General features: G+C 54.3%; 56 protein-coding genes, 2 pseudogenes and 1 riboswitch (2 of these 59 only partly in view). Of the genes and pseudogenes, 27 read left to right on the forward strand and 31 right to left on the reverse strand.

What is annotated here, in order from left to right; genetic code table 11:
• Positions 1-1153, forward strand: partial view of an EAL domain-containing protein gene (locus ABLV08_RS10890; RefSeq protein WP_047077063.1) — the 3' portion only. It extends 443 nt beyond the left edge of the window; only the last 1153 of its 1596 coding nucleotides appear in the window; the start codon falls outside the window, past its left edge; its stop codon occupies positions 1151-1153.
• A gap of 16 nt (positions 1154-1169) precedes the next feature.
• Here the strand turns inward: ABLV08_RS10890 and yoaE are convergent, their stop codons facing one another.
• Complete coding sequence (yoaE, locus tag ABLV08_RS10895; RefSeq protein WP_015366041.1) at positions 1170-2729, reverse strand: CNNM family cation transport protein YoaE; 1560 nt, start codon at positions 2727-2729, stop codon at positions 1170-1172.
• Between the two features lie 445 nt (positions 2730-3174).
• Here yoaE and manX point away from each other — a divergent pair, with 445 nt between their 5' ends.
• The 5 genes from manX to mntP all read left to right on the forward strand — a co-directional run bounded on the left by manX (position 3175) and on the right by mntP (position 7391).
• Positions 3175-4140: a PTS mannose transporter subunit IIAB gene (gene manX, locus ABLV08_RS10900; protein WP_015366040.1), complete on the forward strand. Its 966-nt coding sequence runs from the start codon at positions 3175-3177 to the stop codon at positions 4138-4140.
• 55 nt (positions 4141-4195) lie between these two features.
• On the forward strand, positions 4196-4996 hold the full coding sequence (locus ABLV08_RS10905) for a PTS mannose/fructose/sorbose transporter subunit IIC (protein ID WP_047077062.1): 801 nt from the start codon (positions 4196-4198) through the stop codon (positions 4994-4996).
• A gap of 12 nt (positions 4997-5008) precedes the next feature.
• Complete coding sequence (locus ABLV08_RS10910; protein ID WP_015366038.1) at positions 5009-5860, forward strand: PTS mannose transporter subunit IID; 852 nt, start codon at positions 5009-5011, stop codon at positions 5858-5860.
• 95 nt (positions 5861-5955) lie between these two features.
• Positions 5956-6414 carry a DUF986 family protein gene (locus ABLV08_RS10915; RefSeq protein WP_015366037.1) on the forward strand — a complete coding sequence of 153 codons (459 nt, stop codon included), beginning with the start codon at positions 5956-5958 and terminating at the stop codon, positions 6412-6414.
• A 199-nt stretch (positions 6415-6613) separates the two neighbouring features.
• A riboswitch (yybP-ykoY riboswitch) is annotated at positions 6614-6717 on the forward strand.
• 107 nt (positions 6718-6824) lie between these two features.
• Positions 6825-7391, forward strand: a complete 567-nt coding sequence (mntP, locus tag ABLV08_RS10920) for a manganese efflux pump MntP (protein WP_015366036.1) — start codon at positions 6825-6827, stop codon at positions 7389-7391.
• Positions 7392-7394: 3 nt separating this feature from the next.
• Here mntP and rlmA read toward each other — a convergent pair whose 3' ends face one another.
• The 6 genes from rlmA to mgrB all read right to left on the reverse strand — a co-directional run bounded on the left by rlmA (position 7395) and on the right by mgrB (position 11703).
• On the reverse strand, positions 7395-8189 hold the full coding sequence (rlmA, locus tag ABLV08_RS10925; RefSeq protein WP_126026600.1) for a 23S rRNA (guanine(745)-N(1))-methyltransferase: 795 nt from the start codon (positions 8187-8189) through the stop codon (positions 7395-7397).
• A gap of 61 nt (positions 8190-8250) precedes the next feature.
• The gene (ftsI, locus tag ABLV08_RS10930) at positions 8251-9996 is read right to left on the reverse strand and encodes a peptidoglycan glycosyltransferase FtsI (RefSeq protein WP_320896697.1); all 1746 of its coding nucleotides are present in this window, start codon (positions 9994-9996) and stop codon (positions 8251-8253) included.
• Between the two features lie 190 nt (positions 9997-10186).
• Positions 10187-10396, reverse strand: a complete 210-nt coding sequence (gene cspE, locus ABLV08_RS10935) for a transcription antiterminator/RNA stability regulator CspE (RefSeq protein ID WP_001062678.1) — start codon at positions 10394-10396, stop codon at positions 10187-10189.
• A gap of 40 nt (positions 10397-10436) precedes the next feature.
• Complete coding sequence (locus ABLV08_RS10940; protein WP_071530300.1) at positions 10437-10553, reverse strand: DUF2627 domain-containing protein; 117 nt, start codon at positions 10551-10553, stop codon at positions 10437-10439.
• A gap of 641 nt (positions 10554-11194) precedes the next feature.
• Entirely contained in the window at positions 11195-11485 is a 291-nt protein-coding gene (locus ABLV08_RS10945) for a YebO family protein (RefSeq protein ID WP_015366033.1), read from the reverse strand.
• Between the two features lie 74 nt (positions 11486-11559).
• On the reverse strand, positions 11560-11703 hold the full coding sequence (gene mgrB, locus ABLV08_RS10950) for a PhoP/PhoQ regulator MgrB (protein WP_015366032.1): 144 nt from the start codon (positions 11701-11703) through the stop codon (positions 11560-11562).
• A gap of 159 nt (positions 11704-11862) precedes the next feature.
• On the opposite strand from mgrB, the gene ABLV08_RS10955 reads away from it, so the two are divergent.
• Positions 11863-12102 (forward strand): YobH family protein, encoded by a 240-nt coding sequence (locus ABLV08_RS10955; RefSeq protein ID WP_015705933.1) that lies wholly within the window; start codon positions 11863-11865, stop codon positions 12100-12102.
• 51 nt (positions 12103-12153) lie between these two features.
• Here the strand turns inward: ABLV08_RS10955 and kdgR are convergent, their stop codons facing one another.
• Positions 12154-12945 (reverse strand): DNA-binding transcriptional regulator KdgR, encoded by a 792-nt coding sequence (gene kdgR / locus ABLV08_RS10960; RefSeq protein WP_015366030.1) that lies wholly within the window; start codon positions 12943-12945, stop codon positions 12154-12156.
• 177 nt (positions 12946-13122) lie between these two features.
• On the opposite strand from kdgR, the gene ABLV08_RS10965 reads away from it, so the two are divergent.
• The gene (locus ABLV08_RS10965) at positions 13123-14493 is read left to right on the forward strand and encodes an MFS transporter (protein ID WP_348855840.1); all 1371 of its coding nucleotides are present in this window, start codon (positions 13123-13125) and stop codon (positions 14491-14493) included.
• Positions 14494-14563: 70 nt separating this feature from the next.
• Here ABLV08_RS10965 and htpX read toward each other — a convergent pair whose 3' ends face one another.
• From htpX to ABLV08_RS10985, 4 genes and pseudogenes are all read right to left on the reverse strand, one after another.
• A complete protein-coding gene (gene htpX, locus ABLV08_RS10970) occupies positions 14564-15448 on the reverse strand; it encodes a protease HtpX (RefSeq protein ID WP_015366028.1) in 885 nt (294 codons plus the stop codon).
• 235 nt (positions 15449-15683) lie between these two features.
• Entirely contained in the window at positions 15684-17732 is a 2049-nt protein-coding gene (prc, locus tag ABLV08_RS10975; protein WP_015705936.1) for a carboxy terminal-processing peptidase, read from the reverse strand.
• A gap of 19 nt (positions 17733-17751) precedes the next feature.
• Entirely contained in the window at positions 17752-18435 is a 684-nt protein-coding gene (gene proQ, locus ABLV08_RS10980) for an RNA chaperone ProQ (RefSeq protein WP_015366026.1), read from the reverse strand.
• Between the two features lie 81 nt (positions 18436-18516).
• A pseudogene (locus ABLV08_RS10985) lies at positions 18517-19030 on the reverse strand (GAF domain-containing protein).
• A gap of 133 nt (positions 19031-19163) precedes the next feature.
• On the opposite strand from ABLV08_RS10985, the gene yebS reads away from it, so the two are divergent.
• The 5 genes from yebS (at position 19164) to ABLV08_RS11010 (ending at position 25215) form a co-directional block, all read left to right on the forward strand.
• The gene (gene yebS, locus ABLV08_RS10990; RefSeq protein ID WP_015705937.1) at positions 19164-20447 is read left to right on the forward strand and encodes a membrane integrity lipid transport subunit YebS; all 1284 of its coding nucleotides are present in this window, start codon (positions 19164-19166) and stop codon (positions 20445-20447) included.
• Positions 20416-23049, forward strand: coding sequence for a PqiB family protein (locus ABLV08_RS10995; protein WP_015366023.1), 2634 nt, complete (start codon positions 20416-20418; stop codon positions 23047-23049). The genes yebS and ABLV08_RS10995 overlap by 32 nt, the downstream gene beginning before the upstream one ends.
• A gap of 87 nt (positions 23050-23136) precedes the next feature.
• Positions 23137-24570 (forward strand): 16S rRNA (cytosine(1407)-C(5))-methyltransferase RsmF, encoded by a 1434-nt coding sequence (gene rsmF / locus ABLV08_RS11000; protein WP_072058496.1) that lies wholly within the window; start codon positions 23137-23139, stop codon positions 24568-24570.
• A 112-nt stretch (positions 24571-24682) separates the two neighbouring features.
• Positions 24683-24922 carry a YebV family protein gene (locus tag ABLV08_RS11005; RefSeq protein WP_015705939.1) on the forward strand — a complete coding sequence of 80 codons (240 nt, stop codon included), beginning with the start codon at positions 24683-24685 and terminating at the stop codon, positions 24920-24922.
• A 101-nt stretch (positions 24923-25023) separates the two neighbouring features.
• Positions 25024-25215, forward strand: a complete 192-nt coding sequence (locus tag ABLV08_RS11010; protein ID WP_015366020.1) for a YebW family protein — start codon at positions 25024-25026, stop codon at positions 25213-25215.
• Here the strand turns inward: ABLV08_RS11010 and pphA are convergent.
• Entirely contained in the window at positions 25212-25868 is a 657-nt protein-coding gene (gene pphA, locus ABLV08_RS11015; protein ID WP_015366019.1) for a protein-serine/threonine phosphatase, read from the reverse strand. The genes ABLV08_RS11010 and pphA overlap by 4 nt on opposite strands.
• Positions 25869-26013: 145 nt before the next feature.
• Here pphA and ABLV08_RS11020 point away from each other — a divergent pair, with 145 nt between their 5' ends.
• From ABLV08_RS11020 to ABLV08_RS11050, 7 genes are all read left to right on the forward strand, one after another.
• Positions 26014-26982, forward strand: a complete 969-nt coding sequence (locus ABLV08_RS11020; RefSeq protein WP_162198566.1) for a VirK/YbjX family protein — start codon at positions 26014-26016, stop codon at positions 26980-26982.
• 118 nt (positions 26983-27100) lie between these two features.
• Positions 27101-27244 (forward strand): Ecr family regulatory small membrane protein, encoded by a 144-nt coding sequence (locus ABLV08_RS11025; RefSeq protein ID WP_015366016.1) that lies wholly within the window; start codon positions 27101-27103, stop codon positions 27242-27244.
• Between the two features lie 483 nt (positions 27245-27727).
• Positions 27728-28300 carry a spore coat protein U domain-containing protein gene (locus ABLV08_RS11030; protein ID WP_015705943.1) on the forward strand — a complete coding sequence of 191 codons (573 nt, stop codon included), beginning with the start codon at positions 27728-27730 and terminating at the stop codon, positions 28298-28300.
• Between the two features lie 21 nt (positions 28301-28321).
• Positions 28322-28840, forward strand: a complete 519-nt coding sequence (locus ABLV08_RS11035; RefSeq protein ID WP_015366014.1) for a spore coat U domain-containing protein — start codon at positions 28322-28324, stop codon at positions 28838-28840.
• A gap of 17 nt (positions 28841-28857) precedes the next feature.
• Positions 28858-29607 carry a molecular chaperone gene (locus tag ABLV08_RS11040; protein ID WP_058675525.1) on the forward strand — a complete coding sequence of 250 codons (750 nt, stop codon included), beginning with the start codon at positions 28858-28860 and terminating at the stop codon, positions 29605-29607.
• Between the two features lie 2 nt (positions 29608-29609).
• On the forward strand, positions 29610-31934 hold the full coding sequence (locus ABLV08_RS11045) for a fimbria/pilus outer membrane usher protein (protein WP_045360584.1): 2325 nt from the start codon (positions 29610-29612) through the stop codon (positions 31932-31934).
• Between the two features lie 12 nt (positions 31935-31946).
• Positions 31947-32900 carry a spore coat U domain-containing protein gene (locus ABLV08_RS11050; protein WP_100279670.1) on the forward strand — a complete coding sequence of 318 codons (954 nt, stop codon included), beginning with the start codon at positions 31947-31949 and terminating at the stop codon, positions 32898-32900.
• A gap of 387 nt (positions 32901-33287) precedes the next feature.
• Here ABLV08_RS11050 and ABLV08_RS11055 read toward each other — a convergent pair whose 3' ends face one another.
• The 3 genes from ABLV08_RS11055 to yobA are packed head-to-tail and all read right to left on the reverse strand — an operon-like array spanning position 33288 to position 34890.
• Positions 33288-33629, reverse strand: coding sequence for a YebY family protein (locus ABLV08_RS11055; protein ID WP_015705946.1), 342 nt, complete (start codon positions 33627-33629; stop codon positions 33288-33290).
• Positions 33630-33642: 13 nt separating this feature from the next.
• Positions 33643-34512 (reverse strand): copper homeostasis membrane protein CopD, encoded by an 870-nt coding sequence (copD, locus tag ABLV08_RS11060; RefSeq protein WP_042893412.1) that lies wholly within the window; start codon positions 34510-34512, stop codon positions 33643-33645.
• 3 nt (positions 34513-34515) lie between these two features.
• Entirely contained in the window at positions 34516-34890 is a 375-nt protein-coding gene (yobA, locus tag ABLV08_RS11065) for a CopC domain-containing protein YobA (RefSeq protein ID WP_015366008.1), read from the reverse strand.
• A 134-nt stretch (positions 34891-35024) separates the two neighbouring features.
• Here yobA and ABLV08_RS11070 point away from each other — a divergent pair, with 134 nt between their 5' ends.
• Both ABLV08_RS11070 and exoX read left to right on the forward strand, forming a co-directional pair.
• Complete coding sequence (locus tag ABLV08_RS11070; protein ID WP_015366007.1) at positions 35025-35255, forward strand: DNA polymerase III subunit theta; 231 nt, start codon at positions 35025-35027, stop codon at positions 35253-35255.
• Between the two features lie 79 nt (positions 35256-35334).
• Entirely contained in the window at positions 35335-35994 is a 660-nt protein-coding gene (exoX, locus tag ABLV08_RS11075; protein WP_015366006.1) for an exodeoxyribonuclease X, read from the forward strand.
• Positions 35995-35996: 2 nt separating this feature from the next.
• Here the strand turns inward: exoX and ptrB are convergent, their stop codons facing one another.
• The 3 genes from ptrB to ABLV08_RS11090 all read right to left on the reverse strand — a co-directional run bounded on the left by ptrB (position 35997) and on the right by ABLV08_RS11090 (position 39315).
• Positions 35997-38057 carry an oligopeptidase B gene (gene ptrB / locus ABLV08_RS11080; RefSeq protein ID WP_046883145.1) on the reverse strand — a complete coding sequence of 687 codons (2061 nt, stop codon included), beginning with the start codon at positions 38055-38057 and terminating at the stop codon, positions 35997-35999.
• Between the two features lie 122 nt (positions 38058-38179).
• Positions 38180-38851 (reverse strand): DUF533 domain-containing protein, encoded by a 672-nt coding sequence (locus tag ABLV08_RS11085; protein ID WP_015366004.1) that lies wholly within the window; start codon positions 38849-38851, stop codon positions 38180-38182.
• Between the two features lie 104 nt (positions 38852-38955).
• Complete coding sequence (locus ABLV08_RS11090; RefSeq protein WP_015705951.1) at positions 38956-39315, reverse strand: YebG family protein; 360 nt, start codon at positions 39313-39315, stop codon at positions 38956-38958.
• Positions 39316-39451: 136 nt separating this feature from the next.
• On the opposite strand from ABLV08_RS11090, the gene purT reads away from it, so the two are divergent.
• Entirely contained in the window at positions 39452-40630 is a 1179-nt protein-coding gene (gene purT, locus ABLV08_RS11095; RefSeq protein WP_262853232.1) for a formate-dependent phosphoribosylglycinamide formyltransferase, read from the forward strand.
• 53 nt (positions 40631-40683) lie between these two features.
• Here purT and ABLV08_RS11100 read toward each other — a convergent pair whose 3' ends face one another.
• The 3 genes from ABLV08_RS11100 to zwf all read right to left on the reverse strand — a co-directional run bounded on the left by ABLV08_RS11100 (position 40684) and on the right by zwf (position 44873).
• Complete coding sequence (locus ABLV08_RS11100; protein ID WP_015366001.1) at positions 40684-41325, reverse strand: bifunctional 4-hydroxy-2-oxoglutarate aldolase/2-dehydro-3-deoxy-phosphogluconate aldolase; 642 nt, start codon at positions 41323-41325, stop codon at positions 40684-40686.
• A gap of 38 nt (positions 41326-41363) precedes the next feature.
• Positions 41364-43175 (reverse strand): phosphogluconate dehydratase, encoded by a 1812-nt coding sequence (gene edd, locus ABLV08_RS11105; protein WP_015366000.1) that lies wholly within the window; start codon positions 43173-43175, stop codon positions 41364-41366.
• Positions 43176-43397: 222 nt separating this feature from the next.
• Positions 43398-44873: a glucose-6-phosphate dehydrogenase gene (gene zwf, locus ABLV08_RS11110; RefSeq protein WP_015365999.1), complete on the reverse strand. Its 1476-nt coding sequence runs from the start codon at positions 44871-44873 to the stop codon at positions 43398-43400.
• A 319-nt stretch (positions 44874-45192) separates the two neighbouring features.
• Here zwf and ABLV08_RS11115 point away from each other — a divergent pair.
• Together ABLV08_RS11115 and pyk are read left to right on the forward strand one after the other, a co-directional pair.
• A pseudogene (locus ABLV08_RS11115) lies at positions 45193-46097 on the forward strand (MurR/RpiR family transcriptional regulator).
• Between the two features lie 125 nt (positions 46098-46222).
• Positions 46223-47665 (forward strand): pyruvate kinase, encoded by a 1443-nt coding sequence (gene pyk, locus ABLV08_RS11120; RefSeq protein WP_015365996.1) that lies wholly within the window; start codon positions 46223-46225, stop codon positions 47663-47665.
• A gap of 249 nt (positions 47666-47914) precedes the next feature.
• On the opposite strand, the gene lpxM is transcribed toward pyk, so the two are convergent.
• The 3 genes from lpxM to znuA all read right to left on the reverse strand — a co-directional run bounded on the left by lpxM (position 47915) and on the right by znuA (position 51292).
• Positions 47915-48886, reverse strand: a complete 972-nt coding sequence (lpxM, locus tag ABLV08_RS11125; protein ID WP_032705956.1) for a lauroyl-Kdo(2)-lipid IV(A) myristoyltransferase — start codon at positions 48884-48886, stop codon at positions 47915-47917.
• A gap of 126 nt (positions 48887-49012) precedes the next feature.
• Positions 49013-50332, reverse strand: coding sequence for a murein DD-endopeptidase MepM (gene mepM / locus ABLV08_RS11130; RefSeq protein WP_015365994.1), 1320 nt, complete (start codon positions 50330-50332; stop codon positions 49013-49015).
• A gap of 15 nt (positions 50333-50347) precedes the next feature.
• Complete coding sequence (gene znuA / locus ABLV08_RS11135) at positions 50348-51292, reverse strand: zinc ABC transporter substrate-binding protein ZnuA (protein ID WP_348855842.1); 945 nt, start codon at positions 51290-51292, stop codon at positions 50348-50350.
• Positions 51293-51370: 78 nt separating this feature from the next.
• On the opposite strand from znuA, the gene znuC reads away from it, so the two are divergent.
• Both znuC and znuB read left to right on the forward strand, forming a co-directional pair.
• Entirely contained in the window at positions 51371-52123 is a 753-nt protein-coding gene (znuC, locus tag ABLV08_RS11140) for a zinc ABC transporter ATP-binding protein ZnuC (protein ID WP_015705955.1), read from the forward strand.
• Entirely contained in the window at positions 52123-52908 is a 786-nt protein-coding gene (gene znuB / locus ABLV08_RS11145; RefSeq protein WP_015705956.1) for a zinc ABC transporter permease subunit ZnuB, read from the forward strand. Before znuC ends, znuB begins: the two co-directional genes overlap by 1 nt.
• A gap of 39 nt (positions 52909-52947) precedes the next feature.
• Here the strand turns inward: znuB and ruvB are convergent, their stop codons facing one another.
• From ruvB to aspS, 6 genes are all read right to left on the reverse strand, one after another.
• Positions 52948-53958, reverse strand: a complete 1011-nt coding sequence (ruvB, locus tag ABLV08_RS11150) for a Holliday junction branch migration DNA helicase RuvB (protein WP_015705957.1) — start codon at positions 53956-53958, stop codon at positions 52948-52950.
• An 8-nt stretch (positions 53959-53966) separates the two neighbouring features.
• The gene (gene ruvA / locus ABLV08_RS11155) at positions 53967-54578 is read right to left on the reverse strand and encodes a Holliday junction branch migration protein RuvA (RefSeq protein ID WP_015365989.1); all 612 of its coding nucleotides are present in this window, start codon (positions 54576-54578) and stop codon (positions 53967-53969) included.
• 81 nt (positions 54579-54659) lie between these two features.
• A complete protein-coding gene (ruvC, locus tag ABLV08_RS11160; protein WP_015365988.1) occupies positions 54660-55181 on the reverse strand; it encodes a crossover junction endodeoxyribonuclease RuvC in 522 nt (173 codons plus the stop codon).
• Positions 55182-55226: 45 nt separating this feature from the next.
• Complete coding sequence (locus ABLV08_RS11165) at positions 55227-55967, reverse strand: YebC/PmpR family DNA-binding transcriptional regulator (RefSeq protein WP_015365987.1); 741 nt, start codon at positions 55965-55967, stop codon at positions 55227-55229.
• Positions 55968-56016: 49 nt separating this feature from the next.
• The gene (nudB, locus tag ABLV08_RS11170; protein ID WP_015365986.1) at positions 56017-56460 is read right to left on the reverse strand and encodes a dihydroneopterin triphosphate diphosphatase; all 444 of its coding nucleotides are present in this window, start codon (positions 56458-56460) and stop codon (positions 56017-56019) included.
• A 1-nt stretch (position 56461) separates the two neighbouring features.
• Positions 56462-57547: the 3' portion of an aspartate--tRNA ligase gene (gene aspS / locus ABLV08_RS11175; RefSeq protein ID WP_020078458.1), read on the reverse strand. The gene runs 702 nt beyond the window's last position; 1086 of the gene's 1788 nt are visible here — the last part of the coding sequence; its start codon lies off the right edge, out of view — the gene reads right to left on this strand; it ends in the stop codon at positions 56462-56464.

The following is a 57547-nucleotide window of genomic DNA, read 5'->3' on the forward strand; positions in this document are numbered from 1 at the left end:
ACTGATTCAGTGGTATCCCTCCTCCGTAAGCGGTGCCGACGGCGCGTTGTTAATTATCAATATTGAGCTGCTTGGCGAATTGATTCTAAAAGAAAAATCATCGTTGATAAGCGACATCAGCCTCACGGTAGGCAACAAGAGTTTTCTCAGCGATGTTGGCGTCGTTGCAAGCGATCGGTTGCCGGGTCTGCCGATAATTTACCGGCAAAGCTCCAGCCAGTTTCCCTTTACCATCAACATCAGCGGCCCGGGAGCCTCCGCGGTAGCCTTAGAAGAGCTGCCCGCCGAATTACCGCTGGCGCTGATGTTCAGCCTGTTGATGACCGGTATCGCCTGGTTGACGACCGCAGGACGAATGACTTTCTCGCGCGAAATAACCCTGGGTATCGCCGCCCACGAGTTCGAGGTATGGTGCCAGCCGCTGCAGGATTTACGTACTCAGGAGTGTTGTGGCGTAGAAATTTTGCTGCGCTGGAACAATCCGCGCCGCGGAAATATCTCGCCGGATGTATTTATCCCGATTGCTGAAGGCTACAACCTGATAGTCCCCCTGACCCGCTACGTCATCGCTGAAACCGCCCGCCGGCTGCATTATTTCCCGCAGGATGCCAATTTTCATATTGGTATTAACGTGGCGGCGCGTCATTTCAGCAACGGCGAGCTGCTGCGCGATCTGCACACCTATTGGTTCAGCGCTAATCCGGTACAGCAGCTGGTGGTCGAGCTGACCGAACGCGATGTCCTGTGTGAAGGCGATCATCACATGGCGGAGCACCTGCATTTTAAAGGCGTCCAGCTGGCCATTGATGACTTTGGCACCGGTAACAGTTCGCTATCCTGGCTGGAAAAACTTCGCCCGGATGTACTGAAAATTGATAAATCTTATACCGGCGCCATTGGCATTGATGGGGTCAACGCGACGGTGACCGATATGATTATCGCCCTGGCGCACCGGCTCAAAATCGTCACCATTGCCGAAGGCGTCGAAACTCAGGAACAGAAGATTTACATGCGTAGCCACGGCGTGGATTTACTACAGGGATATTATTATGCCCGCCCGTTGCCGGTGGAGGATTTTCCGCGCTGGCTGGCGGAAGAGAAGCACCGTCTGGCGGCGACTGGGGGTAAAAAACAACCCGCCGGGCAAGTTTAGCCCGGCGGGTTCGGCATTACTCTTCTTCGTCGTTATCGTGGACGGTTTTAATGACCCGTACCAGATCGACGCGATAATCATTGGCTTCAACGATGGTGAACTGCAGCGGCGGCAGTTCGACAACATCGCCTATCCGCGGGATATGACCGTTCGCGGAGATAACCAGCCCGGCAACGGTCGCGATATCATCGTCTTCGTTGACCAGGTCGTCCAGCCCCAGCGCCTGCTGCAGCGCGTGGAGGTCGGTTGAGCCTTTGATTAACCACCCCTCGCCATCCAGTACAATTTCCGGCGTTTCATCCGCATCCGGGAACTCACCGGCAATCGCTTCCAGGACATCCAGCGGCGTCACCAGCCCCTGCACCACGCCAAATTCGTTGGTGACGATGACAAAGCTACCGCGCGCCCGGCGCAGCACGCCCAGCAGGTTGATCGGGTCCAGCGTTTCCGGCACCACAATCGCCGGAGAAGCGGAAGCCATTGCGGCAACGTTCTCGCCCGCTTCCAGCGCCACCAGCATCTCTTTGGCGCGTACAATACCGATGATTTCATCAAGCTCGCCGCGGCACACCGGGAACATGCTGTGCGGGGAAGAAAGCAGCTGGCGACGAATTTCGTCTTCGCTCTGCTCAGCATCCACCCAGCTAATTTCGCCTCGAGGAGTCATGATACTGCGCAATGAGCGCTGCGCCAGGGTCAGCACGCCGTTAATCATATAGCGTTCTTCTTCAGCAAACGCCCCTTCCGGCACCGGCACTGCCGCCGGGCTATCGCTATCGTGCGCCACGGTCGCCTGTTTGCGACCGCCCATCAAGCGCAGAATCGCATCAGCGGTACGCGCGCGCAGCGGCAACGTCGACTGGTGGCGGATAAAATTACGCCGCGCCACCTGGTTAAAGAACTCAATGGTAATCGAGAAGCCAATCGCCGCGTACAGGTAGCCCTTCGGAATATGGAAGCCAAAGCCTTCTGCCACCAGACTCAGACCAATCATCAGCAGGAAGCTCAGACACAGCACGACAACCGTCGGATGTTGGTTCACGAAGCGGGTTAACGGCTTCGAGGCCAGCAGCATCAGGATCATCGCGATCACGACCGCAGCCATCATCACCGGCAAATGGTTTACCATGCCAACGGCGGTAATCACCGCATCAAGCGAGAAGACGGCATCCAGCACCACAATTTGTAGCACGACGACCCAGAAGCTGGCATAGCCTTTGCCGTGACCGGCATCATGCTGGCGGTTTTCCAGTCGTTCATGAAGCTCTGTCGTCGCCTTGAATAGCAGGAAGATACCGCCGACCAGCATGATCAGATCGCGCCCGGAGAACGAAAAATCGCCTATGCTTATCAAAGGCTTGGTCAACGTGACCATCCACGAGATAACCGAGAGCAGCCCCAGGCGCATAATCAGCGCCAGCGACAGGCCGATTATACGTGCCTTATCACGCTGTTTTGGCGGCAGTTTATCGGCAAGGATGGCGATAAAGACCAGGTTATCGATACCCAGAACAATTTCGAGGACTACCAGCGTCAGCAGGCCAGCCCAGATGGTGGGATCCATTAAGAATTCCATGAGCGGCTCCCGTTAACGACAGCGGTAGTCATCGCGATGTCATGCACCGGCGAAACAATGGTTGCTGGTAAAAAAGCCTGTGTGGTTGAGGCGGCAGACGAGTGCCTGAGGGTGAAAAGACGTCGATGACGGTCCATACGGCGGGCTATGCCCTATACTCCTGAGTAATTAAACGGAAGCTAAACATAGCAAAATATAGCGCAGAATTGGCAAAAATTTACCTGTCTTTGCAATAGCTAAGGCTATTTTTTGCGCTGCGAAATTATTGATTATTGAAGCGTAATTTACGGAGCTCCATCACATTAATTATTTTTTCACTATCTAAAATAATTCCCGGTAGTAATTAATTTAGATCTTACACCCTTACTGAATCGATTTTTCCACAAGAGTGATTCAGGATGTATCAGACCAGATGATGCATTCACCATAATAACGGAGGTAGCAAGTGACGATTGCTATTGTAATAGGCACACATGGTTGGGCTGCAGAACAACTGCTGAAAACCGCAGAAATGCTGTTGGGCGAGCAGGAAAACGTTGGCTGGATCGATTTCGTTCCTGGCGAAAATGCCGAAACGCTGATCGAAAAGTACAATGCACAGCTGGCAAAACTGGATACCACAAAAGGCGTGCTGTTCCTCGTTGATACGTGGGGCGGTAGTCCATTTAACGCGGCAAGCCGCATTGTTGTTGATAAAGAAAACTATGAAGTGATCGCTGGCGTCAACGTCCCGATGCTGGTTGAAACCTTCATGGCTCGCGATGACGATCCGTCGTTTGATGAGCTGGTGGCGCTGGCGGTGGAAACCGGTAGCGAAGGCGTGAAAGCGCTGAAAGCCAAACCGGTTGAAAAAGCGGCGCCGGTTCAGGCTGCCGCGCCGAAAGCGGCAACGCCCGCTAAACCGATGGGTCCAAATGATTACATGGTGATTGGCCTGGCGCGTATCGATGACCGTCTTATCCACGGCCAGGTTGCGACCCGCTGGACCAAAGAAACCAACGTCACCCGCATTATCGTGGTCAGCGATGAAGTTGCCGCCGACACGGTGCGCAAGACGCTGCTGACCCAGGTGGCTCCTCCGGGCGTGACCGCTCACGTTGTTGATGTCGCGAAGATGATTCGCGTCTACAACAACCCGAAATACGCCGGCGAGCGTGTCATGCTGCTGTTCACTAACCCAACGGACGTTGAACGTATTGTTGAAGGCGGCGTAAAAATTACCAGCGTCAACATCGGCGGTATGGCTTTCCGTCAGGGTAAAACGCAGGTCAATAACGCGATTTCGGTCGATGCGACAGATATCGAAGCATTCAAAAAGTTGAATGCCCGCGGTATTGAACTGGAAGCGCGTAAAGTTTCCACCGACCAGAAACTGAAAATGATGGATTTGATCGCCAAGGTGGGTAATTAACCCGGCGCTCGCGAGCCAACCTTCACTTTAAGACTTAATCAACAGGAGAAGTACAATGGAGATTACCCTTCTTCAGATTGTGCTGGTGTTCATCGTCGCGTGTATTGCGGGTATGGAGTCGGTACTTGATGAATTTCAGTTCCACCGTCCTCTGGTCGCCTGTACGTTAATTGGCGCCGTTCTCGGTGATATGAAAACCGGTATCATCATCGGCGGTACGCTGGAAATGATCGCTCTGGGCTGGATGAACATCGGTGCGGCAGTTGCGCCTGATGCCGCGCTGGCATCCATTATTTCTACCGTACTGGTTATCGCCGGTCACCAAAGCATTGGCGCCGGTATCGCTCTGGCTATCCCGCTGGCGGCGGCAGGCCAGGTTCTGACCATTATCGTTCGTACCATCACCGTTGCCTTCCAGCACGCGGCGGATAAAGCCGCTGAAAACGGTAACCTGACGGCCATCTCCTGGCTGCACGTTTCCTCTCTGTTCCTGCAGGCAATGCGTATCGCCATCCCGGCGGTTATCGTAGCCATCTCTGTCGGTACCAGCGAAGTTCAGGGTCTGCTGAATGCCATTCCGGAAGTCGTGACTGGCGGTCTGAATATCGCGGGCGGCATGATCGTCGTCGTCGGTTACGCGATGGTCATCAACATGATGCGCGCGGGCTATCTGATGCCGTTCTTCTATCTCGGTTTCGTCACCGCGGCCTTCACCAATTTCAACCTGGTTGCGCTGGGTGTGATTGGTGCCGTTATGGCCATTCTCTACATTCAGCTGAGCCCGAAATATAACCGCGTAGCGGGTGCCCCGGTTCAGGCGGCTGGTAACAACGATCTCGATAATGAACTGGACTAACAGGTGAGCGAAATGGTTGATATGACTAAAAATACCACCGAGAAAAAACTCACTCAGAGTGATATTCGTGGCGTGTTCATTCGTTCTAACCTGTTCCAGGGTTCATGGAACTTCGAACGTATGCAGGCGCTGGGCTTCTGCTTCTCTATGGTTCCGGCAATCCGTCGCCTGTACCCGGAGAACAACGATGCGCGTAAGCAGGCTATTAAGCGTCACCTTGAGTTCTTCAACACCCATCCGTACGTCGCGGCGCCGGTACTCGGCGTAACGCTGGCGATGGAAGAGCAGCGTGCTAACGGCGCGGAAATCGACGATGGCGCAATCAACGGTATCAAAGTCGGTTTGATGGGGCCGCTGGCAGGCGTCGGCGACCCGATCTTCTGGGGTACCGTGCGTCCGGTATTCGCCGCGCTCGGCGCCGGTATCGCGATGAGCGGTAGCCTGCTTGGTCCGCTACTGTTCTTCATCCTGTTCAATGCCGTGCGTCTGCTGACCCGCTACTACGGCGTAGCATACGGCTATCGTAAAGGCGTGGACATCGTTAAGGATATGGGCGGCGGCTTCCTGCAGAAACTGACCGAGGGGGCGTCAATCCTCGGCCTGTTTGTCATGGGGGCCCTGGTTAACAAATGGACGCACGTTAATATCCCGCTGGTGGTTTCCACGATCACCGGTCAGGATGGCCAGACTCGCGTGACCACCGTGCAGACCATCCTTGACCAGCTGATGCCGGGACTGGTGCCGCTGCTGCTGACCTTCGCCTGTATGTGGCTGCTGCGTAAGAAAGTCAACCCGCTGTGGATCATCGTTGGCTTCTTCGTCATCGGTATCGCCGGCTACGCGGTCGGCCTGCTGGGTCAATAATCATCACGTTGTAGGCCGGGGGCAGCTTTGTCCCCGGCTTTTTTTTAGCGTTAAAACGTGTACCTGTATGCAGGTCCACGCTGGCTGGAGGATCAATGGCAATCACGGAGCTGGTGCTCATTCTGTTTATCGTCGCCCTGGTGGCTTTCGCTATCTACGACCAATTTATCATGCCGCGCCGCAATGGCCCTACCCTGCTGTCAATCCCCCTGCTGCGTCGTGGACGCGTCGACGGGATGATTTTCGTCGGCCTGACGGCGATTCTCATTTACAACAATATTGCCAGCCATGGCGAGATAATCACCACCTGGTTATTATCTGCGCTGGCATTAATGGGGTTATATCTGTTCTGGATCCGTACGCCGCGAATTCTGTTTAAAAAGAGCGGTTTTTTCTTTGCCAACGTGTGGATTGAATATCCGCGGATTAAAGCGATGAATTTGTCGGAAGATGGCGTACTGGTGATGCAATTAGAGCAGCGGCGCCTGCTTATTCGCGTACGAAATATCGACGACCTGGAAAAAATATACAAACTACTCGTTACCAGTCAATAAGTTACAGATATAGCCTGCGCTATATTTCCGCCAGTCATTACTGTAGGAATACATAGCCGTGGCTATATTTACCCGCCTCACTTCGTTATATTATTTAACCAATCCTTCACTTAATATTTTAAATGAAAATCGTTATCATTTATTGTGGCTAATATTATTTTTCTGTGATTGTTTTACCTTCTCAAAATATGTTAAGGTTGCGCCCGTCGTTGGGGAGTAGCCGATTTTCCGCAGGTGGAAAATGTACGTGTCAACATACTCGTTGCAAAACGTGGCACGTACGGGTTGAGCGGTCGTTCAATCAGGCGAGACCATAGATACATCACTGCTGTACGTTATGCTCAGGCTCCGCGTATGTTTACTGGGGGCAGCGATGTGTCATATGGATATTCCCCGGTCAGGACACGCTCATGAATATTTCTGCCACTATCCTTCTTGCCTTTGGTATGTCGATGGACGCGTTTGCCGCTTCTATCGGTAAAGGCGCCACCCTGCATAAACCTAAATTCTCCGAAGCGCTGCGCACCGGTCTTATATTCGGCGCGATCGAAACCCTGACGCCGCTGGTCGGCTGGGGGCTGGGCATGTTGGCCAGCCAGTTTGTACTGGAATGGAACCACTGGATCGCTTTCGTGCTGCTGGTGTTTCTCGGCGGGCGTATGGTGATTGAAGGTTTTCGCGGCGGCGATGACGATGAATGTGAAGCGCCGCGTCGCCACGGCTTCTGGTTGCTGGTGACTACCGCATTCGCTACCAGTCTTGACGCGATGGCCGTTGGCGTGGGGCTTGCTTTCCTGCAGGTTAATATTATCGCCACCGCGCTGGCTATCGGCTGCGCCACCTTTACCATGTCAACGCTGGGAATTATGGTTGGCCGCTTTATCGGCCCGCTGCTCGGCAAACGGGCCGAAATTCTCGGCGGTATTGTCCTAATCGGTATCGGCGCGCAGATTCTGTGGGGCCATTTCGCGCCGTAGCCCTTACGCCTCGCGCTGCCAGCAGTGAATCATGAAATCGGTCTGGCAGCCAAAGGTCTCCTGCTGACGCAGTAATTCTCGTACCTCCGGTTTCGCTCGCCAGGCAAACGGCGTCATCTGCAGTAACGCTTCCGCTTGCGTGCCGCTCAACTGCATCGGATAGGCTAACTGCTGCTCATGACGCAGCGTAAAGCCCGGCATCGCTTCCCGGTTCAGTTCATGCAAACGAACTTCATCGTAGATCAGCCCTTTCAGCTCCATCAAATGGCGCGGCCCCGGCGTAGCGGTAATAACCCAACCGCCGCCTTTCACTACACGCGCTAATTCGTCCGCGTTACAGGGCGCATAAATACGCACCACCGCGTCCAGAGACCGATCGGCAAAAGGCAACCGTTGGCTGGAAGCCACGCAGAATTCGACCTGCGGGTAACGTTTAGCGGCGGCGCGGATCGCCGATTTTGAGACGTCGAGGCCGAAACTGCGTGCGGCAATGGCGGCGAAAGCATGCGTGTAGTATCCCTCTCCGCAGCCGATATCCAGCAACTCGCCCGGCGCGAAAGCCCGCAGATAGCTGCAAATCGCCTCACGCAACGGCTGATAATATCCGCCATCGAGGAAGGCGCGGCGCGCCTGCATCATCTCAGCGCTATCGCCCGGATCGCGCGAACGTTTGAACTGCACCGGCAGTAAATTGACATACCCTTCCTTTGCCAGATCGAACTGGTGCCGCTGCGGGCAAATATAGCTATTTGCGCTGCGGCTAAGCGGCGCGTGGCATAGTGGACAGGTATAAGACATGATAACTCCGGTGGCGCTGAAAGGGCGAAAGTGTAGCGCTATTCGCCCTCGCAGACCACTGTTACAACGCGGGAGCCGGATCCTCGCGGTTATGCATGACGATAAGATTCTCAGAGCCTTGCGGCATACCGTCTGGCATCACGTTTTCCAGACGTAACACATCGCCCATGATCTGGCTGAACACCGGCGCGGATACCGCCCCACCGTAGTATTTACCGTTGCTGGGGTCGTTTATCACCACCACCAGCGCAAACTTCGGCTGACTGGCCGGCGCCACGCCGGCGGTGTAGGCGACGTATTTATCGATGTATTTCCCGTCGGGGCCAATTTTCTTCGCCGTGCCGGTTTTAACCGCGATACGATAATCGCGTACCGCCGCTTTCGTCCCGCCCCCGCCCGGCAGCGCCACGCTCTCCATCATATGTTCCACTTCATGCACGATCTCCTGCGGCATTACTCGCGTACCGATAACCGGCGGATCGATACGGGTTATCGACAGCGGGCGCTCAATACCGTAACCGCCGATCGTCGCATAGACATGCGCCAACTGCAGCGGGGTTACCATCAGCCCATAGCCAAAAGCGAAGGTGGCGCGATCCAACTCGCCCCAATAGCGCCGATGCGGCATCAGCCCGGAGCTTTCACCGGTCAAGCCAAGCCCGGTCGGGTCGCCAAAGCCAAAGGCCTTGTAAGTATCAATAAGATGCTGCACCGGCATCGCCAGCGAGAGGTGCGAAACCCCGGTATCGCTCGATTTTTGCAAAATACCGGTGAGCGTCAACTCAGGATAATAACCCACATCGCGAATGCGATGACCATCAAGGGTAAAGGGATGGGTATCAACCACGCTATCCGGCTGCACAATCCCCTGCTGCAGCGCGGTCATAATCACCAGCGGTTTGACCGTTGAACCCGGCTCAAAGGTATCGCTGATAGCGCGATTTCGAAAATCATCGAGCTGGGCGCTGTCGCGGTTATTAGGGTTGAAGTCCGGGTAACTGGCCATCGACAGGATTTCGCCGGTATCAATCTTGATTAATACCGCCGCGCCGGATTCCGCCTTATTCCAACGCACGGCATTATCCAACGCATCTTCCGTCACCGTCTGCAGGCGCTCGTCGATACTGAGCTGCAGGTTATGCGCCGGCACAGCGGCCTGCTCGGTAATATTCTCGATCACTTGGCCATGGCGGTCCTTACGCACCAGCCGACGCCCCGGGGTTCCCATGAGCTGTTTGTTAAAGCTTTTTTCAACCCCCTCGATCCCCTGATTATCCACGTTGGTAAAGCCCAGCAGGTTCGCCGCGACGTGCCCGGCGGGATAGAAGCGGCGTGATTCATCGCGCAGATAAACGCCCGGCAGGTGTAATTTATCGATCCACTCCGCCTGTTCCGGATTAACCTGACGCGCGAGATAGAGGAATCGGGCATGCGGATGTGACTGCACCCGATGAGAGAGGTCAATAAGATCAATATGCAACGCTTCCGCCATTGCCTGCCAGCGCGGACCATAGCCGACGCCGCCCTTTTCCAGCATGGTCTGCGGATCTATCCAGATAGCGCTTACAGGCACGCTCACCGCCAGCGGGCGTCCTTCACGATCGCTAATGGTTCCGCGCATCACGTCGATGGGTTCTTCACGCAGTGAACGCATATCCTCTTGTTTAACCAGATTATCCGGAGAGACGATTTGCAGCCAACCTACCCTCGCCAGCAGAAATCCAAGACATCCCAAAATCGCCACACACAGCAACCCAAAACGGATAGGGAGAAAATTTGTGGCGGACTTACTTTTATTCTTTTGCACCGTAGCTCCAGCATTATTTTGCAACCACCTGATTTAACAGAAAATTGGCCAAACAGACTGCTAAACAGTGCTAATAAGGGTGATGTTTTGCAACAAAGCGCGTCGGAGGGGAAATATTGGAAATACTTTGCAACAGATGCTAAAAAGCCCCGCAGTTGCGAGGCTTTCTTACAAGATGAGTGGTCTTGAATCAGATAGCAGTTACGTTAACTGCAGCCGGACCTTTCTGGCCGTCCTGAATTTCGAACTCAACGTTCTGGCCTTCAGCCAGAGTTTTGAAGCCGTTACCCTGGATTGCAGAGAAGTGTACGAACACGTCTTTGCTGCCATCAGCCGGAGTAATGAAGCCAAAACCTTTAGACTCGTTGAACCACTTAACTTGACCTTTAATCTTTGCCATTTGCAAAATTCCTTAAACTGTTTTCTTCACCCGCAGGTGCTTACATAGATAAAACTGACACATAACTGCATGAGGCACTAATATAAGGTTCGGCAGAGAAGCGGTATTCAACGACAACGTGTTTACTCAGGACTTCTTTACTGAAAATGCCACACATAAACAGAACTGTACCTCGTTTAACCCGAAACGTGTTATCACACACAACGTAAATAATGGCAAGCCATTTTTAAACGTGTCACGATCGTTCGCACAAATTATCAGGAAATCATTTGATCGCCTGCACATTTATGCGTCTTTGCCGCGCCTGGCTTATCTTTGCATCGTTACCAAACACACAATAACGTATGCCTGATAAATGCAACTTTTTTACCATAGCTCAACAACTTCTGTTCGTCCAGGTACGTACGTATACGAACTGCCATATTTGAGGGGGCGTTGCGGCATCATGTGCATAATGATGCGCAAATAACTTTAAAGAACAAGAGGAAATCGCCTTAACTCGCCGCGTAGTAGTGTTAATTAAACCCCTAACTCGTTACAGCCCAAATATCCGCTAAAATAGCCCTTAATAATGAAATATTAATGACAAAGTATTGCCGTCAGGCAATAGAAACGTTTCGTTATTACTTTTTTTGATTAGCTCAAAAGATTATTCAATATGTGAAATAGAGCGTGGATGTTTAATTCATTAAACGGTAACGACCGGCCGCGAAATGGGGAATTACATAAGAATAAGTTATAGCAAAATTTTGTAGCACTCACAGGCGCGCACGCGATGTGCACACCTGTTCTTCAAACTTAACGTTCGGCAACGAGACGAATGAAATCGTCGTCGTTTTTCTCCTTCTCATCCGCTGAAGGTTCAGCAACCTCTTCTTTGTGCGGCGCATTGGCTTCACAGAGACGGCGCAGCAGCGCATTTTGCCGCTTTTGTTGATCCAGCAGCGACTGCAGCAGTTCGATTTGCTCATTGCTACGTGAACTGGCGCGATTCACAAAGAACCATAACAGCAGCCCCACCAACAGCAGTACAACGGAAAGCGCCAGAGACGCCAGACTTACAATCCCAGGATTCAATAACTCACTCATTTCACCACCTCAAAGAGAAGGCGTTCATTCTACCACCCGCGCGGCAGAAGAAAATCCGTCGGCACAAAAATGTCTTACCAGGGAATGAACTTGTTAATAGCGCAAATACCGCTGAAAAATTGCACATCCTGATCGCACATTACGTTAAGCATCTGAGTCCACAGCAGCAAACAACCCGCTATGACAACGATCAGCAAAACCCAGCGTAATTTTTTCACTCCACTCTCCGCACCATAATCAGATGTTGCCAGGATAACATGGCCTTCTTAAACCGCGGCTAACTGTAATACGAAAGGCAAGTTTAGGAATCATAGACTTGTATCAAATAGTGTTCGTGCCAGAATACACGGCAGGATCATACAAATAACGAGGCAAAAATGCGATTGATCATTCGCTCTATTGTCATACTGGCGATTGTCTGGATTGGCGTATTATTAAGCGGTTATGGCGTGTTAATTGGCAGCAATCAGAATGCTGGCGGGCTGGGACTGCAATGCAAATACCTGACAGCGCAGGGTATCACCACCGCACAATATGTTCATTCTGATAGCGGTATTATCGGTATTACCAACTGCCCTATTCTGCGCAAAAGCGTGAAGGTTATCGACCAGGGTTAAAATGACAGGAGCTACAGGGTAAGGTATTACGCTGTAGCTCATCATTCACTGTCAAAACGGGTAACGGTTATAACCCATCTGCTCGGAAATCTTACGCGCCGCAGCGTGCAACATCGCCACATATTCGTGCAAACGTTCTTCAGAGAAACGCAGCGTCGGGAAGGAGATACTCAGTCCGGCAATCACCACGCCGAAGCGATCGAAGACCGGCACCGCAATACAGCGTAATCCTTCTTCCTGCTCCTCATTGTCTTCGCCATAGCCCTGCTCGCGCACCTGGTCCAGCACTTTCAATAGCGCGCTGGTATCAGTAATGGTTCGCTCGGTGCTACGTTTGTACTCGACGCCGTCCATGATTTGCTCGACTTCCGCCCGGTCGCGCCACGCCAGCAGCACTTTGCCAATGGCGGTGCTGTACAGCGGATTACGTCGGCCGATACGCGAATACATCCGCAGGTTGTACATGGAATCAATTTTGTGGATGTAAACGATGCTGTCTTCATCCAGCGCGCCGAGGTGAATCGTCTCTTTGGTCAGGCGAGAAATTTCACGCATCTGGATATCCGCGCTACGGATCAGGTCAACGTTCTGCAACGCCCGCGCGCCAAGCTCGAACAACTTCAACGTTAAAGAATATTTCTCAGACTCGCCTTCCTGTGCGACATAGCCCAGTGACTTCATAGTCTGTAAAAAACGATACACCGTGCTTTTAGACATCATCACACGCTGTGACAATTCGGTGATACCAATCTCACGCTCTTCGCCCAAAGCCTGCAGGATGCCAAAAACTTTTAATACTGAAGAGACAGAATCTGGCTGTTTATCCATATCAGCAGCTGCCATTGTTCACCTCATCGTAACTGTTTTATAAAATTCAGAACTGTTTTTTATTATAAATTCACATTATGACCGTCGCAATCGTTGTTCTGCGAGTTGGTTACAAATCTGCGACTTATGGTTGAATAATCAATGCTAAAATCATTAATCAGAAAATAGTTTCCTCTAAGACTTAAACTTCACATGGAAAAAAAACTTTTGGATGGCCTGCCGGTTCCGCAGCGTTACGGCGCCATTCTGACGATTGTATTAGGCCTGACGATGGCCGTACTCGACGGCGCTATCGCCAACGTCGCCCTGCCGACTATCGCCACCGACCTGAATGCCTCGCCGGCATCTTCAATCTGGATAGTCAACGCCTATCAAATCGCTATCGTCATCGCCCTGCTGCCACTCTCGTTTCTTGGCGATATGGTTGGCTATCGACGAATCTATAAAATTGGTCTGGTAGTGTTTACCATCACCTCGCTGATTTGCGCCCTCTCCCGAAGCCTCGAGATGTTAACGCTGGCGCGTGTGGCCCAGGGGCTGGGCGGCGCGGCGCTGATGAGCGTCAACACGGCGCTGATTCGCCTTATCTATCCTAAGAGGCAGCTAGGTCGCGGAATGGGCATCAACTCTTTCGTCGTTGCCGTCTCCTCCGCCGCGGGGCCTACCATTGCCGCCGCTATCCTCTCGCTTGCTTCCTGGCAATGGCTGTTTTTAATCAACGTACCACTGGGGATTATTTCCATCTTCCTCGCCATGCGCTTTTTACCGCCCAACAGCAGCGCCAGCAAAATTACCCGTTTCGATCTGCCGAGCGCGATGATGAACGCCCTCACCTTCGGGTTGCTCATCACGGCGCTGGGCGGCTTTGCCCAGGGACAATCTGGTTACCTGGTATTGGCCGAGGTCATTGCTATGCTGATTATCGGCTTCTTCTTTGTTCGCCGGCAGTTGCGCATGCCGGTCCCACTGCTGCCGGTTGATTTACTGCGCATTCCAATCTTTTCGCTCTCTATCTGCACCTCGATCTGCTCTTTTTGCGCGCAGATGCTGGCGATGGTTTCTCTGCCCTTTTTCCTGCAAATCGTTATCGGACGCAGCGAAGTAGAGACCGGGTTACTGTTAACGCCGTGGCCGTTGGCGACCATGGTGATGGCCCCTCTGGCGGGTTATTTGATCGAGAAGGTTCATGCCGGGCTGTTGGGGGCAATGGGACTGCTGATCATGGCCTGCGGCCTGTTTGGCCTTGCGCTATTACCCTCTTCACCTTCCGATCTCGATATTATCTGGCGGATGGCGTTGTGCGGCGCAGGTTTCGGACTGTTTCAGTCGCCAAACAACCATACCATTGTCTCCTCTGCGCCAGGCCATCGCAGCGGAGGCGCCAGCGGTATGCTGGGTACCGCACGCTTACTGGGACAAAGTAGCGGCGCCGCGCTGGTCGCCCTGCTGTTTAACCTGGCAGGCAATAGCGGCACCCACACCGCGCTTCTGCTGGCCGGCTCCCTGGCGGTCATTGCCGCCGCCATCAGCGGGCTACGCGTAACTCAACCGCGCGCCGCCTGATAACGAGCGGCCAAAAAAAATCCGCAGCCGGAAAGCTGCGGATTTTTATTTTCAGCGTCTGCACGGCAGATTATTTCAGGTATTCTCCGCTACGCAGCGCTTCAATACGTTTGTCCAACGGCGGGTGGGTCATGAACAATTCGCTCATCGATTTCGCTTTACCGTTGATACAAAACGCCATCATGCTGCTGGCTTCCTGCGGTTCATAGCTGGTTTTCAAACGCTGCAATGCAGCAATCATTTTCTCACGACCGACCAGTTTGGCGGAACCTGCATCGGCATGGAATTCACGATAGCGTGAGAACCACATGGTGATGATGCTGGCGAGAATACCGAATACCAGTTCCAGTACGGTAGCGACCGCAAAGTAGATAAGCGGGTTACCGTTACTGCTTTCACCTTCATCTTCACGGTTGCCGCCAAGGAAACCGGCCGCAATCTGCGCGATAACGCGGGAAATAAAGATAACGAAGGTGTTCACCACCCCCTGAATCAGCGTCATGGTGACCATGTCGCCATTAGCAATATGGCTGATTTCGTGAGCGATAACGGCTTCCGCTTCGTCACGGCTCATATTCTGCAGCAGACCGGTACTCACGGCGACCAGAGAAGCGTCGCGGCGCGCGCCGGTGGCGAAGGCGTTGATGTCAGGGGCGTGATAAATCGCCACCTGCGGCATGGCGATGCCTGCCTGCTGCGCCTGCTGTGCGACGGTGTTCATCAACCAACGCTCAGTTTCGTTACGCGGCTGTTCGATAACTTCCCCACCAACCGACTTCAGCGCCATCCATTTCGACATCAACAGCGAAACGATCGAGCCGCCAAAACCAAACAGCAGCGCCATGATCAGCAGGCCGGTCATGCTGCTCGACTGGATCCCCGTCAGGCTAAGCACCAGGCCAAACACCACCATGACTGCCAGGTTAGTCAGCAGGAAAAGCGCGATTCGCATCATAATATTCTTTTTACCTCGATTTAACAAAACGCACTATGCGATACCCCATATCGTATGGGTCAGATACTAATTTTCAACGATCAGACCCCGCTAAGTCACGAGAAAGACACAACTTTACATTTTGTAGCATATCGCTGACACCCCAGGCGAGTGTTGACATTTTTGTTGAATAAAGTCGACAGACGGATGAGGACAGAAAAAGAAACGGGCACAATCACTTGTGCCCGTTGAGGAGTTATTTGCTAACCGGTGGTTCTACCGGAGGCTGCGCTTTTTCCTGTTGCGCCAGGTCAATCGCGATATGCACGGTTTCATCAAGATACGGATCCGGCTCCTGATAATCCTTCGGCAGATCGTCTATCTTTTTGAGAAGCGGCTTGCCTTCGCGCTTAAGGCGATCGTTTACCCGCGCCAGACGAATCGCATCATCTTCTTCATTCTCTTTCTCACGCTGCGCGTAGTTCAGAGAAACGATATTGCGCTTATCTTTCATGGCGTTAAAGCGCGCAATATCCTTCATGATGTACTGGAATTCCGGATCTTTTGCGATACGGTCTTCATGGCGCTTAAGCAGTTCAGGTTCGAACGGTTTCATATCCCCGGACTTCACGTAGGTCGCCGGATCGATGCTATCCCACGGCAGCGCGTTATCTTCATACTGCTCGCCGGTATCGCGATCTTCTTTACCGGTTGGCATCATGATGTCCGGAGTAACCCCTTTACGCTGAGTGCTGCCGCCGTTAATGCGGTAGAACTTCTGGATGGTGTACTGCACGGAACCTAATGCCGGCCATTCCGGGCGCAGCATCTGATCGTAGATACGGTTCAGCGAACGATACTGCTGAACGGTGCCTTTACCGAAGGTCTGCTCGCCGACGATCAGCGCACGGCCATAGTCCTGCATCGCGGCAGCAAAAATTTCCGATGCGGAAGCGCTGAAGCGATCGACTAAGACCACCAGCGGGCCTTTATAGTAAACCACACCGTCGGTATCGCTATCTTCGCGGACCTTACCGTTGTTATCACGCACCTGTACTACCGGGCCGGATGGGATAAACAGACCAGAAAGCGAAACAGCCTCCGTCAGCGCCCCACCGCCGTTACTGCGCAAATCGATGACGATACTGCTGACGTTCTGTTTTTCCAGCTTCTGCAGTTGTACTTTGACATCATCAGTCAGGCCAACGTAGAAACCCGGGATATCCAGCACGCCGACTTTTTCTTTACCGACGGTTTTGACCGACATCTTAACCGCGCGATCTTCAAGACGAATACGCTCGCGGGTCAGAGTAACAATACGGGTTTTCGCCCCTTTGCCAGCCGGCAGAACCTCCAGGCGAACTTTACTGCCCTTCGGCCCTTTGATCAGCGCGACAACATCGTCCAGCCGCCAGCCGATAACATCAACCATGCTCTTACCCGGCTGACCAACGCCGACGATACGGTCGCCAACGCTAATCGCTTTGCTCTTCGCCGCCGGGCCGCCGGCAACCAGTGAATTGATCACCGTGTAGTCGTCGTCCATCTGCAGCACCGCGCCAATACCTTCCAGAGACAAGCTCATTTCAGTATTAAACTGTTCGGTGTTACGCGGGGAGAGATAGTTGGTATGCGGGTCGATTTCGCGGGCGAAAGCGGTCATCGCCAGCGAGAAGACGTCTTCGCTGTTGGTTTGGGCCAGGCGACGAATCGCAAACTTATAACGCCGGGTCAGGGTTTCACGAATTTCTTTATCGTCTTTACCCGCCAGCTTCAGGCTCAGTTCATCGAACTTCACCTTGGCGTCCCACAACGCGTTAAGCTCGGCTTCATCCTTCGGCCACGGCGCCTTGCTGCGATCGAGGTTGAAGTTGTCGTTGCCGGTAAAATTCATCGGACGATCCAGTACCTTCAGGGCGTACTGGTAACGCTCAAAGCGACGCTTCTGCGCGAGGTTGTACAGGTCGTAGAAAACGTCCAGTTTGCCGCTGCGCAGTTCATCACCGATTTTATTTTTTTGCGCCGCAAACTGAGAAACATCGCTGGCCAACAGCACGTTATGGCTGTAATCCAGCAGATTCAGATAGCGGTCGAAAATCTTTGCCGAAAAGGCGTTGTCGAGATCAAACTGCCGATAATGGGAGCGGGTAAAGCGCGAGGTAACGCGCTCGCTCACCGTCGCGTGCTGCGGCTCTTCTTTCAGCACGGGAATTTGATCGACTCGGGTGATATCGTCCACGGCGAAGGCATGGCCTGCTATTGCTAGCAGGCCCGCAAGCGCGGTGAGCTTAAAAAGTTTGTTCATGCCTGGCCCGGCCTCCGTTTCAGAACACCAGGTGTTCTGCGCGTACAATCATTGACATACCAGAAGTCAGCTGTACACGAACGCCATCTTTGGTGATTTCCACAACGGTGGCGTCCATTGCGTTGTTGCCTGCTTTCACCTTCAGAGCCTGACCGACGCTCAATACAGAGACGTCAGACACCGGGGTAAGACGTTGCTCTTCACGCGGTGCTTTGGCAGCTGCAGGACGCGGCTTACGCTGTTCACTACCTTCTTTACGGCGAGCCTGCGGCTGAGGACGCGGTTTACGCTCGCGGCGTGCACCTTCTTCCTGCTGGCCTGCCGCGGCAGCGGCTTCGCGCTTTTTAGCCTGCTGGCTGGCGCGCTGCGCCTGAACGCGAGCTTTGGCTTCTTCGAGCTGCTGACGGGCGTGAGCAACGTGTTGCTCTTCCAGTTCACCGCACGGGTTGCCGTCGAGATCGACGCGAATCGCTCCCGCTTTCACGCCGTACAGATAACGCCAGCTCGAAGTATAAAGACGTAAGGCAGCGCGCAGTTGGGTTTTGCTGAGATTCATCTCGCCGCCAACTCGCTCTACAAGATCCTGAAAAATACCGATTTTCAGGGGGCGCGCTTCGCCTTCAGCGCTGAAACACTGAGGAAAACGTTCGGCCAGAAACGCGATTACTTCTTTACTGCTATTCAACTTAGGTTGATTTTCCATGAAATTTCCTGATTACAACGGACGTAGCCAACAAGCCGCAGGCATGAACAGGCGTCATTATAATGACGTCATCGCTAAATGCTACGTTATCCGTTGATTATCCTGCGACGTGGGCAAAGATTTTTTGATAATCGGTCGCCGCAATCAGCGTTTCGAGGCGCGAGACCAGCTCTGCAAGCCCCTGTTCGTCTTCTGCGGTGAAGCGGGAATACGCCGTGCTATCGATATCCAGTACGCCGATAATCTGATTATTCACCTGCAACGGAAAGACGATTTCCGAATTGCTGGCGGCATCACAGGCGATATGGCCGTCAAACGCATGGACATCTTCCACGCGCTGGACGCGGTTCTGCGCCACGGCGGAACCACAAACACCACGACCAACCGGAATACGTACACAGGCCAGCTTACCCTGGAACGGCCCCAGCACCAGCGTATCGCCTTCCAGGAGATAAAAACCGGCCCAGTTGACCTCTTCCAGGCGTTCAAACAGTAACGCGCTGGTATTTGAGATCATTGCCAAAAAACTGGTTTCTCCTGCCATAAGCGCCTGAAAATCGCGGTTCAGATCCGCGTAGAATTCTGTTTTGTTCATTTTTTAATCACTTAGTTGTCTTACTATCTCATCTGCAGATGCCTACTAAAATAAGCATTAAATGCCTTCGGGCTCAAGATGAATTCATTCCTGGGTTAATATAGTGGGATACATTCATTCCCGAACGTAATAAATGCTGATAAAAACACCCTCAATCACGCCGACGAAGAAGATTACCGTTCATTCGGTCAGTTCGCCAACGCCGCATGCGCACTATCAGCGCTGTACGCAGTGCGACATGCTGTTCCGCATACCGGTTGTGAAAAGAAATCAATGCGCCTGGTGTCCGCGGTGCAATGCGAAGGTACGCGACGGCCGCGATTGGTCCCTTTCCCGGCTCGCCAGTATGGCGTTTACAATGATGTTGCTGATGCCGTTCGCCTGGAGCGAGCCGCTACTGCGTTTGCATCTGCTCGGCGTGCGCATTGACGCCAACGTCCTGCAGGGGATCTGGCAGATGACCAACCAGGGCGATCCCATTACCGCTGCGATGGTGCTCTTCTGCGCGGTGGTTGCGCCCGTCCTGCTGGTGGTCTCCATCGCCTACCTTTGGCTTGGCAACGTGCTGGGGATGAACCTACGTCCGGTGCTGCTGATGCTCGGCAAACTGAAAGAGTGGGTGATGCTGGACATTTATCTGGTCGGTATCGGCGTCGCCTCCATTAAGGTCCAGGACTATGCTTTCCTGCAGCCCGGCATCGGCCTGATCGCCTTTATCGCGCTGACCCTACTCAGCATCCTGACGCTCATCCACATGAACGTTGAAGAGTTGTGGGAGCGTTTTTATCCCGAACGTCCGGCCATGCGCTACGACACCAATCTTCAGGTTTGCACCGGCTGTCACTATACCGGTTATCGCGACTCCCGCGGCCGCTGCCGCCGGTGCCATACCTCACTGCATCATCGCCGGCCGCAAAGCCTGCAGCGCAGTTGGGCGGCTTTGATTGCGTCGCTGGTTTTCCTGCTGCCGGCCAACCTGCTGCCGATTTCGATAATCTACGTCAATGGCGCGCGCCAGGAAGATACGATTCTTTCGGGGATCATTTCACTCGCCAACAGCAACATCGCAATCGCCGGCGTAGTGTTCATCGCCAGTATTTTGGTACCATTCACCAAAGTTATAGTGTTATTTACCCTGCTGGTCAGCATACAATTCAAGTGCGAACAGGGGCTACGTACGCGTATCCTGCTGCTGCGGCTGATTACCTGGATCGGCCGCTGGTCGATGTTGGATCTGTTTGTTATCTCATTAACCATGTCGTTGATAAACCGCGATCAGCTCCTGGCCTTTACCATGGGGCCGGCGGCGGTCTATTTCGGCGGCGCGGTGATTTTAACTATCCTTGCAGTTGAATGGCTGGACAGCCGCTTACTTTGGGACGCTCATGAGTCAGGAAACGCCCGCTTCGCCGACTGAAGCCAAAATAAAAACCAAACGCCGTATCTCGCCATTCTGGCTGTTGCCGGTCATCGCGCTGATGATTGCCGGATGGCTCATCTGGACCAGCTTTGAAGGTCGGGGAACGACGATTACCATCGATTTCCAGTCCGCAAACGGGATTGTTCCGGGACGTACCCCTATCCGCTATCAAGGGGTAGAGGTTGGTACGGTACAGGATATCTCTTTGAGTAAGGACCTCAGCAAGATTGAAGTTTCCGCCAGCGTGAAGAGCGATATGAAAGACGCGCTGCGCAAAGATACCCAGTTCTGGCTGGTGACGCCAAAAGCCTCTCTGGCCGGCGTTTCCGGGCTGGATGCGCTGGTCGGCGGTAACTATATCGGTATGATGCCGGGCAAAGGCGAACCGGAAGATCATTTCGTCGCTCTGGATACTCAGCCGAAATACCGCATCAACAACGGCGAACTGATGATTCATCTGCAGGCGCCGGATCTCGGTTCGCTGAACAGCGGATCGCTGGTCTATTTCCGTAAAATCCCGGTTGGCCGGGTGTATGACTACACGCTCAACGCCAACAATCAGGGGGTGACGATTGATGTATTAATCGAACGTCGCTTCACCAATCTGGTGAAAAAAGGCAGCCGGTTCTGGAACGTCTCCGGGATTAAAGCCGACGTCAGCCTGAGCGGCGCCAAAGTCCAGTTGGAAAACCTCTCCGCGTTAGTTAACGGCGCCATCGCCTTTGACTCGCCTGACGACTCCAAAGCGGCGGCGCAAAACGACGAGTACAATCTGTACGAAGATCTGGCGCATAGCCAGCGCGGGGTGCTGGTGACGTTGGAGCTACCCGACGGCGATGGGTTGAAAGCAGGTTCTACGCCGCTGATGTACCAGGGGCTGGAAGTGGGACAGTTAACCAAACTCAATCTCAATCCCGGCGGTAAAGTTACCGGTGAGATGACCGTCGACCCGAGTGTGGTCACCCTGCTTCGGGATAAGACGCTGATTCAAATGAAGAAGCCGAAAATCTCACTGGATAACCCAAGCGTTAGCGCCCTGCTCACCGGCAATACTTTTGAACTGGTCCCTGGTGACGGCGAGCCGCGCAATCACTTTATGGTGATGCCAGCCGATAAAGCGCTACTGGAAGAACCGAACGTCGCCACCGTTACTTTATCGGCGCCGGAAAGCTATGGCGTTTCCGCCGGCCAACCGCTGATGCTGCACGGCGTTAAAGTCGGCCAGGTGCTGGAACGCAAGCTAACCGCAGAGGGTGTCACTTTCCAGGTCGCCATTGCGCCGGAGTATCGCAATCTGGTACGCGGCGATAGCAAATTTGTCGTCAACAGCCGCCTTGATGTGAAAGTTGGGCTGGATGGCGTGCAGGTGCTTGGCGCCAGCGCCAGCGAATGGGTCGATGGCGGGATCCGCATCATCCCCGGCGAAAAAGGGGAAATGCAGAGTCGCTATCCGCTGTATGCCAACCTGGAAAAAGCGCAGGAAAATAGCCTCAGTGAAATCCCGACCACCACGCTGAGCCTTTCCGCGGAAACGCTGCCCGATGTGCAGGCAGGCTCCGTGGTGTTGTATCGCAAATTCGCCGTCGGTGAGATCATCTCGGTGAAACCTCGTAGTAATGCTTTCGATATCGATCTGCATATCAAACCGGAATATCGCCACCTGCTGACCAATAACAGCGTCTTCTGGGCCGAAGGCGGCGCGAAGGTAAAACTCGACGGTAATGGGCTAACCGTGCAGGCGTCGCCGCTGGCGCGCGCGCTGAAAGGCGCGATCAGCTTTGATAACCTCAACGGCAGCAGCGCCAACGCGCGCTTGAACAATAAGCGTGTCCTGTACGCCTCCGAAACCGCCGCCCGCGCGGTGGGTGGCCAGATCACGCTGCACGCTTTCGATGCCGGTAAAATGGCGGCGGGCATGCCGATTCGCTACCTCGGTATCGACATCGGCCAGATCCAGTCGCTGGAGTTGATTACGGCAAAAAATGAAGTTCAGGCGAAAGCGGTGCTTTATCCGGAATATGTCGGCACCTTTGCCCGTGCCGGTACCCGCTTCTCGGTGATTACGCCGCAGATCTCTGCCGCCGGCGTTGAACATCTGGACACGATCTTCCAGTCATATATCAACGTTGAACCTGGACGTGGTTCGCCGCGCCGCGACTTCGAGATTCAGGACACCACCATCACCGATTCGCGCTACATCGACGGCCTGAGTATTATCGTCGAAGTGCCGGAAGCCGGTTCGCTTGATATTGGTACGCCGGTGCTGTTCCGCGGCCTGGAAGTGGGTACCGTGACCGGGCTGACGCTGGGCTCGATGTCCGACCGCGTAATGGTTAAGCTGCGTATCAGTAAGCGCTACCAGTACTTAGTGCGTAATAACTCGGTGTTCTGGCTGGCTTCCGGCTATAGCCTCGACTTCGGCCTGATTGGCGGAGTGGTGAAGACGGGTACCTTTAACCAGTTTATCCGCGGCGGTATCGCCTTTGCCACCCCGCCGGGAACGCCACTGGCGCCAAAAGCGCAGGATGGCAAACACTTCCTGCTGCTGGAAAGCGAGCCGAAAGAGTGGCGCGATTGGGGAACGGCACTGCCTAATTAATTCCCAATGCCTCATAAACGCCCCGGTGTCCCGCGCCGGGGCGTTTATGATAAACTGCGCACCCTTTTTTCTTGTGGTGCGCTGCTCGTGGCTCAAAACGCTGTCTATCTTCCGGAACCCTTCCTCGCTCAAATGCGTGCGGCTATGCCAACGCATCTCTCTTTCGATGACTTTATCGCCGCCTGCCAGCGTCCGCTGCGCCGCAGCATTCGCGTCAATACGTTGAAGATAACGGTCGCGGATTTTCTGCAACTGGTCGCCCCTTACGGCTGGCAGTTAACGCCGGTTCCGTGGTGTGCCGAGGGTTTCTGGATCGAGCGTGATGATGACGATGTGCTACCGCTGGGCAGCACCGCCGAGCATCTGAGCGGACTATTTTATATTCAGGAAGCGAGCTCGATGCTGCCGGTGGCGGCGCTGTTCGCCGATGGTGAAATGCCCGAGCGAGTGATGGACGTCGCCGCTGCGCCGGGTTCCAAGACCACACAGATAGCCGCCCGGATGGGCAACCACGGAGCGATCCTGGCCAACGAATTTTCTGCCAGCCGGGTGAAAGTGCTGCACGCCAATATCAGCCGCTGCGGCATTAATAACGTTGCCCTCACCCACTTCGACGGGCGCGTCTTCGGCGCCGCGCTGCCCGAATGCTTTGATGCCATTTTGCTCGACGCCCCCTGCTCGGGCGAAGGAGTAGTGCGTAAAGATCCCGACGCGCTGAAAAACTGGTCGCCGGAAAGTAATCAGGAGATTGCCGCCACCCAACGTGAGCTCATTGACAGCGCCTTTCATGCTCTGCGTCCTGGCGGCACCCTCGTCTACTCCACCTGTACGCTGAACCGTGAAGAAAACGAGGAAGTGGTTAACTGGCTGCTGCAAACCTACCCGCAGGCGGTTGAAGTCCTGACGCTGGATTCACTCTTCCCGCAGGCTCGCGAAGCGCTCACCGACGAAGGTTTCCTGCACGTATTCCCGCAGATTTTTGATTGTGAGGGTTTTTTCGTTGCCCGCCTGCGTAAAACCGCCTCTATCGATCCGCTGCCTGCGCCTGGCTATAAAGTAGGCAAGTTCCCCTTCGCACCGATGAAGGGCCGGGAAGCCGCCGCTGTCGCCGCCGCCGCTAATGCTGTTGGCCTGCAATGGCCAGAGCATCTTCGTTTATGGCAACGCGATAAAGAAATCTGGCTGTTCCCGCAAGAACTGGAAGCGTTAATCGGCAGGGTTCGTTTTTCTCGCATTGGGATTCGTCTCGCTGAAACACATAACAAAGGCTACCGCTGGCAACATGAAGCGGTGATCTCACTGGCCACGCCAGAGGCTCCTTTTGAGCTCACCTTAACGGAAGCGGAGGAGTGGTACCGTGGACGCGATGTCTATCCCGAAGCGCCGCCGCAGCAGGACGATGTCATCGTCACTTTCCAGGGAATGCCATTAGGGCTCGCTAAACGCATAGGGTCACGTCTGAAAAATAGTTATCCCCGCGAACTGGTGCGCGACGGCAAACTCTTCGCCGGAAAGTCGTGATCGCGCGCTAAAAAGCGCACTTTTTGACTGGCGATTTACTCCCCGTTGTCTACGCTGAAAAATGACGGCCTAACTGGTCGTACCACAACTCAGCAGACAAACGGGGTGAATGATGAGTAAAACTAACGTACGAATCGGCGCGTTTGAAATCGACGACGCCGAGCTGCACGGCGAATCACAGGGTGAGCGAACGTTAAGCATTCCTTGTAAATCCGATCCTGACTTATGCATGCAACTGGACGCCTGGGATGCCGAGACCAGCGTTCCCGCCATTCTCAATGGCGAACATTCTGTACTCTACCGTAAACATTACGATCGCCAATCCGATGCCTGGGTCATGCGCCTTGCCTGACTCAAATGAACCCGTCGCCTGAGACGGGTTATTTATATCCCTCCCCCGCTGCGCTAACTTCCCCTACACTTACCTTATGTTTATTCGCTTATGAGGGCTGGATGTTCGCCTTAGTATTATTCATTTGCTATCTGGACGGCGGGTGCGAAGACATCGTGGTTGATGTTTACAATAGCGAGCGACAATGCCTCGTCGCGATGGACGATCAGCGAATTCGCCAGGGCGGTTGTTTCCCGGTAGAAGATTTTATCGACGGCTTCTGGCGTCCAGCGACGGAATATAGCGACTTTTAAACAGCCGACTGCAGTTGCACCAGCGTTAACTCGCCGCCAAATACCGCGCCGGTATCAATGTAATGTTGGTTATCGCTATCGTAACGATGTTTAAGCGGCGTATGGCCAAACCAAAAGTGATCGGCCCCGGCGATCTCACCGTGCCGCCCCGCCAGATGATCGGTCAAACGCTGGCGGCTCCAGAGTACCTGATGCTCCGCCACGGGCAACTGCCAACGGTAGACGCTGGCTGGATAGTCGGCATGGGCAATCACGTGGGTGGTATCATCCTGGCAGCGCAGTTCAATGATTAGCGGCAATTCCAGACAGCGGATAAACAACAAATCAGCCAACCGTTTCTGTTCTTGTGAGGCCGTTTGATACCAGTCGCCACCGTTCAACGTCCACAGCGCCATCTCCCCGCTCGCCCGCGCATCAAGCGCCATCTGCTCATGGTTACCACGCACCGCTCTGAACCACCGGTAACCGAGCAGACCCAGGCATTCCACGCTTTGCGGCCCACGGTCAATCAAATCACCAACAGAAATAAGAAGATCCTGCCAGGGGTCAAATTTTAGCTGGCGCAGGTGAGACATTAATAAAGCAAAACAACCATGTAGATCGCCCACCAGCCAAATATTACGCCAGGTGCTACCTGCCAATCGCTGATACATATTTCACCCCCTCAGCTAATTATACAAAATATTACTGAAGGCGAGGTCGTTAATTCATACGTCAATCAACGTTAAACAAGGCGTAAATATAGTCTGGCGAGCCATTAAGCTTGTCCCGCGACATCCGTAGAATAAAGATAAAATAATGACGAGGTATGACATCGTGACGGACAATAGCCTGCATTCATCATGCACACTTCAGCAACGCTCAAATTTGATTGCCGATCTGGTAATGGGGCGTATCACGCCCGCGCCTATCTGGCAAAAGCGCAACTATCGGCTTAAATTTTTGCTGCGTACGGCGCTGTTCTATCAGCCGACCCGCGAGATGCTGGACACCCTTTCTGCGCGTGGTGATTTCCGCCAACTGCTGGCGGCGCAGGCTACGCTGCCAGGTAAAGTACATCGCCAGTATTTAGTGCGCGACCTTAACGCCCGTCAGCGTTCCCAGGCTATCATTAGCCACTATCAGTACGTCGACTCGCTGGGCGAGAACCGATTGGCAACGGCCATGATATCGCCGTCAGAACGACCGTTACTGACCCTGTCCGCGAAAGATGATGCGGCCTTCACGCTCTTTGCCTCGTCAGCCGGCAAAGCCGAACGAGAAGGTGAAACGACTCTTTGGCTTCGCGATAGCCAGCAGCAACTGTTAGCCAGCGCTACGTTTAGTGTGATTCACCATCAAGGAGAGTGGCAACTGGTCATCGGCGGCCTGCAGGGACCGCGCCGCAATGTCTCTCATGACGCAATTAAACACGCGACCCGCGCCTGCTACGGCCTGTTCCCCAAACGTCTGCTGCTGGAATTCATCTGGCTGTTGGCCGGCCAAAGCAATATCCAGGCTATTTACGCCGTCAGCGATAATGGCCACGTATTCCGCGCTCTGCGCTATCGTTTGAGCAAAGGTCGGCACTTCCATGCCAGCTACGATGAGTTCTGGCAATCAATTGAAGGTGTGCGTAACGATAGTTACCGCTGGCGCTTGCCGCTGAAGCTGGAAAGGAAATCGCTGGAAAGTATCGCCAGCAAAAAACGCGCCGAATATCGCCGCCGTTTCCAGTTAATGGATGATATGGCCGTACAGGTGGCTAATCTGCTACGCGTAAAATAAATATTCATCTCTTATTACGAAAAAATTTCGCCGTTTTAAATAACGGCGTTTTCATTTGCAGATACTTTGGTTAATATCGTGGCCTGTTGATAATCGGTTTAAGTTGGCCATTGACACCATGAGTAAAACTGAAATTTTCCTGCTACTGATTATCCTGCTTATTTTAGGCAGTGCCCTGTGGTTTATTTTCAGTGACGAGATATGGGTATTGGTCAGCTATCTGGAAACTTCACTCTATCCAACGTTAATCACCCCAGAATAACTCCATCGCTCAACACGTAAACCGCATTAATAGTATAGCATTCCATCATTGCCTTATTTTATTTATCATACAAATATGTATACTAGCGGCTTCCGATGTAGACCCACCTTTCACCTGCACTATGGGTCTGGTTGCGTGCAGGTGTCTTCTTTCTGTTGTTTTTTTACTCTCCCCCCTACTAACTTCTTCCCTGGCATTTCGCCAAAAATATGCGCTAACACGACAATTGCAAAAATTATACTAAGCCCTCCTTTCTGCTATTCATAAAATTCAGAACAAACCACAGAAAAACAATCATAAACAAGAAGTTAAAACCATACAAAAACAAGAAACCAGCTCAAAACACCAATAATAACAATAAAACAGACAAATATAAAAAAATAAGCATTTTTCCAGACAGCGATTATATGTTGATTAATGGGATTAATCTCATCTTCACAAAAACAGGGTTTTACTTAGCGGCTTTCAATCCAGAGGTTCATCATGAACGTCCACACTTTTTCGCGCACTTTGCCTGGTATCTTTATCACAACAGCGCTTCTCGTTCAGGCGCCATGGGTCGCTGCAGCTGGGCTAACCACCGGTACATTAACGGGTCAGGTCGGGGTGCAGTTGACTATCGGCTCGGGCTGTACCGTCACCAATGGTTCCAGCGCAAGCGGGGTAAACAGCTGGGGTACCATTGATTTCGGCACCTATAGCGATTTGGTTAACGCCATAGATAGCAATCTGATTGGCAGCGGCGGCGCCAGCGCGGTCTCAATCATCTGTAGCAATAACCTTCCCGCAACGCTGACATTGAATAACGGTCAGCATGTAGGGACAACCGGACTGCGCCAAATGCAAAGCGCCGACGGCGATCAAATTGCCTACCGGCTTTACTCAAATAGCACCCGTCAGGCTGAATTTACCAGTGCCGGTATCGGTATCACGGGGACGGGTAGCGCTCAGGAAATCCCGATTTATGCCCGGGTGTTGCCGGCAGATCAAGGCGGCGTAACCGCCCCTGCTGAGGGTTTCTACCAGGACGTGGTCACTGCAACATTAACCTGGTAACGCTGTGGAGAAACGGATGTCATGTTGCGCGCAATTTGGCTACTCATATTCTTTTTTTCGACCACAGCCGTCTGGGCTGACAGTGCGCAGAAAACCTTCAAAGTGACCGCGCAGATCACGACCGGCTGCCTGCTTGGCAACGGAACAGGGACCCCTGGCGCTGATTTTGGCACCTTAAATTTTGGCTCCATGTCATCGCTTTATAGCAATGTTGATGTCGCCAGCTCCGCTGGCGCGGGCTCTATCGTTGTCGCGTGTACGCCGGGGATGGCGATCTCGCTGGCGCTTGACTATGGCGTCAACGGCGGCTCTGCGGCTCAACGCTATATGTCCAACGCCACCGGCAGTACGCTGGCTTACCAGCTTTTTCAGGATGCTAACCGCTCTACCGTTTGGGGGACTGGCGCTCAAGCCTACAGCGTCGCCTCATTCCCCAACACGACACAAACTTATACGGTTTATGGCCGCCTTTTTGCCACGAATGGCTTCCCGGCGCAAGGTTCATACACTGATACCGTTACGGTCACGCTGACCTATTAAAATAAGACAGGTTGAATATGATTCATCGTTGTATTGTTGTTTTGCTGGGTTCATCAATAAGTCTTAACGCCTGGGGCGCCAGCTCGGTGCTGGTGTGGCCTATTTTTCAAACCATCAGCGCCAGCGATAAAGGTTCTGAACTGTGGCTGGAAAACCGCGGCGCGACGGCGATAAATTTACAACTACGCATTTTCGGTTGGGATCAAAAAGAATCTAAAGATCTTTATGCCGATCAAAACGATGTGGTCTCCAGCCCCCCGTTCGCCAATGTTCAGCCAGGACAACGTCAACTTATTCGCCTGATGCGTGTGTCTCCGGTCGCCAGCGGCCAGGAAAAATCATATCGAATCGTGATTGATGAAATTCCCGCAGCGCAGCCGACAAAACAGACTGACAAGAGTTCCGCCGGCCTGAATATGCGCATGCGCTATGTACTGCCTTTGTTTATCTACGGGCAAGGCGCGCAACCGCTGAAGCTGGAAAGCAGCGTCGAACCAATACGAACCGCGCTAAGCTGGTCGCTTAGCGGTCAGAATCTGTGTATTAACAATGCCGGGAATCAACACGCCAGGTTGAGTAATGTCTACTGGTCAATATCAGCAGGAAAGCCGCAGGTCGAACAAACTCAGGGTTTACTGGGGTATGTGCTGGCTAAACGTCGCGTCTGTTTCCCGACATCAGGCCGCGCGGCGAACGCATCCGGGATGCGCCTGTTTGCGAAATTGACTGATAATAGTCAGGCGGTGGAAATTCCGGCAGCGCGTTAACCATGAGGCTTCTCATCGGAACCGGTGGTCTGCTGGCTATTGCTTCGGCAACGGCCTGGGCGGCTACCTATGATTCGTTACCCGCACCTGCGGCCACGCCAGGCACACAGCAGGAGTACGTGCTGTATCTCGGTATTTCCGTCAACGGCAACACGCCTGTGGGTACCGTGCCGGTGAAAGTGATTAATGATCGTTATTGGATCTCCGCTGCGGTACTCAAGCAGATGTGGATCCCTGTTCCCGACGGCAAAACGCTGGTTGACGTAGGAGAGATAGCGGAGGTCAAGGTCGTTTACGACCAGCCCGGGCAAATGCTGAAATTAACCGTTCCGGATAATTGGCTGCCGGAGCAACATATTGGTAATAGTCGCGAGCAGGAGTATCTGCAGGCGATCAGTACCCCTGGGCTGTTGTTTAACTACGATTCCTATAGCCTGGCTTCTACTGGCGGCGAGCGAACCACCAGCACCTCGACGGAATTTCGCCTTTTCGGCCCAGCCGGGGTGTTTTCAAACAATGCGGTGATCAGACAGAACTGGTCATCTCGTCACGACGATAGCCAACAAGGCTATATTCGCTACGATTCGCTGTGGAAATATAGCGACCCGGAAAGTCTGCTCAGCTATCAGGCGGGGGATGTGGTAAGTAATGCTTTAACCTGGAGTAGTTCAGTACGTGTTGGCGGTATTCGTCTCAGCCGTAACTTTGCGGTACGCCCTGACCTGATCACCTACCCTTTGCTCAATCTTTCCGGTAGCGCGGCGGTCCCCTCCAGTGTCGATCTCTTTATCAACGGCTACAAAGCCAGCTCAACACAAATTAACGGCGGCCCTTATACTCTCACCAACGTACCCTACATCAGCGGCGCCGGCGAAGCGACTATCGTCACGACCGATGCGCTTGGCCGCCAGGTCTCCACTAGCGTGCCTTTTTACGTCTCCAACACTCTGCTACGCCAGGGGCTCAGCGATTTCGATTTTACCCTCGGCGCGTTGCGTAATAATTACGGCACTAAAAACGCCGACTACGGTGCCGGCGCCGTCAGCGCGATCTATCGCTACGGCTTAACTAACTGGCTAACGGTGTCAACGCATACTGAAGACCGGCAAGGATTAACCAACGGCGGTATCGGCAGCGACATCACTATTGGCACGATTGGCACCTTGAGCCTGTCTGCCAGTGCGAGCCAGGGTGATAAGCAGGGCAACCAGTATTCCGCGGGCTATTCGTACTACGGCAATATCTGGGGAATTAACTATCAGCATATTCAACGCAGCGAGAATTTCGCCAATCTCTCCAGCTATCGCTCAACGACAACCCTCAGCCGTCAGTCAGACCAGGCGACATTAAGTCTCAGCCCATGGGGAAAAGTGCTTGGCGCATTTAGCCTCGGATATTTCGATATCCAGGCCCAGGACAACAGCCGCACCCGACTGATGAACTTTTCCTGGAGCCGCAGCCTGTGGCGGAACAGCAGCTTTAACCTGAGCATCAACCGCGATTTGCAGGCAGACACCTACTCCAGCATGATGCAGATAACCATTCCCTTCGACAGTTTCGGTTCACTGCAGTTAAGCAGCCAGCGCGCCAGCTCCGGCGAGTGGGGGCAAAACGTCGCCTACAATCGTTCCGCCCCTGCGGAAGGCGGTTTCGGCTGGAATTTAGCCCACTCCATCAGTGGAGATCGCTACAGCCAGGCGGATCTGACCTGGGTGAATGATGTTTCAACCTTGAGCGGCGGTTATTACGGTTCGCAGCATGATAATCAGGGCTGGTTTGAAGCAGCAGGCTCGGTGGTAATGATGGATAGCAGCCTGTTCTTCGCGCGACGAATCAGCGATTCATTTATCGTCGTCTCGACCGCCGGCTATCCGGACGTCGCGGTCAATTATGAAAATCGAAAAGTCGGCACTACCGACGATAGCGGGCACCTGCTGATCCCGTGGGCCGCCGCCTGGTATCCGGGCAAAGTGACCCTCGACACTCTGCCGCTGCCAACCGACGTTGAGGCTAAAGTCGTCGAGAAACGCATTGCGGTGCGGGAAGCCAGCGGTGCGCTGGTTGATTTCCCGGTTACACGCGTGCGTTCGGCCTCGATAACTTTGGTTGATAAAACGGGTCATCCTTTGCCGCTGGGAACGGCCGTTGAGGAACTTACCAGCCAGCAGTCTGGCGTGGTCGGTTATGACGGTCTGGTGTGGTTTACCCATCTAAACCAGCAAAACCAATTAGTTATTCACACAGCTAACGGCGAATGCCGGGCTTTATTCACGCTGCCGGAATCTACGCCGGTGCCACAACGTATCGGCCCACTAAGCTGTGGCTAAGAATGAACGGAGATGACTTTGAAAGCGATTCTTTGGTTATGTTCATTACTCGTTATTTCAGGCTACAGCGGCTTGATACACGCAGATTGCAAGATTAAGCCTAGCTCGCCTAATTTTGGCTCAGTGAGATCGTTTGATGTGGCGGCAACTCCGCAGGGGGTAAGCGCCGGTGCAGGCTTTAGCTGTACCAACATACTATCGCTTTTTTCAACCAGCACCATTACCGCAACGCTCAAAGATTCGGCAAATAAAAGTGGCAAAATCCCTCGACTTTATAGCAGCGCTAACAACGCCTGGATCCCCTATCGAGTTTGTAAAGATGCCGGCTGTAACCCGTCGTATCAAATTGATGGTGCAATCCCCTGGACCATTAACGCGTTGGTTGATCTATTAGGCTTATTTAATACCAGTGACGGAACCATTCCGCTTTATTTCCAGACAATAGCAGGAAGTAATATCCCTGCGGGAACCTATAACGACACCTTGACCATTGAATGGAAATATCACTATTGCCTGATAGGCGCGCTGGGGATCTGCGTACCGGACGATGGCACGTTAACTTCACAAGTTCTTATAACTATGAACGTGACTAACTATTGCTATATTGATGACGCGCCCGATGTCGCCTTCTCCACAGCGGCTCTGGTAGCCGCTTTTAGCGAGGTCAGCGGGCAGTTAACTATCCGCTGCACGCAGAATGCGGCATACAGCATTAATCTTTCCAGCATCAACGCCCTTAACGGCAGTTGGCGGCAAATGAGCCAAACGATTAATTCGACAAATTATTACCTGCAATATCAGCTTTATAAAACCGACGGTAGCGCCTGGACGCCAACAGCAGATGTCAGCCTGGTGGGAAATGGCAACGCACAGCAAACAAACTTCAAAGCTCGGGTGAACGCCTCACAGAGCAATCAACCTGCTGGCGTGTACAGTGATACGGTATTGGTTACCGTGAGCTATTGATTATATTGTCACGTTTTTTTGTAAAGGGAATGTTAAGAATAACTTTGTTGTGATATAAGGGAAAAAGCTCAGCGTTCAGCCGGATGAGCATTAACGATGGATGTGTATAACTCGCTGAATAATAGATAAAAAGAGACCGAACACGATTCCTGTATTCGGTCCAGGGAAATGGCTCTTGGGAGAGAGCCGTGCGCTAAAAGTTGGCATTAATGCAGGCTAAGTCGCCTTGCCTTATAAGAATAGTTGACTGTGACAGGTTTTCCAGTCCGCGACAAAAGCGGTTGAAAAATTGCTGACAAAATCCGTTGCGCCAACAAAAAACCGCCGCGTTTTCTTACCAGACGCCGGCGGTTTTTTATCTTTAAAACAAAGTGATATAGGTAATTATCAGCAGAGTTTTTGCGCACGTTCGATAAATGGCGCCAGGCTCATTTTTTGTCCCGGATGCTGCGGGTCGTCGGCCTGGATGACAGAAATCGGCTGAGCGCTGGTCTTGCCGGCCTTCACTTCCTGCTCGGCGACATCATTCAGCGGATACTGCACCAGGGTGCTCGGGTTGATGGCGTACAGCGCATTACCCGGGCGGCAGGTTAACATGACTTCTTCACGGGTGAACGCCCAGTTGTCCTTACCCACTTCAAAACGGCTCACGGTAATCACCTGCGGCGCCGCCAGCGCGGCGCCTGAGCTTGCCAGTAATAACATTGTCAGAACGATTTTTTTCATCATTTAGCCAGTTAATTCAATTAGGTTGCCAGGTCGCGAACAGGCTGACAGCAAGTATTGCCAGCGCGGCAAGCGCCATTTCCAGCTGTGTAGTGCGTAAAATAGTTCGTTCCGCCCACGAGCCGTTACCTGACATTCGCGGTACCAGAACATACCTGTTCACCAGCGCAATTGCTACCATCCCGGCGACCAGCGCACATTTGAACAACAACACCGTTCCCCACGGTGAGTCGCCAATCAGCTGTCCCTGTATCAACAGCGTATTGCCAATCCCGCTGGCAATCGCGCCAGCCACGGCCAGATGCCCATAGTGTGAAAAACGCATCATGGCGGTTATCGCTACCTGACGCCAGCGCCCGCGCGCCAGTCGCAGACAGTAGACAAATGGCAACAGCCCGCCGGCCCATGCCGAGACGCAAAACAGATGTAACGCGTGATTGGTGCGCTGTAATGCGCCAACCCAACCATCATGCATCGCCGCATGCCCCACGCCAGCCATCAACAACAACTGCGCGCAAAATAGCAGTAACAATAGACGCGCCGGGCGACGGGGTTTGATCCACGCGACCGCCAGCGCAATCCACGCCAGCACCACCTGCCACAGCCAAACGCCGCCAAACTGCGTCCCGATAACAGCGCGCCAGATTGTGGGTTGCCAGACATCATTCCAGCCATCGCCCATCAACCCGCCCTGCGCCATCAGCATCAAGGTAGCTGAAATAGCGCTAATCATTAGCAGGTAGCGCAGCAGTGGATAAAAGCGCTGCATCAACAGGCGACGCAGCGAGACTGGCGCCCACCATGCGCCGTACAGCGCGCAACCGAAGGCTGTCATCAATGAGATGAAGTGGACAAACCGCAGGCCGACATACACTCCCGACAGCATGGATTACTTCACGCTGAAGTGGTATTGCCCTTTGGTCTTATGGCCGTCAACGGAGACCACATGCCACTCTACGGTGTACTCGCCCGCCGCCAGCGGTTCATTCAGCGGCAGCGTTAATTGCGCTTTATTACCGTCGCTGCGGGCCAGTTTGCCGGTAGCGACAGGTTTATTCTGCGGGCCGTTGAGGGTCACGCCGCTGAAGGAGAGCTCGACGCCTTCACTAAACGTTAACGTAAGCGCCTGCGGCGAAACGGAGACCGTCGAATCGGCCGCCGGGATTTGTTGTTGCAGATGAGCATGAGCAAAAGCGCTGGCGGTGGTTAACATAGCGCTGAGAAATACGGCGGCACTTAGCGCGCGTCCGGCGATGGTTCGCATAAACATCATTCCTTTTTGTTATGTATGTTGGACAGAGAATAACCCTGTATAATAGCAGAGTCGAGCTAAGCATCCGGGACTTGCCTTTCAGCGTCACGCTTAGTAACTTTTGCGCCGTAATGAAGGAGGTACTGATGGCAAATAATCTGGCAAAAATTTCGCAAGATGAAATGGACAAGGTCAACGTTGACCTCGCAGCGGCCGGCGTCGCCTTTAAAGAACGCTACAATATGCCCGTCGTTGCCGATCTCGTCGAGCGAGAGCAACCGGCTCACCTGCGCGACTGGTTTCGTGAACGATTGATCGCGCACCGTCTGGCATCCGTGTCACTTTCCCGCCTGCCGTATGAACCGAAAGCGAAATGATTGCTCATTCCTTGAGGATCCCCCCATTGGCAACCGCCGCACATTCTATTACGCTGGGGTTTTTGGCGAGGAGTAAGCCATGCTGCGCGTAATCGATACCGAAACCTGCGGTTTGCAGGGCGGCATTGTTGAAATTGCCTCCGTCGATATCATCGACGGCCGGATAACCAATCCCATGAGTCATCTGGTGCGCCCTGACCGCCCAATCAGCCCGCAGGCAATGGCAATCCATCGCATCACTGAAGAGATGGTGGCCGATAAGCCCTGGATTGAAGAAATCGTGCCGCACTACCAGGGCAGCCCATGGTATGTCGCCCATAACGCCAGCTTTGATCGCCGGGTATTACCGGAAATGAACGGCGAGTGGATTTGTACTATGAAGCTGGCGCGCCGCCTGTGGCCGGGGATTAAGTACAGCAATATGGGGTTGTATAAGTCGCGCAAGCTGAGCGTAGCCACACCGCCGGGTTTGCATCACCACCGCGCGCTGTACGACTGCTATATCACCGCCGCCCTACTGTTGGATATCATGCAGGTTTCCGGCTGGTCGCCGGATGAAATGGCCGACATAACCGGCCGCCCGGCGCTGCTGACTACCTTTACCTTCGGCAAATATCGCGGCAAAGCGGTGTCGGAAGTGGCGGAAAACGATCCAGGTTATTTACGTTGGCTGTTCAATAACCTGGACCGGATGAGCCCGGAACTGCGTCTGACCCTCAAACATTATCTCGGCGAATAACGCTACACTTCCACCTTGCCGGGCAAAGTCCCTTGCGCGAGGGCGATTAAAAAGGCGTACTCCAATGCCACGCCCTCGTAGCTTTTAAACCGTCCCGACTTACCGCCATGTCCGGAATCCATATCGGTACATAACAGCAGCAGATTGTCGTCGGTTTTCAGCTCGCGTAGCTTCGCCACCCACTTCGCGGGCTCCCAATATTGCACCTGCGAATCATGCAGCCCGGTGGTCACTAACATATGCGGATAAGCCTGGGCTGAGACGCCATCATAGGGGCTATAGCTCTTCATATAGTGATAATAGGTTTCGTCCTGCGGATTCCCCCACTCCTCAAACTCACCGGTCGTGAGCGGAATAGATTCGTCGAGCATGGTGGTCAGTACGTCAACAAACGGCACCTGCGCCACCACGCCGTGGAACAAATCCGGTCGTTGGTTAATCGCCACGCCCATCAACATGCCGCCGGCGCTGCCGCCCATGCCATAACATAATTTAGGGTCGCCATATCCCTGCGCCAGCAGCGCATCGCAGACGTCCAGATAATCGTTAAAGGTATTCTTCTTGTTGAGGAATTTGCCGTCTTCATACCACTGCTGTCCAAGTTCGCCGCCGCCGCGAATATGGGCTATTGCAAAGACAAAACCTCGATCCAGCAGGCTCAAACGGCTGGCGCTAAAATCAGCGTCCATGCTGGCGCCGTAAGAGCCATAGCCGTACACCAGTAACGGGTTGGCCCCTTTGCGAAAGTGTTCGCGGTGATAAACCAGCGATACCGGCACCTCCACGCCGTCACGCGCTTTCACCCACAGGTGTTCGCTGCGATAACAGGCGGCGTCAAAGCCCTGCACTTCCTGTTGCTTGATAACCCGCCGCTCGCCGGTATCCATATCCAGCTCAAATAGCGTATCCGGGGTGGTCATCGATGAATAACCGTAGCGCAGCCTTGATGTTTCCGGTTCGGGATTATAGGCAAGCCAGGTGACGTAAGCGGGATCGTCAAAGGCAATGCCAACCACTTCCCGCGTTTTACGGTTGATCTGCCGCAGGCTGGTCAAGCCCCGCTGACGCTCCTCGACCACCAGCCAGTCGGTGAATATAGTAAAACCTTCGAGCATCACATCAGGACGCGCCGGGATCAGCGTCTGCCACTGGTCTTCGTCGCGGAGCACGGTGCGGTAAAGCCCGAAGTTTTTACCCTCGCGATTAGAACGCAGATAAAACGCGTGCTGATAATGATCGAGGCTATATTCATGATCCTTGCGTCGTGGCAAAAAACACACCGGCTCCGCATCGGGAAGCTCCGGGTTAAGTAATAACACTTCGCTGGTAGTGGCGCTGGCAAGGTAAATCACCACAAACTGCTGGGAGGTGGTCTTATGCACGCTGACATAAAACGTGTCGTCTTTCTCTTCGTAGACCAGGACATCGTTATCTGCGGTGGTACCAACGGCATGTCGCCAGACCTGATACGGCAGCAGCGTCGTCGGGTGTTTGCGCACGTACCACAAGAAGCGCGAGTCATTGCTCCAGGCGAATCCTGGCGTGACGTTTTCCAGGATCTCCGCCGACCATTCGCCGCTGCTCAGATCCTTAAAACGTAAGCCATACTGACGTCGTGAAAGGTAATCTTCCGCCACCGCCATCAGTTGGTTGTTCGGCGCGACGCCTAATCCGCCGAGGGTGTAAAATTCGCTTTTCGCCGCCCGTTGGTTGGCATCAAGCAAAATCTCCCATTCATCCCACTCTTCTTTGAGCACTGACTGACGTTGGTAGATCGCATATTCACAGCCCGGTTCATAAACCTGGCGATAGCGGTAGCCATTTTTGCTATAGGGAGCGGAGACCTCCCGCTGCGGAATGCGATCGATGATTTCCTTCAGCACCCGCTCCTGCAGGCTGCTTTGCGAGTCCATCACCTTTTTACCGTAGTCATTTTCCTGATGGAGATAGTCCAGCACTTCCGGGCGCGCGCGTTCGTCATCGCGCAGCCAGTAGTAATTATCGATGCGAGTGTCGCCATGTAGCGTCATGGCGTGGGGGATCCGTTTAGCTTTCGGTAGCATGCGTTATTCTTCTGCGTCTTATTATGGAATCACAAAATCACTCAGGGCATCGTGCGCCCTGAACGATGTCGTGTCTATAAGGGTGGCAAAAGTGGCCAGCGATGCAAGCGGAACGCTCTCTTTTAAGAATCAAGCGCCTGCTTTTGCGCCTGAACATCGCGTTCTATCTCTTCGCGGACATCTTCAGGCAGTTTAAGCGCGTCACCGAGCGCATCCAGGTAGCTGCGCTCCATAAAATGGTCGATATCAATTACCGCGCAGCTGAGGTAGTAAATTTCCAGCGCTTCTTGCCCATCGCGCACGCTTTGCGCCAGCCGTTGCGGGTCGAGCGGCTGGGTTAAAACCCTGTCGATCAACACCCGGCCCTGCACGTCGATGTTCGCCGCTCGCAACTGCTCTTCTATATGCTGACGTTCACGCTCGTCAATATGACCGTCGCTTTTGGCGGCGAAGACTAACGCGGTAATCAGCCGCTCGCTGCGCGCATCGAGCACAACCGGTTCCTGGGTAGACGCTGTTGATGTCTGTGTCGCGACATCTGCCTGCTGGCCGCGCATTTTTTGCTGATACTTATTCCACAGCACGCTGCCGGCCACCGCGCCACCGCCAACCAGCAGCGCGCCGGTGCCATATTTCGCCAGCAGCTTACGCGATGATTTGCTGGCGACCAACAAGCCAGCAAGGCCGCCCAAGGCGCCGGGCAGCAGGTTTTTAGCGGATGAAGATTTTTCAGCGGAGACGGGATTGCCCTGCTGGCCCAGCAGGGACTGGAGTTGATTAAGCCAGTTAGCCATAACATTCCTCATAGCGCGAGATGCAATGCCATCAGCCTAAACGACGAGACGTCAGGAAATGTTATGACTGGCTAAAGATGCGAAAATTTCCGCTTCGCCGGTTATCAGGCGGCCTTTGCTTTGCGCGGCTTTTTCGCGGCGCCTTCTTCGGCGGCACCAGGCTGAGCTTCATCCTCTGTAGGCGCAGACTCCGGCATTTCTGCCGCCGCCTCAGCATGCTCTTCTGCTTCCGGCAATTTCCCTGACTTCAGAATGTGGTGTAAGGCGTCTTTGCGCTCGGCCAGCCACATCGACATATTGTCACGCTGAGCTTCATCCAATTCCAGCGGGCACGTGACCAGCCAGTCATTGAGCACCTCTGCCAAATCGAGCATTTTGTCGTAAGCATCGGCCTCTTTTTTGCTGGCAAAAGACATTTTTTCCTCACCTTCACGGATCACGACGTATTTGATTTCAACCGCCATTGTGCAGCCTCTTTATACTGTATTTATATACAGTATATCAAATTTCGCCGCTGTTCTCAACTTACGCGTGTAAAGACAGACGCAAACGTTTTCGTTTATAATGCGCGCCATGTTCTGTTTACGCTGAGAGTAGGTTATGACTTTATTAGGCACCGCGCTGCGCCCCGCGGCCACGAAGGTAATGTTGTTAGGTTCCGGCGAGCTCGGAAAAGAAGTCGCCATTGAGTGCCAGCGGTTGGGTATTGAAACCATCGCCGTCGACCGCTATCCCGATGCGCCGGCGATGCAGGTGGCCCATCGTTCGCACGTCATCAATATGCTGCACGGCGACGCGCTGCGTGAACTGATCGCCTTAGAAAAGCCGGATTATATCGTGCCGGAGATCGAAGCCATTGCCACCGACACGCTTGTTGAGCTGGAGCAGGCCGGGCAAAAAGTAGTGCCGACGGCGAGAGCCGCAAAACTCACCATGAATCGCGAAGGCATTCGCCGCCTCGCGGCCGAAGAGCTGCAAATTCCCACCTCTGCCTATCGTTTTGCCGACAGTGAGGAGGGGTTCCGCGCTGCCGTCGACGAAATTGGTTTGCCTTGTATCATTAAGCCGGTGATGAGCTCCTCCGGTAAAGGCCAGAGCTTTATCCGCTCGGCTGACCAGCTCAGCGCCGCCTGGCAATACGCCCAACAAGGCGGGCGAGCAGGCGCCGGACGCGTCATCGTCGAAGGGGTGGTAAATTTTGATTTTGAAATTACGCTGCTCACCGTCAGCGCCGTCGACGGCGTCCACTTTTGCGCCCCGGTAGGCCATCGTCAGGAAGATGGCGACTACCGTGAATCCTGGCAGCCGCAGCAGATGAGCGATCTCGCGCTGCAACGCGCGCAGGAGATCGCCCGCAAAGTGGTGCTGGCGCTGGGGGGATATGGACTGTTCGGCGTTGAATTGTTCGTTTGCGGCGATGAGGTGATCTTCAGTGAAGTCTCCCCTCGCCCGCACGATACCGGTATGGTCACTCTGATCTCGCAGGATCTTTCGGAATTCGCCCTGCACGTTCGCGCCTTCCTCGGCCTGCCGATCGGCGCCATCCGCCAGTATGGCCCAGCAGCATCGGCGGTGATTTTACCGCAGCTAACCAGTGAGAACGTGACCTTTAGCAATCTACAGGCCGCCGTCGGCGCGGGTCTGCAGTTGCGTCTGTTCGGTAAACCGGAAATCGCCGGCGCGCGTCGCCTGGGCGTAACCCTGGCGGTTGCTGACAACGTCGATGAAGCCATCGGCCGCGCCAAAACCGCTGCCGCCGCGGTCGTTGTGAAGGGATAAAAAAAGCCCGGTCGCTCACACGTGCCGGGCTTCTGTCATTACAGGCGCAGAAATTATTTCGCGCCTTCTACCGCTTCGCGGGCCAGTTTGGTGATGCGATCGTAGTCGCCGTTTTCCAGCGCGTCGGCCGGAACCAGCCAGGAGCCGCCGATGCACAGCACGCTGTTCAGCGCCAGATAGTCGCGGTAATTCGCCGGAGAGATGCCGCCGGTCGGGCAAAAACGAATGTGGCCGAATGGACCGGCAATCGCCTGCAACGCTTTCACGCCGCCGTTCGCTTCCGCCGGGAAGAATTTGAACTCTTTCAGGCCATACTGCATGCCCAGCATCAGCTCGGATACGGTGCTAATACCCGGGATCAGCGGGATGGTGCCTTCGCCGGTCGCCGCTTTCAGCAGGGATTCGGTCAGGCCCGGGCTGATAGCGAACTGCGCGCCTGCTTCAGTAACGGCTTTCAGCTGCTCAACGTTGGTCACGGTACCGGCGCCGACAATCGCCTCCGGCACTTCTTTGGCGATAGCGCGGATAGCTTCCAGCGCGCACTCGGTGCGCAGCGTAACTTCCAGAACGCGTACACCACCGGCAACCAGCGCTTTCGCCATCGGCACCGCGTGTTCCAGCTTTTTCACCACGATAACCGGTACGACCGGGCCGTTAGTCAGGATTGCTTCTGCAGTTGTTTTCCAGTTTTTCATCAGAGTTTTCTCTCGCCAGATCTACAAATCGAATCGTCTTAAAAAGTAATGCAGGTTGCGCCCTGCTCGGCTCCGGAGAGCTTCTCGCGCAGCGCGCCGAACATCTCGCGGCCGGTTCCGACCCGCGAGCTGCTCAGGTCAGGAATATGCGGCTGGCGTGCGGCCAGTTCAGCTTCATCTACCAGCAGGGTCAACTCGCCGGTCTGCCCGTTAACGCGAATCATGTCGCCATCGCGCACTTTCGCCAGCAGCCCGCCATCGTAGGCTTCAGGAGTAACATGGATGGCTGACGGTACCTTGCCTGATGCGCCGGAAAGTCGGCCATCGGTGACCAGCGCAATTTTGAAACGGCGGTCCAATAATACACCAAGTGGCGGCATAAGTTTATGTAATTCTGGCATGCCGTTCGCTTTCGGCCCCTGATGGCGTACAACGACTACGCAATCTTTATCCAGCAGCCCCGCTTCAAACGCCGGCAGTACGTCGTGCTGGCTCTCAAAGACGACCGCTGGCGCTTCGATAATCTGGTTCTCAACCGGCACCGCGGAGGTCTTCATGACCGCACGACCGAGGTTACCGCTCAGCACTTTGGTACCGCCATGGCGGGAGAATGGTTTCTCGAAGGTAGCGATGACCTGATCGTCAAGCGGCGCGGTCGCCCCTTCACGCCAGTCCAGCTCGCCGTTATTCAGCCAGGGTTCCATGGTGTAACGCGACAAGCCGAAGCCGGCGACGGTATTGACATCTTCATGCAGCAACCCGCCTTTCAGCAGCTCGCGCACCAGTACCGGCACCCCGCCTGCCGCCTGGAAGTGGTTAATGTCCGCCGGACCGTTTGGATACAGACGCGCCAGCAGCGGCACCACATCAGAAAGATCGGAGAAATCATCCCAGTTAATGATAATGCCCGCCGCGCGCGCCATCGCCACCAGGTGCATCGTATGGTTGGTGGAGCCGCCGGTCGCCAGCAGCGCAACGATACCGTTGACCACCACTTTTTCGTCAATCATTTTACCCAGCGGCATCCACTCATTGCCGTTGCCGGTCATGCGCGTCACCTGACGAGCTGCGGCGCTGGTCAGCGCTTCGCGCAACGGGGCGTCCGGATGAACAAACGAGGAACCTGGCAGCTGCATGCCCATAAACTCAACCACCATCTGGTTGGTGTTGGCGGTACCGTAGAAGGTACAGGTGCCCGGGGCATGATAAGAGGCGGCTTCGGATTCAAGCAGCGCCATACGGTCAACTTTACCTTCGGCGTACAGCTGACGAATGCGCACTTTTTCTTTGTTCGGCAGGCCGCTGGCCATCGGACCAGACGGAATAAACACCGACGGCAGATGGCCGAAGGAGAGCGCCGCCATGGTCAGTCCGGGAACAATTTTATCGCATACGCCAAGATACAACGCGCCGTCGAACATATTGTGCGACAGGCCGATGGCGGCAGACATGGCAATCACTTCGCGGCTCAGCAGCGACAGCTCCATGCCATCCTGGCCCTGCGTCACGCCGTCACACATTGCCGGCACGCCACCAGCCACTTGCCCTACCGCATTGGCGGAGTGCAAGGCTTTACGGATGATATCCGGATAATGTTCATAAGGCTGGTGAGCGGACAACATATCGTTATAGGAGGTGATAATAGCGATGTTGTTGCGCAACATGCTCTTCAGCGACGCTTTATCATCTGCCTGACAGGCGGCAAAACCGTGCGCCAGGTTACCGCAGGCCAACTGCGAACGATGGACGGTATCGCTTTTGGCTTGATTAATTCGTGCGAGGTAGGCTGAGCGGGTTTCGCGTGACCGTTCGATAATGCGATTTGTTACCCGTAACATTGTCGAATTCATAGAGGCTCCTCAAAATTTATCTGTCCGGCCACCGCGCGATGACGACGAAAAATGGTGTAAATGGCACCACCACTGGGGCTCAGGGGCAAAATGTCTACAGGCAGTGTAATAAAAAAAGCCCCGGGGGTGAATCCTCCCGGGGCTTAAAAGATTAAAAATTATGCGCCAGACTGCGCCAGATCATGTTACCGGTAAAATAACTCTCCCGGATTAACGCTAGTCTTACTCGAATTCGTTCCAGGAACGGCCATCGCGGGTGATCATCGCCACCGACGCCACCGGTCCCCAGGTACCTGCCTGGTAAGGTTTCGGCGCGTCGCCGTCGGCCGCCCATGCACCGGTAATGGAGTCAACCCACTTCCACGCTTCTTCCACTTCATCGCGACGCACGAACAGCGCCTGGATACCGCGCATGGTTTCCAACAGCAGGCGTTCGTAAGCATCCGCTAAGTGCGTCTGATTGAAGGTCTCGGAGTAGCTCAGATCCAGCTTGGTGATCTGCAGATTATGCTTGTGATCGAGGCCTGGAACTTTATTAAGCACCTGAATATCCACACCTTCATCCGGCTGCAGACGAATGGTCAATTTATTCTGCGGCAGCTCCTGCCAGGTCTCTTTAAACAGGTTCAGTTCCGGAGTTTTGAAGTAAACCACCACTTCGGAACATTTCGTCGGCAGGCGTTTACCGGTACGCAGGTAGAACGGCACCCCAGCCCAGCGCCAGTTATCGATATCCACGCGGATGGCCACAAAGGTCTCCGTATTACTGGATTTGTTAGCGCCCTCTTCTTCCAGATAACCCGGTACTTTTTTACCTTGCGCAAACCCGGCGGTGTACTGACCGCGGACGGTTTTCTCACGCACGTTTGAGCGATCGATACGGCGCAGCGATTTCAGCACTTTCACTTTTTCATCGCGGATGCTGTCGGCAGTCAAATCGGACGGCGGCGACATGGCGATCATGCACAGGATCTGCAGCAGATGGTTCTGGATCATGTCGCGCATCTGCCCGGCTTGATCGAAATAACCCCAGCGGCCTTCAATACCCACTTCTTCCGCCACGGTGATTTCAACGTGGTCAATGGTGCGGCAGTCCCAGTTATTAACAAACAGGGAGTTAGCAAAGCGCAAGGCCAACAGGTTCAGTACCGTCTCTTTACCCAGATAATGGTCGATACGGTAAACCTGGCACTCTTCGAAATACTCGCCCACCTGGTCATTAATTTCCCGGGAGGTTTCCAGCGAGGTACCGAGCGGTTTTTCCATCACCACCCGCGCGGGCTTGGCATTCAGCTTCGCTTCGCCCAGGCCTTTGCAGATAGCGCCGAACGTGCTTGGCGGCATCGCGAAGTAGTTAATGGTGACGCGGTTTTCCTGATCCAGCATATCGCCCAGACGCGTAAAACCGCTGGTATCGTTGACATCAAGATTACAGAAGTCCAGACGACCGCTCAGGGTATCCCATAAACCTTCGTCGATTTTCTCTTTCATGAAGGTTTCTAACGCTTCACGCACAACTTTGGTGTAAGCGTCTTTATCCCAATCAGCGCGACCGACGCCGATGATGCGGGTTTCAGGGTTTATCTGGCCAGCTTTTTCAAGCTGATACAGGGAAGGCAACAGTTTACGGCGCGCGAGGTCACCTTTCGCGCCGAAAATGACCAGATCGCATGCCTGGGCCGTTTGCGTTACCGCCATGTCATTCTCCTCAGTTGATAGTCTGGTGCTTATGCCAGGCTAAATTTGTAATTTTCTTACGCTGCACTGTACTGTGTTTACGAATTTCCTGAAACCCTTGGCGGTGCTTTCCCGACGTTACCGCACATAGAGGAAAAGCGTTCGCCGACAAATTGGGCATCAGGCTAAGAATGTTCGTTGTTTCGTCTGGTATTCAGTTAGTAAAATACGACTCTGATCATGTAATGAAAAAAAACGACATTTTTTCTCGTCATTCCTCACCGCTTCTGATTGCGGAGGGGTATATTCTTGCTAAAACGCCTGATGATTTCACCCATTAATGAAATCGTTTCCATTGATGAGCGCCTGTAAACAATGAACATGCTGGAAAAAATCCAGTCCCGACTGGAAAACCTTAGCAAATCTGAACGCAAAGTGGCGGAAGTCATTCTTGCCACACCGGCGCAGGCCATTCACTCAAGCATAGCGGCCCTCGCGCTGGAAGCCGGCGTCAGCGAGCCGACCGTAAACCGATTTTGTCGCAGCCTGGAAACCCGGGGGTTCCCCGATTTTAAACTGCACCTGGCGCAAAGTCTGGCACACGGTACCCTCTATGTTAACCGTAATGTCGATGAAGACGACAGCGTCGAATCCTATACGGCGAAAATTTTCGAATCGGCGATGGCCAGCCTCGATCAGGTACATCATGCGCTGGATATGTCCGCGGTCAACCGGGCAGTCGATCTGCTTACCCAGGCGAAGAAAATTTCCTTCTTCGGCCTGGGGTCTTCAGCAGCCGTCGCGCATGACGCGATGAATAAATTTTTCCGTTTTAACGTCCCGGTCATCTACTCCGACGATATTGTCCTACAGCGCATGAGCTGTATGAATTGTAACGATGATGACGTGGTGGTCATCATTTCACATACCGGACGCACCAAAAGCCTGGTTGAACTGGCGCAGTTAGCGCGTGAAAACGATGCCATGGTCATTGCCATCACTTCGGCCGGGACCCCGCTGGCGCGGGAGTCGACGCTGGCCATTACCCTGGATGTTCCGGAAGACACCGATATTTATATGCCGATGGTGTCGCGCCTGGCCCAGCTCACGGTGATTGATGTGCTGGCGACCGGCTTTACCCTGCGCCGTGGAGCAAAATTCAGAGATAACTTGAAGAGGGTCAAGGAAGCGCTGAAGGAATCGCGCTTTGATAAAGAACTACTCATTAGTAGTGATAAACAATAATAGTCATTATAAGTCAGAGACCAATTATATCCCGGTAGCGTAGCAGTTCCGCCCGTTAGCGGATTTGGCGCTACCGAATCCATGTTCACGCAACACCAAAGTTGTTTCAGTCAACGGAGTATTACATGTCCAGAAGGCTTCGCAGAACCAAAATCGTAACGACCTTAGGCCCAGCAACTGACCGCGATAACAACCTCGAAAAAGTTATCGCCGCGGGCGCTAACGTCGTACGCATGAACTTCTCTCACGGTACCCCGGAAGATCACCAACTCCGCGCAGACAAAGTCCGTGAAATTGCAGCAAAACTGGGCCGCCACGTTGCGATTCTCGGCGACCTGCAGGGGCCGAAAATCCGCGTCTCTACCTTCAAAGAAGGCAAAATTTTCCTCAACATTGGCGACAAATTCCTGCTCGACGCCAACCTGGGCAAAGGCGAAGGCGATAAAGAAAAAGTCGGCATCGACTATAAAGGCCTGCCGGCGGACGTCGTTCCAGGCGATATCCTGCTGCTCGACGATGGACGCGTGCAGCTGAAGGTCCTGGAAGTACAGGGGATGAAAGTTTTCACCGAAGTTACCGTTGGTGGCCCGCTATCTAACAATAAAGGTATCAACAAACTCGGCGGCGGGCTGTCTGCAGAAGCGTTAACCGATAAAGACAAAGCCGATATCGTTACCGCCGCAAAAATTGGCGTTGATTACCTGGCGGTCTCCTTCCCGCGCTGCGGCGAAGACCTGAACTACGCTCGCCGTCTGGCCCGTGACGCTGGCTGCGATGCGAAAATCGTCGCTAAAGTCGAGCGTGCGGAAGCGGTCTGCGACCAGGATGCCATGGACGACGTTATTCTCGCCTCCGATGTGGTGATGGTAGCTCGCGGCGATCTCGGTGTGGAAATCGGCGATCCGGAATTGGTGGGTATCCAGAAGGCGCTGATCCGCCGCGCTCGCCAGCTTAATCGCTCGGTCATCACCGCCACGCAGATGATGGAATCAATGATTACCAATCCGATGCCGACCCGCGCGGAAGTCATGGACGTGGCGAACGCCGTACTGGACGGTACCGATGCCGTGATGCTCTCCGCAGAAACCGCTGCCGGCCAGTATCCGTCAGAAACCGTCGCCGCGATGGCGCGGGTGTGCCTGGGCGCGGAGAAGATCCCAAGTCTCAACGTTTCCAAACACCGTCTTGACGTCCAGTTCGACAATGTCGAAGAAGCGATTGCCATGTCGGCGATGTATGCGGCCAACCACCTGAAAGGTATTACCGCGATTATCACCATGACCGAGTCCGGCCGCACCGCGTTGATGACTTCACGTATCAGCTCCGGACTGCCAATTTTCGCCCTCTCCCGTCACGAGCGTACTCTGAACCTGACGGCGCTCTATCGTGGCGTGACGCCGGTGCATTTCGACAGCCATAACGACGGCGTTGCCGCCGCGCACGACGCGGTTAACCTGCTGCGTGATAAAGGCTATCTGGTCTCCGGCGACCTGGTGGTCGTCACCCAGGGCGACGTGATGAGCACCATCGGCAGCACCAACACCACCCGTATCCTGACCGTTGAGTAATCGCCTTCAGTGATGGGAAAGCCTCCTTACGGAGGCTTTTTTATGATTGTTATCCTGGTAAATACAGGCATCACAACATGCCGGCGATGGTAGCATACGGAAATGTTTTGTAGGCCCGCGCAAGCGCAGCGCCGCCGGGCAATATCCGCGGATAAGGCGCCGCTTTTGCGCCGGATGGCGGCTGCGCCTTATCCGGCCTACGGTCTGGTAAATGCAGGCGCCGTAGCTCTGCTCAGCGCAGCATACAGCTTACTTCTTCGGAAACAGTTCGTTGCGCTTGTAAGGCTCGGTTTCGCCCGGCTTACGCGTCTTCAGCAGTTTCAGGATCCAGGTATACTGCTCAGGATGCGGCCTGACGAAAATCTCAACCTCTTCGTTCATACGGCGCGCAATCGTCGTATCATCAGCTTCCAGCAGATCGTCCATCGGCGGGCGCACCAGCACCGTCAGGCGATGCGTTTTACCGTCATACACCGGGAACAGCGGCACTACACGCGCGCGGCAGACTTTCATCAAACGACCAATCGCCGGAAGAGTCGCTTTATAAGTCGCGAAGAAATCGACAAATTCGCTATGCTCGGCGCCGTGATCCTGGTCGGGCAGATAATAGCCCCAGTATCCCTGGCGAACCGATTGAATAAATGGCTTAATGCCATCGTTACGCGCGTGCATCCGCCCGCCGAAACGACGGCGCACGGTGTTCCAGACATAGTCAAATACCGGATTCCCCTGGTTATGGAACATCGCCGCCATTTTTTGCCCACCCGAAGCCATCAGCATCGCCGGAATATCCACGCCCCAGGCGTGCGGCACTAAAAAGATGACCTTTTCATTATTACGCTGCAGCTCGTCGATGATCTCTTTCCCTTGCCAGTCAACGCGGGACATCACGCGCTGCGGATCGCGCATGCCGAGTTCGGCCATCATCACCATTGCCTGCGGAGCCGACATATACATTGCATCGATGATCGCTTCACGCTCTTGCTCGCTTTTTTCCGGGAAGCAGTACAACAGGTTAATCTGCGCCCGACGGCGCGAGCTCTTTGCCAGACGCCCAACGAAACGCCCCAGTTTGCCGAGAATAGGATCGCGGAAAGAGGGAGGGGTCAGCGCAATACCGGCGAAGGCGAAAACGCCCAACCACGCGCCCCAATAGCGCGGCAGTAAAAAAGATTTCTCAAATTTGGGGATAAACTCAATGTTATTTTTTTTCGTTTCCATGCCCGGTCCGCAGAAGGTCTGCTCAATCAATAAAGATAATGGCTTAGTTTAGCGATACGTCACTCATCGCACAAAAGAAAAAGCCGGCGCATTACGGGCGCCGGCTTTCTGTAATGATTATTCAGGCTAATCAAAGCGCAGTTGCGGGATAACTTCTTTGGCCTGCGCCAGATAATCGGTACGATCGGAACCGGTTAAGCCTTCGGTACGCGGCAGTTTCGCCGTCAGCGGGTTAACCGCCTGCTGGTTAATCCAGACTTCATAGTGCAGGTGCGGGCCAGTAGAACGCCCGGTATTGCCCGACAGCGCGATACGATCGCCGCGTTTCACTTTCTGCCCCGGTTTCACCAGCAGCTTGCGCAGGTGCATATAGCGGGTGGTATAGGTTCGGCCATGACGCACGGCAACATAGTAGCCTGCCGCGCCGCTGCGTTTCGCCACCACCACTTCACCATCGCCGACGGAAAGCACCGGCGTGCCCTGCGGCATAGCGAAGTCAACGCCGCGATGCGGCGCGACGCGCCCGGTCACTGGATTCAGGCGACGCGGGTTGAAGTTAGACGACACGCGGAACTGACGCGAGGTCGGGAAGCGCAGGAAGCCCTTCGCCAGGCCCGTACCGTTGCGATCGTAGAATTTGCCATCTTCGGCGCGGATCGCGTAATAGTCTTTGCCATCGGAACGTAAACGCACGCCTAACAGCTGGCTCTGCTCGCGCTTGCCATCAAGCATTTCACGCGACATCAGGACCGAGAATTCATCGCCTTTTTTCAGCTTACGGAAGTCCATCTGCCACTGCATCGCTTTGATGACCGCGCTGATTTCCGAGCTGGTAAGGCCAGCATCACGGGCGCTGGAGACGAAGCTGGCGCCAACGGTGCCTTTCAGGACGTTGTTGACCCAATCCCCTTTCTGCAGCTCGCTGCTCATTTTAAAACCATTGGCGACGCGGTTATAAGTACGCGTCTCACGGCGCGACATCTCCCACGTCAAGCTTTGTAGATCGCCATCAGCGGTTAGCGTCCAGGAGAGCTGTTGACCAATTTTAAGATTACGCAGCTCTTTATCAGCAGAGGAGAGTTGAGCGATATCGCCCATATCAATACCGTACTGATTAAGAATACTGCTCAGCGTATCGCCGGTAGAAACCACATATTCATGGCCGCCGGAGTCGCTATCGGATTTGTCATCGAGCTCATCCTGCGGGATAGCTTCTTCTTCCTGCGGCGCCTGATCGATGGGTTCGGAAGCTTCCGGCAGCAGAGAGCGGATTTCGCTTTTTTCCAGCTCAATCGTTCTGACTATCGGGGCTGATTCCGGGTGGTAGATGTAGGGCCGCCAGACGGCGACCGCTAACGTTAGAACGCTCAACGACCCCAGCATAACGCGATGGGGTCGCGGCAGATTGTTGAATGCCTGAGTGACAGCGCGGGCTATCTGTTGCACGTATTCACTTCCTCGTTAATCTCCTTTCAGGCAGCTTGAATACTGATGCCCCAACTGGCTCAGGAACTGAGGGTAACTGTCTTTACCCAACTTAATTCCGATTCCAAGTGGATCCAGGGTTCCCATGCGCACGGAGGTCCCCCTGGCAACAGCTTCGATGACCGCTGGCCTGAATTGTGGCTCAGCAAAAACGCAAGTCGCTTTTTGCTCAACCAACTGTGTTCTTATTTCGTGTAAACGCTGCGCACCAGGCTGGATTTCAGGGTTGACGGTAAAATGCCCCAATGAGGTCAAACCGTAATGTTTTTCGTAGTAGCCATAGGCATCATGAAAAACGAAATACCCCTTACCTTTCACCGGCGCCAGCTCGTTACTCACCTGTTTGTCGGTTGCGGCTAATTTTGCCTCAAATTCCTTCAGGTTGGCGTCAAGTTTGGCTCGACTCTGCGGCATAAGTTCCAATAATTTATCGTGGATTGCAACCGCTGAGAGCCGCGCTATCTCTGGGGAGAGCCACAGATGCATATTGTAAATGCCGTGATGGTGATCGCCGTCACTTTTTTCGCCATTAGCATGTTCGTGACCATGTTCCTCATCGTCATCATCCGTCCCTTTGATGAGCAACGGTTTCACCCCATCCAACTGGGCGATGGTGACCTTTTTCTGCTCCGCAATGCTTTGCGTTGACTTGTCCATGAATGCTTCCATTTCTGGACCAATCCATACCACTAAGTCTGCGTTCTGTAAGCGTTTTACATCAGACGGGCGTAGTGAATAATCATGCTCGGAAGCCCCGTCAGGCAATAACACCTGAGTCTCCGTCACGCCATCGGCGATAGCGGAAGCGATAAAGCCAAGGGGTTTCATGGAAGCGACGACGGCGGCATTAGCTACCGGGGCATGAGCGAACAAAAAAGCGGCGCTAAGTCCAGCGCAAAGAAGCGTATTTTTATGTAACATAATGCGACTAATCATCGTAATGAGCGAAAGTGATGTGATATTATAACATTCAATCGCTAGTGCAACCCCTAATTTGACATGACGAATCTTGTAACGCTGGAAAAAGTCGCGGTCGTCTACGGCCAGCGGCGCGTGTTGTCTGACATTTCGCTAACGCTAAAACCAGGCAAAATTTTAACGCTTCTTGGCCCGAACGGCGCCGGGAAATCGACGCTGGTACGCGTAGTGCTCGGCCTGGTGACGCCGACCGAAGGTGCTATCCAGCGCGAGAAAAATCTGCGTATCGGCTATGTGCCGCAAAAACTACATCTTGATGCGACCATGCCGCTGACGGTCAGCCGCTTTATGCGCTTACGTCCAGGTACGCGCAAACAGGATATTATGCCGGCGCTGCAGCGCGTGCAGGCCGGGCATCTTATCGATGCGCCAATGCAAAAGCTCTCCGGCGGCGAAACCCAGCGCGTGTTGCTGGCGCGCGCCCTGCTGAATCAACCACAACTGCTGGTGCTGGATGAACCTACCCAGGGCGTCGACGTCAATGGGCAGGTGGCGCTGTATGATTTAATTAATCAACTGCGTCAGGAGCTGAACTGCGCGGTCTTAATGGTTTCCCACGATCTGCACCTCGTCATGGCCAAAACCGATGAAGTGCTGTGCCTGAACCAGCATATTTGCTGCTCCGGAACTCCGGAAGTGGTCTCGATGCACCCGGAATTTATCTCCATGTTCGGCCCGCGCGGCGCGGAACAGCTGGGGATTTATCGTCACCAACATAATCACCGCCACGACCTGCAGGGGCGGATTGTACTGCGTCGGGGAAATGGCCGCTAATGATTGAATTACTGTTACCCGGCTGGTTAGCCGGCATGATGCTTGCCTGCGCGGCGGGCCCCCTGGGTTCGTTCGTGGTCTGGCGGAGAATGTCATACTTTGGCGATACGCTGGCGCATGCTTCGCTACTTGGGGTGGCGTTTGGGCTGCTGCTCAACGTGAATCCGTTTTATGCGGTTATCGTGGTCACGCTGCTGCTGGCGGGCGGCCTGGTGTGGCTGGAAAAACGCCCTCACCTGGCGGTCGATACCCTGCTGGGTATTATGGCCCACAGCGCGCTGTCGCTCGGTCTGGTGGTGGTGAGCCTGATGTCGAACGTTCGCGTCGACCTGATGGCCTATCTGTTTGGCGATCTGTTAGCCGTTACCCCACAGGATTTAATCTCCATTGCATTAGGCGTAGTGGTGGTGGTCGCGATATTGCTCTGGCAGTGGCGTAACCTGCTGGCGATGACCATCAGCCCTGATTTAGCGTTTGTTGACGGCGTGAAGTTACAGCGGGTTAAGCTGCTGCTGATGCTGGTGACGGCATTGACTATCGGCGTGGCAATGAAATTCGTCGGCGCGCTGATCATCACTTCGCTGTTGATAATCCCGGCCGCTACCGCCCGCCGCTTTGCCCGCACGCCGGAACAGATGGCCGCGGTAGCCGTTGGCGTGGGTATGCTGGCGGTAACCGGGGGATTAACCTTCTCGGCATTCTACGATACCCCAGCAGGGCCTTCAGTTGTGCTGTGCGCAGCGGCGCTGTTTGTTCTGAGTATGATGAAGAAAACGGCGAGTTGATTGAGAGGGTACCCGGTAGCGCAAAGCTACCGGATTTCATCAGGGCATTTCCGGCGGGGTAATACCGAAGTGATTCCAGGCGCGCACCGTCGCCATTCGGCCACGCGGCGTACGCTGCAGGAACCCCTGCTGAATTAAGTACGGCTCCAGTACGTCTTCAATGGTTTCCCGCTCCTCGCCAATAGCCGCCGCGAGGTTATCGAGGCCGACCGGACCACCAAAGAATTTATCGATCACCGCCAATAGCAGCTTGCGATCCATATAATCAAACCCTTCGGCATCCACGTTGAGCATATCCAGCGCCTGAGCGGCGATTTCCGCCGAGATAGAGCCATCGTGGCGCACTTCGGCAAAGTCGCGCACCCGGCGCAGCAGGCGGTTGGCGATACGCGGCGTACCGCGTGCGCGGCGGGCGACTTCCAGCGCCCCTTCCTCGCTCATCTCCAGCCCCATATGACGGGCGCTGCGACCAACGATATGCTGCAGGTCAGGCACCTGATAAAACTCGAGGCGCTGTACGATACCGAAGCGGTCGCGCAGCGGCGAAGTCAATGAGCCGGCGCGGGTGGTGGCGCCAATCAGGGTAAACGGCGGCAGATCGATTTTAATCGAGCGCGCGGCCGGGCCTTCGCCAATCATGATATCCAGCTGGTAATCTTCCATCGCCGGATACAGCACCTCTTCCACTACCGGTGAAAGGCGGTGGATTTCATCAATAAACAGGACATCATGCGGCTCAAGGTTGGTCAGCATTGCCGCCAGGTCGCCGGCCTTTTCCAGCACCGGGCCGGAGGTGGTACGCAGGTTCACGCCCATTTCGTTGGCGACGATATTGGCAAGGGTGGTTTTCCCCAACCCTGGCGGGCCAAAAATTAACAGGTGATCGAGCGCATCGCCGCGCAGTTTCGCCGCCTGGATAAAGATCTCCATCTGCGAACGCACCTGCGGCTGGCCGACGTACTCTGCGAGCAATTTGGGGCGGATAGCGCGGTCAGCGGCCTCTTCGAAACCAATGCTGTCGCCTGATACCAGCCGATCTGCTTCAATCATCCCTTACCTCACAACGCCGCGCGCAGCGCTTCGCGGATTAGCGTTTCACTGTTAGCATCCGGACGGGCGATTTTGCTCACCATCCGGCTGGCCTCTTGTGGTTTATAGCCCAGCGCCACCAGCGCGGCAACCGCTTCTTGCTCCGCGTCGTCGGCAGTTGGGCCGGCAGGCGTGGTCAGCACCAGATCGGCGGCCGGAGTAAACAGGTCGCCATGCAGGCCTTTGAAGCGATCTTTCATCTCGACGATTAAACGCTCGGCGGTTTTCTTGCCGATACCCGGCAGTTTCACCAGCGAGGCGACTTCTTCACGCTCAACGGCGTTCACAAACTGCTGCGCCGACATGCCGGAAAGGATAGCCAGCGCCAGCTTCGGCCCGACGCCGTTGGTTTTGATAAGCTCTTTAAACAGGGTGCGTTCCTGCTTGTTGTTAAAGCCGTACAGCAGCTGCGCGTCTTCGCGTACCACAAAATGGGTGAAGACGATGGCTTCCTGCCCGGCTTCCGGTAGCTCGTAGAAGCAGGTCATCGGCATATGGACTTCATAACCTACGCCCCCGGTTTCCAGTAATACCAGCGGGGGTTGCTTTTCGAGAATGATGCCTCTGAGTCTGCCTATCACGTAGCGCTCCTGAATAAAGGGCCGAAAGTTTAATGCGTTATCATAAAAAAAGGCTGGATGAATATCCAGCCTGATTTGTGATTATCGTAACCGCCCTCGCGCCAGATTGAGCCGGGTCTCGCTAATCTGAGCCAGGTTCTGACTAAGGTGGCAATGGGTGATGGCGATGGCCAGCGCATCCGCCGCATCCGCCTGCGGATTTGCCGGAAGTTTCAGCAAGGTACGCACCATATGCTGTACCTGGCTCTTTTCCGCGCTACCAATGCCGACGACGGTTTGCTTAACCTGGCGGGCGGCGTACTCAAAGACCGGCAGGTCCTGGTTCGTCGCCGCGACAATCGCCACTCCGCGCGCCTGCCCAAGCTTCAACGCCGAATCGGCATTTTTCGCCATAAAGACCTGCTCGATAGCGAAATAGTCGGGCTGGAACTGGGTAATAATTTCGGTGACGCCGGCGTAAATCAGCTTAAGCCGCGACGGCAGATCGTCTACTTTGGTGCGGATACATCCGCTGCCAAGGTAGCTCAACTGCCGTCCGACCTGGCGAATCACGCCATAACCGGTCACGCGTGACCCCGGGTCAATGCCGAGAATAATGGCCATCACGCGCCTCCAGTAATAACTCACCCGCAATACCGGCTACCGGCATCACAGCGTTGCGGCAACCTCATCAGAGATTTCGCCGTTATGATACACTTCCTGCACGTCGTCGCAGTCTTCCAGCATATCAATAAGGCGCAGCAGCTTCGGCGCGGTTTCCGCATCCATATCCGCTTTAGTCGACGGGATCATTGAGACTTCAGCAGCATCGGCTTTCAGGCCTGCGGCTTCCAGCGCATCACGTACCGCGCCCATCTCTTCCCAGGCGGTGTAAACGTCAATGGCGCCGTCATCATAGGTGACAACGTCTTCAGCACCCGCTTCCAGCGCAGCTTCCATGATGGTGTCTTCGTCGCCTTTCTCGAAGGAGATCACGCCTTTTTTGCTGAACAGATAGGCCACAGAACCGTCGGTTCCGAGGTTACCACCGGTTTTGGTAAAGGCATGGCGCACTTCGGCTACGGTACGGTTACGGTTGTCGCTCAGACATTCAACCATTACCGCGGTGCCGCCCGGGCCGTAACCTTCATAAATGATGGTTTCCATGTTCGCGTCTTCATCACCGCCGACGCCGCGCGCGATGGCGCGGTTCAGGGTGTCGCGAGTCATGTTGTTGGACAGCGCTTTATCTACCGCCGCGCGCAGACGCGGGTTGGATGCCGGATCGCCGCCGCCCAGACGCGCAGCGGTGACCAGCTCGCGAATGATTTTAGTAAAGATCTTACCGCGCTTGGCATCTTGCGCCGCTTTGCGGTGTTTGGTGTTGGCCCATTTACTATGACCTGCCATAAAAAACTCTCCAAAAAAGCCGTCTTTCCGCGGCAAACGCCGCGGGAAGTTACCCGGCGTTAATTACAAATTCTTCAATCGCCTGCCGGTTGCTCCACGATTTAGTTAGCGCGGCGGCATCCGACGCGCTAACCCAGCGGTAATCCAGATGTTCAGTGAAAACAATCTGGCGCTCATGGGGCAGCGCAAGACGGAACCAGAATTCCGTATTGCGCTCGACGCCCGGCGCATAGCGATGACGTAAGTGAGAAAATATCTCGAACTCCACCGTACGCTGACAGTCAATTAAGGCCAGTTGCTCGCGAGCAACGTCAATGGCGACCTCTTCCTTTACTTCGCGCGCGGCGGCCTGCAACGCGGTTTCCCCCTCTTCCAGGCTGCCGGTAACCGACTGCCAGAAAGCGGGATCGTCGCGTCGCTGCAACATCAGCACCCGCTTCGTATCTTCGGCGTAAATCACCACCAGAACGGAGACGGGCAGCTTGAATGACATCTTAGTTGTTCTCCGGAGACTCTTTTGCCTCTTTCGCCACAACCTGAATCCCCAGTTCGCCTAACGCGGCAGGATTCGCGAAGCTCGGCGCTTCGGTCATCAGGCACGCGGCAGCCGTGGTTTTCGGGAAGGCGATAACGTCACGGATGTTATCGGTACCGGTCAGCAGCATGGTCAGGCGATCGAGGCCAAACGCCAGGCCGGCGTGCGGCGGGGTACCGTATTTCAGCGCATCCAGCAGGAAGCCGAATTTTTCACGCTGTTCTTGTTCGTTAATGCCCAGAATACCAAACACGGTTTGCTGCATTTCACCGCTGTGGATACGCACCGAACCACCACCGACTTCGTAGCCATTGATGACCATGTCGTAGGCGTTAGCCACAGCGTCTTCCGGCGCGGCTTTCAGCTCAGCGGCGGTCATATCTTTCGGCGAGGTGAACGGGTGGTGCATCGCGGTCAGGCCGCCTTCACCGTCGTCTTCGAACATTGGGAAGTCGATAACCCACAGCGGCGCCCATTTGGTCTCGTCGGTGAGATTCAGGTCTTTGCCCAGCTTCAGACGCAGCGCGCCGAGGGCATCAGCAACCACTTTCTTGTTGTCAGCGCCGAAGAAGATCATGTCGCCGTCCTGCGCGCCGGTGCGCTCAAGGATAGCTTCCACGATTTCGGCGTTGAGGAATTTCGCCACCGGGCTATTGATGCCTTCAAGGCCCTTCGCACGCTCGGTTACTTTAATATAGGCCAACCCTTTCGCACCGTAGATCTGCACGAATTTGCCGTATTCATCAATCTGTTTACGGGTCAGCGCCGCACCGCCCGGTACGCGTAAGGCAGCAACGCGGCCTTTGGCGTCGTTAGCCGGGCCAGAGAAGACGGCGAATTCTACTGCTTTCACCAGATCGGCTACGTCTACCAGTTCCATCGGGTTACGCAGGTCCGGTTTATCGGAACCGTAACGACGCTCCGCTTCGGCAAAGGTCATCACCGGGAATTGACCGAGGTCTACGCCCTTCACGTCCTGCCACAGCTTACGTACCAGATCTTCCATCACTTCACGCACCTGCGGCGCGGTCATGAACGAGGTTTC

Source organism: Klebsiella sp. CN_Kp088 (assembly GCF_040064335.1).
GTDB classification, from domain to species: Bacteria; Pseudomonadota; Gammaproteobacteria; order Enterobacterales; family Enterobacteriaceae; genus Klebsiella; species Klebsiella aerogenes.

Coding starts and splice junctions, on each gene's coding strand:
- ABLV08_RS11010 (WP_015366020.1), top strand. CDS start 25,024: ATGTTCGCCTTAGTATTATTCATTTGCTATCTGGACGGCGGGTGCGAA.
- ABLV08_RS11165 (WP_015365987.1), bottom strand. CDS start 55,967: ATGGCAGGTCATAGTAAATGGGCCAACACCAAACACCGCAAAGCGGCG.
- ABLV08_RS10910 (WP_015366038.1), top strand. CDS start 5,009: ATGGTTGATATGACTAAAAATACCACCGAGAAAAAACTCACTCAGAGT.
- ABLV08_RS10905 (WP_047077062.1), top strand. CDS start 4,196: ATGGAGATTACCCTTCTTCAGATTGTGCTGGTGTTCATCGTCGCGTGT.
- yobA (WP_015366008.1), bottom strand. CDS start 34,890: ATGCGAACCATCGCCGGACGCGCGCTAAGTGCCGCCGTATTTCTCAGC.
- ABLV08_RS11040 (WP_058675525.1), top strand. CDS start 28,858: ATGATTCATCGTTGTATTGTTGTTTTGCTGGGTTCATCAATAAGTCTT.
- yoaE (WP_015366041.1), bottom strand. CDS start 2,729: ATGGAATTCTTAATGGATCCCACCATCTGGGCTGGCCTGCTGACGCTG.
- edd (WP_015366000.1), bottom strand. CDS start 43,175: ATGAATTCGACAATGTTACGGGTAACAAATCGCATTATCGAACGGTCA.
- ABLV08_RS11035 (WP_015366014.1), top strand. CDS start 28,322: ATGTTGCGCGCAATTTGGCTACTCATATTCTTTTTTTCGACCACAGCC.
- ABLV08_RS10995 (WP_015366023.1), top strand. CDS start 20,416: ATGAGTCAGGAAACGCCCGCTTCGCCGACTGAAGCCAAAATAAAAACC.
- lpxM (WP_032705956.1), bottom strand. CDS start 48,886: ATGGAAACGAAAAAAAATAACATTGAGTTTATCCCCAAATTTGAGAAA.
- ABLV08_RS11025 (WP_015366016.1), top strand. CDS start 27,101: ATGAGTAAAACTGAAATTTTCCTGCTACTGATTATCCTGCTTATTTTA.
- proQ (WP_015366026.1), bottom strand. CDS start 18,435: ATGGAAAATCAACCTAAGTTGAATAGCAGTAAAGAAGTAATCGCGTTT.
- ABLV08_RS11005 (WP_015705939.1), top strand. CDS start 24,683: ATGAGTAAAACTAACGTACGAATCGGCGCGTTTGAAATCGACGACGCC.
- ABLV08_RS11020 (WP_162198566.1), top strand. CDS start 26,014: ATGACGAGGTATGACATCGTGACGGACAATAGCCTGCATTCATCATGC.
- znuC (WP_015705955.1), top strand. CDS start 51,371: ATGACGAATCTTGTAACGCTGGAAAAAGTCGCGGTCGTCTACGGCCAG.
- ABLV08_RS11085 (WP_015366004.1), bottom strand. CDS start 38,851: ATGGCTAACTGGCTTAATCAACTCCAGTCCCTGCTGGGCCAGCAGGGC.
- rlmA (WP_126026600.1), bottom strand. CDS start 8,189: ATGTCTTATACCTGTCCACTATGCCACGCGCCGCTTAGCCGCAGCGCA.
- kdgR (WP_015366030.1), bottom strand. CDS start 12,945: ATGGCAGCTGCTGATATGGATAAACAGCCAGATTCTGTCTCTTCAGTA.
- ABLV08_RS10915 (WP_015366037.1), top strand. CDS start 5,956: ATGGCAATCACGGAGCTGGTGCTCATTCTGTTTATCGTCGCCCTGGTG.
- ABLV08_RS11090 (WP_015705951.1), bottom strand. CDS start 39,315: ATGGCGGTTGAAATCAAATACGTCGTGATCCGTGAAGGTGAGGAAAAA.
- znuB (WP_015705956.1), top strand. CDS start 52,123: ATGATTGAATTACTGTTACCCGGCTGGTTAGCCGGCATGATGCTTGCC.
- exoX (WP_015366006.1), top strand. CDS start 35,335: ATGCTGCGCGTAATCGATACCGAAACCTGCGGTTTGCAGGGCGGCATT.
- nudB (WP_015365986.1), bottom strand. CDS start 56,460: ATGTCATTCAAGCTGCCCGTCTCCGTTCTGGTGGTGATTTACGCCGAA.
- mntP (WP_015366036.1), top strand. CDS start 6,825: ATGAATATTTCTGCCACTATCCTTCTTGCCTTTGGTATGTCGATGGAC.
- pphA (WP_015366019.1), bottom strand. CDS start 25,868: ATGTATCAGCGATTGGCAGGTAGCACCTGGCGTAATATTTGGCTGGTG.
- ptrB (WP_046883145.1), bottom strand. CDS start 38,057: ATGCTACCGAAAGCTAAACGGATCCCCCACGCCATGACGCTACATGGC.
- prc (WP_015705936.1), bottom strand. CDS start 17,732: ATGAACAAACTTTTTAAGCTCACCGCGCTTGCGGGCCTGCTAGCAATA.
- ruvC (WP_015365988.1), bottom strand. CDS start 55,181: ATGGCCATTATTCTCGGCATTGACCCGGGGTCACGCGTGACCGGTTAT.
- ABLV08_RS11055 (WP_015705946.1), bottom strand. CDS start 33,629: ATGATGAAAAAAATCGTTCTGACAATGTTATTACTGGCAAGCTCAGGC.
- htpX (WP_015366028.1), bottom strand. CDS start 15,448: ATGATGCGAATCGCGCTTTTCCTGCTGACTAACCTGGCAGTCATGGTG.
- cspE (WP_001062678.1), bottom strand. CDS start 10,396: ATGGCAAAGATTAAAGGTCAAGTTAAGTGGTTCAACGAGTCTAAAGGT.
- znuA (WP_348855842.1), bottom strand. CDS start 51,292: ATGTTACATAAAAATACGCTTCTTTGCGCTGGACTTAGCGCCGCTTTT.
- ABLV08_RS11100 (WP_015366001.1), bottom strand. CDS start 41,325: ATGAAAAACTGGAAAACAACTGCAGAAGCAATCCTGACTAACGGCCCG.
- copD (WP_042893412.1), bottom strand. CDS start 34,512: ATGCTGTCGGGAGTGTATGTCGGCCTGCGGTTTGTCCACTTCATCTCA.
- zwf (WP_015365999.1), bottom strand. CDS start 44,873: ATGGCGGTAACGCAAACGGCCCAGGCATGCGATCTGGTCATTTTCGGC.
- ABLV08_RS10945 (WP_015366033.1), bottom strand. CDS start 11,485: ATGAGTGAGTTATTGAATCCTGGGATTGTAAGTCTGGCGTCTCTGGCG.
- ABLV08_RS11045 (WP_045360584.1), top strand. CDS start 29,610: ATGAGGCTTCTCATCGGAACCGGTGGTCTGCTGGCTATTGCTTCGGCA.
- ABLV08_RS11030 (WP_015705943.1), top strand. CDS start 27,728: ATGAACGTCCACACTTTTTCGCGCACTTTGCCTGGTATCTTTATCACA.
- purT (WP_262853232.1), top strand. CDS start 39,452: ATGACTTTATTAGGCACCGCGCTGCGCCCCGCGGCCACGAAGGTAATG.
- ABLV08_RS10955 (WP_015705933.1), top strand. CDS start 11,863: ATGCGATTGATCATTCGCTCTATTGTCATACTGGCGATTGTCTGGATT.
- pyk (WP_015365996.1), top strand. CDS start 46,223: ATGTCCAGAAGGCTTCGCAGAACCAAAATCGTAACGACCTTAGGCCCA.
- yebS (WP_015705937.1), top strand. CDS start 19,164: ATGCTGATAAAAACACCCTCAATCACGCCGACGAAGAAGATTACCGTT.
- ABLV08_RS10965 (WP_348855840.1), top strand. CDS start 13,123: ATGGAAAAAAAACTTTTGGATGGCCTGCCGGTTCCGCAGCGTTACGGC.
- ABLV08_RS10940 (WP_071530300.1), bottom strand. CDS start 10,553: ATGTGTGGCATTTTCAGTAAAGAAGTCCTGAGTAAACACGTTGTCGTT.
- ABLV08_RS11050 (WP_100279670.1), top strand. CDS start 31,947: ATGACTTTGAAAGCGATTCTTTGGTTATGTTCATTACTCGTTATTTCA.
- ABLV08_RS11070 (WP_015366007.1), top strand. CDS start 35,025: ATGGCAAATAATCTGGCAAAAATTTCGCAAGATGAAATGGACAAGGTC.
- ruvB (WP_015705957.1), bottom strand. CDS start 53,958: ATGATTGAAGCAGATCGGCTGGTATCAGGCGACAGCATTGGTTTCGAA.